Source organism: Candidatus Accumulibacter vicinus (genome assembly GCF_000584955.1).
GTDB classification, from domain to species: Bacteria; Pseudomonadota; Gammaproteobacteria; order Burkholderiales; family Rhodocyclaceae; genus Accumulibacter; species Accumulibacter vicinus.
Genome location: NZ_JDSS02000006.1, coordinates 9640 through 67310, shown reverse-complemented (window position 1 = coordinate 67310; position 57671 = coordinate 9640). Strand labels below are relative to the sequence as shown.

The 57671-nt window shown below is 61.3% G+C and carries 47 protein-coding genes (1 of these 47 running past the window's edge); 25 read left to right on the top strand and 22 right to left on the bottom strand.

From position 1 onward, the window contains the following. From rsmG to CAPSK01_RS01040, 12 genes are all read left to right on the top strand, one after another. Nucleotides 1-591: the 3' portion of a 16S rRNA (guanine(527)-N(7))-methyltransferase RsmG gene (rsmG, locus tag CAPSK01_RS01095; protein WP_034921262.1), read on the top strand. It extends 45 nt beyond the left edge of the window; 591 of the gene's 636 nt are visible here — the last part of the coding sequence; its start codon lies off the left edge, out of view; the stop codon is at nt 589-591. A 13-nt stretch (nt 592-604) separates the two neighbouring features. Then, on the top strand, nt 605-1417 hold the full coding sequence (locus tag CAPSK01_RS01090) for an AAA family ATPase (protein ID WP_034921260.1): 813 nt from the start codon (nt 605-607) through the stop codon (nt 1415-1417). Beyond that, on the top strand, nt 1414-2256 hold the full coding sequence (locus CAPSK01_RS01085) for a ParB/RepB/Spo0J family partition protein (protein ID WP_034921257.1): 843 nt from the start codon (nt 1414-1416) through the stop codon (nt 2254-2256). The genes CAPSK01_RS01090 and CAPSK01_RS01085 overlap by 4 nt, the downstream gene beginning before the upstream one ends. A 145-nt stretch (nt 2257-2401) precedes the next feature. Next, the gene (locus tag CAPSK01_RS01080; RefSeq protein ID WP_034921254.1) at nt 2402-2758 is read left to right on the top strand and encodes an ATP synthase subunit I; all 357 of its coding nucleotides are present in this window, start codon (nt 2402-2404) and stop codon (nt 2756-2758) included. A gap of 17 nt (nt 2759-2775) precedes the next feature. Further along, nucleotides 2776-3546, top strand: coding sequence for a F0F1 ATP synthase subunit A (gene atpB, locus CAPSK01_RS01075; protein WP_034921251.1), 771 nt, complete (start codon nt 2776-2778; stop codon nt 3544-3546). A gap of 94 nt (nt 3547-3640) precedes the next feature. Beyond that, on the top strand, nt 3641-3898 hold the full coding sequence (gene atpE, locus CAPSK01_RS01070; protein WP_138677986.1) for a F0F1 ATP synthase subunit C: 258 nt from the start codon (nt 3641-3643) through the stop codon (nt 3896-3898). Between the two features lie 35 nt (nt 3899-3933). Beyond that, on the top strand, nt 3934-4404 hold the full coding sequence (locus CAPSK01_RS01065; protein WP_034921249.1) for a F0F1 ATP synthase subunit B: 471 nt from the start codon (nt 3934-3936) through the stop codon (nt 4402-4404). 4 nt (nt 4405-4408) lie between these two features. Beyond that, nucleotides 4409-4945, top strand: coding sequence for a F0F1 ATP synthase subunit delta (locus CAPSK01_RS01060; protein ID WP_034921246.1), 537 nt, complete (start codon nt 4409-4411; stop codon nt 4943-4945). 10 nt (nt 4946-4955) lie between these two features. Next, the gene (gene atpA / locus CAPSK01_RS01055) at nt 4956-6494 is read left to right on the top strand and encodes a F0F1 ATP synthase subunit alpha (protein ID WP_034921243.1); all 1539 of its coding nucleotides are present in this window, start codon (nt 4956-4958) and stop codon (nt 6492-6494) included. Between the two features lie 18 nt (nt 6495-6512). Then, a complete protein-coding gene (atpG, locus tag CAPSK01_RS01050; RefSeq protein ID WP_034921239.1) occupies nt 6513-7376 on the top strand; it encodes a F0F1 ATP synthase subunit gamma in 864 nt (287 codons plus the stop codon). Between the two features lie 38 nt (nt 7377-7414). Further along, nucleotides 7415-8815 carry a F0F1 ATP synthase subunit beta gene (gene atpD / locus CAPSK01_RS01045; RefSeq protein WP_034921236.1) on the top strand — a complete coding sequence of 467 codons (1401 nt, stop codon included), beginning with the start codon at nt 7415-7417 and terminating at the stop codon, nt 8813-8815. A gap of 68 nt (nt 8816-8883) precedes the next feature. Further along, nucleotides 8884-9306, top strand: a complete 423-nt coding sequence (locus tag CAPSK01_RS01040; protein WP_034921234.1) for a F0F1 ATP synthase subunit epsilon — start codon at nt 8884-8886, stop codon at nt 9304-9306. Between the two features lie 88 nt (nt 9307-9394). On the opposite strand, the gene CAPSK01_RS01035 is transcribed toward CAPSK01_RS01040, so the two are convergent. The 7 genes from CAPSK01_RS01035 to CAPSK01_RS01005 all read right to left on the bottom strand — a co-directional run bounded on the left by CAPSK01_RS01035 (nt 9395) and on the right by CAPSK01_RS01005 (nt 18267). Further along, nucleotides 9395-9967: a hypothetical protein gene (locus CAPSK01_RS01035; protein WP_034921231.1), complete on the bottom strand. Its 573-nt coding sequence runs from the start codon at nt 9965-9967 to the stop codon at nt 9395-9397. A 7-nt stretch (nt 9968-9974) separates the two neighbouring features. Beyond that, nucleotides 9975-10844 carry a TIM44-like domain-containing protein gene (locus CAPSK01_RS01030; RefSeq protein WP_034921227.1) on the bottom strand — a complete coding sequence of 290 codons (870 nt, stop codon included), beginning with the start codon at nt 10842-10844 and terminating at the stop codon, nt 9975-9977. A gap of 16 nt (nt 10845-10860) precedes the next feature. After that, a complete protein-coding gene (gene ubiE / locus CAPSK01_RS01025; RefSeq protein ID WP_034921224.1) occupies nt 10861-11604 on the bottom strand; it encodes a bifunctional demethylmenaquinone methyltransferase/2-methoxy-6-polyprenyl-1,4-benzoquinol methylase UbiE in 744 nt (247 codons plus the stop codon). Between the two features lie 34 nt (nt 11605-11638). After that, entirely contained in the window at nt 11639-12064 is a 426-nt protein-coding gene (locus tag CAPSK01_RS01020) for a DUF971 domain-containing protein (RefSeq protein ID WP_034921578.1), read from the bottom strand. Nucleotides 12065-12166: 102 nt separating this feature from the next. Then, nucleotides 12167-13777, bottom strand: a complete 1611-nt coding sequence (locus CAPSK01_RS01015; RefSeq protein WP_273702834.1) for a hypothetical protein — start codon at nt 13775-13777, stop codon at nt 12167-12169. A 25-nt stretch (nt 13778-13802) separates the two neighbouring features. Continuing rightward, complete coding sequence (locus CAPSK01_RS01010; RefSeq protein WP_034921219.1) at nt 13803-14234, bottom strand: HIT family protein; 432 nt, start codon at nt 14232-14234, stop codon at nt 13803-13805. A 157-nt stretch (nt 14235-14391) separates the two neighbouring features. Further along, nucleotides 14392-18267: a DUF3683 domain-containing protein gene (locus CAPSK01_RS01005; RefSeq protein ID WP_034921216.1), complete on the bottom strand. Its 3876-nt coding sequence runs from the start codon at nt 18265-18267 to the stop codon at nt 14392-14394. Nucleotides 18268-18370: 103 nt separating this feature from the next. On the opposite strand from CAPSK01_RS01005, the gene ilvA reads away from it, so the two are divergent. From ilvA to CAPSK01_RS00990, 3 genes are read left to right on the top strand one after another with little or no spacing between them, the layout of a single operon-like run. Continuing rightward, entirely contained in the window at nt 18371-19882 is a 1512-nt protein-coding gene (gene ilvA / locus CAPSK01_RS01000) for a threonine ammonia-lyase, biosynthetic (protein ID WP_034921213.1), read from the top strand. Nucleotides 19883-19912: 30 nt separating this feature from the next. Beyond that, nucleotides 19913-20845 (top strand): cysteine synthase A, encoded by a 933-nt coding sequence (gene cysK / locus CAPSK01_RS00995; protein ID WP_034921575.1) that lies wholly within the window; start codon nt 19913-19915, stop codon nt 20843-20845. Nucleotides 20846-20849: 4 nt separating this feature from the next. Continuing rightward, nucleotides 20850-22031, top strand: coding sequence for a PatB family C-S lyase (locus CAPSK01_RS00990; protein ID WP_273702833.1), 1182 nt, complete (start codon nt 20850-20852; stop codon nt 22029-22031). Between the two features lie 47 nt (nt 22032-22078). On the opposite strand, the gene CAPSK01_RS00985 is transcribed toward CAPSK01_RS00990, so the two are convergent. The 3 genes from CAPSK01_RS00985 to CAPSK01_RS00975 all read right to left on the bottom strand — a co-directional run bounded on the left by CAPSK01_RS00985 (nt 22079) and on the right by CAPSK01_RS00975 (nt 26351). Then, nucleotides 22079-23005: a ketopantoate reductase family protein gene (locus CAPSK01_RS00985; RefSeq protein ID WP_034921209.1), complete on the bottom strand. Its 927-nt coding sequence runs from the start codon at nt 23003-23005 to the stop codon at nt 22079-22081. Nucleotides 23006-23096: 91 nt separating this feature from the next. Beyond that, on the bottom strand, nt 23097-24110 hold the full coding sequence (locus CAPSK01_RS00980) for an NAD(P)-dependent alcohol dehydrogenase (protein ID WP_034921207.1): 1014 nt from the start codon (nt 24108-24110) through the stop codon (nt 23097-23099). 162 nt (nt 24111-24272) lie between these two features. Continuing rightward, nucleotides 24273-26351 carry a molybdopterin oxidoreductase family protein gene (locus CAPSK01_RS00975; RefSeq protein WP_034921204.1) on the bottom strand — a complete coding sequence of 693 codons (2079 nt, stop codon included), beginning with the start codon at nt 26349-26351 and terminating at the stop codon, nt 24273-24275. A gap of 65 nt (nt 26352-26416) precedes the next feature. Here CAPSK01_RS00975 and tsaD point away from each other — a divergent pair, with 65 nt between their 5' ends. Beyond that, a complete protein-coding gene (gene tsaD / locus CAPSK01_RS00970; protein WP_034921570.1) occupies nt 26417-27436 on the top strand; it encodes a tRNA (adenosine(37)-N6)-threonylcarbamoyltransferase complex transferase subunit TsaD in 1020 nt (339 codons plus the stop codon). Between the two features lie 216 nt (nt 27437-27652). On the opposite strand, the gene CAPSK01_RS00965 is transcribed toward tsaD, so the two are convergent. The 4 genes from CAPSK01_RS00965 to CAPSK01_RS00950 all read right to left on the bottom strand — a co-directional run bounded on the left by CAPSK01_RS00965 (nt 27653) and on the right by CAPSK01_RS00950 (nt 33018). Beyond that, complete coding sequence (locus CAPSK01_RS00965; protein WP_034921201.1) at nt 27653-28276, bottom strand: ParA family protein; 624 nt, start codon at nt 28274-28276, stop codon at nt 27653-27655. A 2-nt stretch (nt 28277-28278) separates the two neighbouring features. Next, nucleotides 28279-29613: a TAXI family TRAP transporter solute-binding subunit gene (locus CAPSK01_RS00960; protein ID WP_034921199.1), complete on the bottom strand. Its 1335-nt coding sequence runs from the start codon at nt 29611-29613 to the stop codon at nt 28279-28281. Further along, the gene (locus tag CAPSK01_RS00955; protein WP_034921195.1) at nt 29613-30587 is read right to left on the bottom strand and encodes a quinone oxidoreductase; all 975 of its coding nucleotides are present in this window, start codon (nt 30585-30587) and stop codon (nt 29613-29615) included. The genes CAPSK01_RS00960 and CAPSK01_RS00955 overlap by 1 nt, the downstream gene beginning before the upstream one ends. Before the next feature lie 241 nt (nt 30588-30828). After that, nucleotides 30829-33018, bottom strand: coding sequence for a UvrD-helicase domain-containing protein (locus CAPSK01_RS00950; RefSeq protein ID WP_034921193.1), 2190 nt, complete (start codon nt 33016-33018; stop codon nt 30829-30831). A 179-nt stretch (nt 33019-33197) separates the two neighbouring features. On the opposite strand from CAPSK01_RS00950, the gene CAPSK01_RS00945 reads away from it, so the two are divergent. Next, on the top strand, nt 33198-34040 hold the full coding sequence (locus CAPSK01_RS00945; protein ID WP_034921191.1) for an HDOD domain-containing protein: 843 nt from the start codon (nt 33198-33200) through the stop codon (nt 34038-34040). 27 nt (nt 34041-34067) lie between these two features. On the opposite strand, the gene CAPSK01_RS00940 is transcribed toward CAPSK01_RS00945, so the two are convergent. Continuing rightward, entirely contained in the window at nt 34068-34706 is a 639-nt protein-coding gene (locus tag CAPSK01_RS00940) for a 5-formyltetrahydrofolate cyclo-ligase (protein ID WP_273702832.1), read from the bottom strand. A 44-nt stretch (nt 34707-34750) separates the two neighbouring features. Here CAPSK01_RS00940 and CAPSK01_RS00935 point away from each other — a divergent pair, with 44 nt between their 5' ends. The 5 genes from CAPSK01_RS00935 (at nt 34751) to CAPSK01_RS00915 (ending at nt 43385) form a co-directional block, all read left to right on the top strand. Beyond that, complete coding sequence (locus CAPSK01_RS00935; protein WP_273702831.1) at nt 34751-36694, top strand: lytic transglycosylase domain-containing protein; 1944 nt, start codon at nt 34751-34753, stop codon at nt 36692-36694. A gap of 40 nt (nt 36695-36734) precedes the next feature. Continuing rightward, nucleotides 36735-37700 carry a complex I NDUFA9 subunit family protein gene (locus CAPSK01_RS00930; protein ID WP_034921187.1) on the top strand — a complete coding sequence of 322 codons (966 nt, stop codon included), beginning with the start codon at nt 36735-36737 and terminating at the stop codon, nt 37698-37700. A gap of 31 nt (nt 37701-37731) precedes the next feature. Continuing rightward, nucleotides 37732-38955 (top strand): multifunctional CCA addition/repair protein, encoded by a 1224-nt coding sequence (locus tag CAPSK01_RS00925; RefSeq protein WP_034921185.1) that lies wholly within the window; start codon nt 37732-37734, stop codon nt 38953-38955. Nucleotides 38956-39284: 329 nt separating this feature from the next. Further along, a complete protein-coding gene (locus CAPSK01_RS00920) occupies nt 39285-40709 on the top strand; it encodes a DEAD/DEAH box helicase (protein WP_034921182.1) in 1425 nt (474 codons plus the stop codon). A gap of 465 nt (nt 40710-41174) precedes the next feature. Next, nucleotides 41175-43385 (top strand): DUF1631 family protein, encoded by a 2211-nt coding sequence (locus tag CAPSK01_RS00915; RefSeq protein WP_034921179.1) that lies wholly within the window; start codon nt 41175-41177, stop codon nt 43383-43385. Nucleotides 43386-43471: 86 nt separating this feature from the next. Here CAPSK01_RS00915 and rng read toward each other — a convergent pair whose 3' ends face one another. Then, nucleotides 43472-44926 (bottom strand): ribonuclease G, encoded by a 1455-nt coding sequence (gene rng / locus CAPSK01_RS00910; RefSeq protein ID WP_034921177.1) that lies wholly within the window; start codon nt 44924-44926, stop codon nt 43472-43474. 71 nt (nt 44927-44997) lie between these two features. Here rng and yegQ point away from each other — a divergent pair, with 71 nt between their 5' ends. Next, entirely contained in the window at nt 44998-46305 is a 1308-nt protein-coding gene (gene yegQ, locus CAPSK01_RS00905; protein ID WP_034921561.1) for a tRNA 5-hydroxyuridine modification protein YegQ, read from the top strand. A 7-nt stretch (nt 46306-46312) separates the two neighbouring features. Further along, nucleotides 46313-47398 carry a hypothetical protein gene (locus CAPSK01_RS00900; RefSeq protein ID WP_273702830.1) on the top strand — a complete coding sequence of 362 codons (1086 nt, stop codon included), beginning with the start codon at nt 46313-46315 and terminating at the stop codon, nt 47396-47398. Between the two features lie 97 nt (nt 47399-47495). Here CAPSK01_RS00900 and CAPSK01_RS00895 read toward each other — a convergent pair whose 3' ends face one another. The 5 genes from CAPSK01_RS00895 to CAPSK01_RS00875 form a co-directional block, all read right to left on the bottom strand. Then, nucleotides 47496-48617 carry a TAXI family TRAP transporter solute-binding subunit gene (locus CAPSK01_RS00895; RefSeq protein ID WP_034921174.1) on the bottom strand — a complete coding sequence of 374 codons (1122 nt, stop codon included), beginning with the start codon at nt 48615-48617 and terminating at the stop codon, nt 47496-47498. Nucleotides 48618-48645: 28 nt separating this feature from the next. Further along, nucleotides 48646-49068: a hypothetical protein gene (locus tag CAPSK01_RS00890; RefSeq protein ID WP_034921171.1), complete on the bottom strand. Its 423-nt coding sequence runs from the start codon at nt 49066-49068 to the stop codon at nt 48646-48648. Between the two features lie 77 nt (nt 49069-49145). Then, a complete protein-coding gene (locus CAPSK01_RS00885) occupies nt 49146-52151 on the bottom strand; it encodes a tubulin-like doman-containing protein (protein ID WP_034921168.1) in 3006 nt (1001 codons plus the stop codon). 286 nt (nt 52152-52437) lie between these two features. Beyond that, nucleotides 52438-54732: an endopeptidase La gene (gene lon / locus CAPSK01_RS00880; protein WP_273702891.1), complete on the bottom strand. Its 2295-nt coding sequence runs from the start codon at nt 54730-54732 to the stop codon at nt 52438-52440. 67 nt (nt 54733-54799) lie between these two features. After that, nucleotides 54800-55219, bottom strand: coding sequence for an Hsp20/alpha crystallin family protein (locus CAPSK01_RS00875; protein ID WP_034921162.1), 420 nt, complete (start codon nt 55217-55219; stop codon nt 54800-54802). Between the two features lie 238 nt (nt 55220-55457). On the opposite strand from CAPSK01_RS00875, the gene CAPSK01_RS00870 reads away from it, so the two are divergent. Further along, nucleotides 55458-56675: a glycosyltransferase family 4 protein gene (locus tag CAPSK01_RS00870; protein WP_034921159.1), complete on the top strand. Its 1218-nt coding sequence runs from the start codon at nt 55458-55460 to the stop codon at nt 56673-56675. Nucleotides 56676-56836: 161 nt separating this feature from the next. On the opposite strand, the gene CAPSK01_RS00865 is transcribed toward CAPSK01_RS00870, so the two are convergent. Beyond that, on the bottom strand, nt 56837-57358 hold the full coding sequence (locus CAPSK01_RS00865) for a hypothetical protein (RefSeq protein ID WP_034921157.1): 522 nt from the start codon (nt 57356-57358) through the stop codon (nt 56837-56839). Between the last annotated feature and the right edge of the window lie 313 nt (nt 57359-57671).

Genomic DNA, 57671 nt, shown 5'->3' with positions numbered 1-57671 from the left:
ATCGATCTTTCGCACGCCGCACAGAACAAGCTGCTCGCCTACGTGGCCCTGCTCGACAAGTGGAACAAGACCTATCGCCTGACCGGTCTGAATGATCCGTCGTTGGCGGTCAGTCATCACTTGCTCGATTCGCTGGCGATCCTGCCCTTTGTCGAGGGGGCGACACTGCTCGACGTGGGCAGCGGTGGCGGCATGCCCGGTATCCCGCTGGCCATCGCCCGCCCGGAACTGGGGGTGGTCCTGCTGGACAGCAATGCGAAAAAGACGGCCTTTCTGCAACAGGTGGCGATTGAGCTTGGGTTGGTGAATATTGCCGTACACTGTGGCCGTGTTGAAGCGTACAGGCCCGTGGCCAGTTTCTCAGCGATCAGCGCACGCGCATTTTCCGATCTCGGCGAGTTCGTGAGACTGTCGCGTCACCTGTTGCAAACGGGGGGTCATTGGCTGGCCATGAAAGGCCTTCGGCCGCAGGACGAAATGGCAAATCTGTCGGTTGATGTGGTCGTGGACGCAGTGCATCGCTTGAAGGTGCCGGGCATCACCGGTGAACGGCACCTGGTAATCATGAGCAGCAGTCAGGCGCAGCATTGAGGAGGGAGTCGATTTGGCAAGAATACTCGCGGTAACCAACCAAAAAGGCGGCGTTGGCAAGACGACGACGGCCGTCAACCTCACGGCCTGTCTCGCCGAAATCGGCCAGCGCGTGTTGCTGATCGATCTTGATCCGCAGGCCAACGCCACGACCGGTTGCGGTGTCGTCAAGAGCGACGCGCTGTCGACGGTCTATCAGATTCTGATCGGTCGCTCGACGATGCGTGGCACCAGCCTGCGTACTGAATTCGGCTTCGACCTGATGCCCGCGAATCGCGAACTCGCGGGTGCCGAGATCGATCTGATCAATCTCGGAAAGCGCGAGTATCGGCTGCGTGACGCGCTCGCCGACATCCGTGGCGACTATGACTTCATCGTGATGGATTGCCCGCCCGCACTGAACCTGCTGACAGTCAATGGGCTGGTCGCTGCCGATACCGTGATGATCCCGATGCAATGTGAGTACTACGCGCTGGAAGGTCTGACTGACTTGGTGGCGACACTGAAAAAGGTGCGGGCCAAATTGAATCCGGTGCTCGAGATCGAGGGTCTGCTGCGGACCATGTACGACCCGCGTTCGACGCTGACCCAACAGGTTTCCCGCGAACTTGAACGACACTTCGGTTCGAAGGTTTATCGGACGATCGTTCCGCGCAATGTACGCCTGGCCGAGGCTCCGTCCTATGGCAAGCCGGTGCTTGCATTCGACCGCAGCTCGAAGGGCGCACAAGCGTATCTCTTGTTGGCGCAGGAGATTCTCGATCGGCACGCCGGCAGCGCTGGCAGGGTGACCGCGGCGCTTGCCGGGACTGGAGTGGAGCCATGAAACTGAAAGGACTGGGGCGTGGCCTTGATGCTCTCCTGGCGGATAACGATGCTCAGAGCCGGGAACAGCAAAGAACGCTGCCGGTCGGTCGGCTCCAGCCGGGCAAGTATCAGCCACGTACCCGCATGGACAGCGCTTCGCTCGAAGAACTGGCCGCCTCGATCAGGGTGCAGGGGTTGATGCAGCCGATTCTTGTACGGCCGGTCAGCGACGACCGCTACGAGATCATTGCCGGTGAGAGGCGCTGGCGAGCGGCGCAGATGGCCGGCTTGACCGAGGTGTCTACTTTGGTCCGGATCATTCCGGATGAGGCCGCGCTGGCCATGGCGCTGATCGAGAACATCCAGCGCGAGGATCTCAACCCGATCGAGGAAGCGCTGGGTCTGCAACGATTGATCGATGAGTTCTCGATGACCCACCAGCAAGCAGCCGATGCCGTTGGACGATCACGACCGGCGGCGTCGAATCTGCTGCGTCTGCTGCAGTTGGCTGCACCGGCGCAGGAGCTCCTGATGCGCGGGGAAATCGACATGGGGCATGCGCGCGCCCTCCTCCCGCTGGCGGGTGCGTTGCAGGTCCAGTTGGCGCAACGAGTGGCACAGAAAGGCTTGTCGGTACGCGAAACCGAGCGCCTGGTTCAGTGTGCCCTCAACCCACCGAAAGAAGTCACCACGCCGAGCAGGCCGGACCGCGATGTGCTGCGTCTGCAGGACGAACTGGCCGATCTGCTCGGTGCGCAGGTGGCGATTCGAGCCAATAAACGAGGGGCGGGCAAGGTGCTGATCGAGTTCGGCGACCTCGATCAACTTGAAGGAATTCTGCAGCGCTTACGCCATTGATGCGCCGCATCATGGAAGCCCATCCAGGGCTCGCCAATCCTGGCTGCAGGGCAGATTCTATCGAGGAATTTAAACTTTTTTGCAGTTGCGGTTTGATTCCTTATTGTGAGTCTGGTATCCTGCTCATGTTTTGGAGGGGCTAGCCGTGCATCCGCAGGTTCGCTGGGTCCTGGTCTGCCAGTTGGTGGTCACTCTGGCAGTAGGGTTGGTCGCGGGGGTTGCTCTGGGATTTGATGCGGCTGTTTCTGCAGTACTCGGTGGCGGGATTGCCATGGCCAGTGCTTCTGCTTATGCATGGCGAGCCTTGCGGCTATCGAAACAGGCCGATGCAAGAAGAGTGTTTCGGGATCAGGTGGCTGGGGAGGGTTACAAGTTTGTCGTAACCCTTTTGTTGTTTACCGTGGTCTTCAAGAGCTACGCACAACTCGCAGCCTTGCCGCTCTTCCTGGCCTATGTAGCAACAGTGGTCGTTTATTGGATGGCGCTGCTCAGGCAGCAATAGTTGAACAGGGAGAATATATGGCTTCGGGCGAGGCATTGACGACGAGTGGATACATTGTCCACCACCTGACCAACCTGACCGTCGGTCACGGTTTCTGGACTTTTCACCTGGACTCCCTGATCGTATCCGGTCTCCTTGGCCTGTTCGCCTTCCTCGGCATGGCCAAACTTGCCAGCAGGGCTGCCGTCGTCGGTCCGGGCAAGCTGCAAACCTTCGTTGAAATGCTGGTGTCCTTTATCGATCAGCAGGTCAAGGATACCTACCATGGCAAGAGTGCGCTGATCACGCCGATGGCGGTCACCATCTTCGTCTGGGTTTTTCTGATGAACGCGATGGATCTGATCCCGGTCGATTTCATTCCCTTCGTCCTCGGCTTTGCTGGCGTACATTATTTCAAGGTGGTGCCGACCACCGACCCGAACCTGACTTTCGGCATGTCCCTGACGGTGTTCGCGATCATGTTGGTCATGGGCGTCAAGGTGAAAGGTGTCGGGGGCTTCCTGCATGAGGTATTCACCGTGCCGTTTGGTGCCAAGCTGGCGCCACTCAATCTTCTCTTCCGGGTCATCGAGGATGTCGCCAAGCCGATTTCACTTGCGCTGCGTCTGTTCGGCAACATGTACGCTGGCGAGATGGTGTTTATCCTGATTGCCCTTCTGGGTCTGTGGCAGTTACCCCTGGCGCTGCCCTGGGCGCTGTTTCATATCCTGATCATCACCTTGCAGGCCTTCGTGTTCATGATGCTCACCATCGTTTACATGTCGATGGCCAGCGAGTCCCACGGTTAGTCGTGGGAAGACTGCCCGGTTGCGAGTTTGATTCACGTTGTCTTTGTTTAACCCATTTAGCATGTTTTACTAGGAGAAAGTAATGGAAGCCGCTCTGTCTATGTTGCTTGGTAACACCGCCATCGCCGTCGCCATCCTGATCGGTGCGGGTGCTCTCGGTACCGCTATCGGTTTTGGTCTGCTGGGTGGCCGGTTCCTTGAGGGCGCTGCTCGCCAGCCGGAAATGATTCCGACTCTCCAGGTAAAGATGTTCATTGTTGCGGGTCTTCTCGACGCGGTCACCATGATCGGTGTCGGTATCGCGCTGTTCATGCTTTTTGCCAATCCCTTCATTGCCGTTGTCAAGGGCTGATCGCTTTTCGGACTAACTCTTAACAGGAGGTTAGCGTGAACATCAACGCAACGTTGATTGGCGAAGCGATCTGGTTTGGCGTCTTCATCTGGATCACCATGAAATACGTCTGGCCTCCGTTGGCCAAGGCCATGGCCGATCGCCAAAAACTGATCGCTGACGGGCTTGCCGCCGGCGAGCGTGGGAAGCATGAGCTGGAGCTGGCGGGCAAACGTTCCGCAGATGCCCTGCGCGACGCCAAGGCAAAGGCTGCCGAAATCATTGCTGCCGCCGAGAAGCGCGGCGCTCAGATGGTTGAAGAGGCGAAGGTGACAGCCAAAATTGAAGCCGACAAGGTGGTCGCATCGGCAAAGGCCGAGATTGCTCAACAGGTCGAGCAGGCAAGAGCGGAACTGCGTGGCCGTGTCGCCGACCTTGCCGTGGCGGGTGCCGAGCGCATCCTGAAGCGCGAAGTCGATGCCAGGGCGCATGCCGAAATGCTGTCCGCGCTCAAGCAGGAACTCTAATACCATGGCCGAACTCGTTACCATCGCGCGCCCCTACGCTGAAGCGGTTTTCCGCATTGCGCTGGAAAACAAGGCGCTGACGTTTTGGTCCGAGCGGTTGTCGCTGCTTTCTGCAATTGCCACGGATGAGCAGATGCGTTCCTGCATCGGCAATCCGGAGTTGTCTGCCACGCAGAAGAGTACACTCTTCAAGTCGCTGATCGGCAAGGCACAGGATGGCGGCGAAGCCAATCTGATCGATGTCCTCGCCAACAACGAACGGCTTTCCGCCTTGCCGGAAATCGCGGGTCTCTTCGAGGAGCTGAGGGCTGCGCAGGAAGGCGTCAAGGAAGCCACGATCTACAGTGCCTTTCCCGTTGACGACGCGCAGCTCAAGGCGCTGATCGAGGATCTGGAAGCGCGCTTCAAAACCCGGCTGACTGCCGAAGTGGTCGTCGATCAATCGCTGATCGGCGGCGTCAAGATTGTGGTTGGCGACCAGGTTCTCGATACCTCCGTACGCGGAAAATTGGAGAGCCTGCGGTTGGCGCTCAAGAACTAGGAGAATTTTCATGCAGTTGAATCCTTCCGAAATCAGCGAACTGATCAAGAGCAAGATCGAGAATCTTGCGATCAGCGCCGATCTGCGCACCCAGGGCACCATCGTTTCGGTGACCGATGGTATCTGCCGTATCTACGGCCTGACCGATGTCATGCAGGGAGAGATGCTCGAGTTTCCGGGCAATACTTTCGGCATGGCCTTGAACCTCGACCGGGACTCGGTTGGCGCGGTGGTTCTCGGTGAATACGAGCAAATCAGCGAAGGCGACACCGTCAAGACCACCGGTCGCATTCTCGAGGTTCCGGTCGGACCGGAATTGCTCGGTCGCGTGGTGAACTCGCTCGGGCAGCCGATCGACGGCAAAGGTCCGGTCAACAACAAGCTGACCGACAAGATTGAAAAGGTTGCCCCCGGTGTCATCTGGCGCAAATCGGTTTCGCAACCGGTACAGACCGGACTTAAATCGATCGACGCAATGGTGCCGATCGGTCGTGGCCAGCGCGAATTGATCATTGGTGACCGGCAGACCGGCAAGACGGCGGTGGCAGTCGATACAATCATCAACCAGAAAGGCCAGAACCTGATCTGCATCTATGTTGCGGTCGGTCAAAAGGCCTCAACCGTCGCCAACGTGGTACGCAAGCTCGAAGAAAACGGCGCGATGGAATATACCATCATCGTTGCTGCGACCGCTTCCGAATCCGCCGCCTTGCAGTACATCGCTCCCTACTCGGGTTGCACGATGGGCGAGTATTTCCGTGACCGTGGACAGGATGCACTGATCATCTACGACGATCTGACCAAGCAGGCGTGGGCTTACCGCCAGGTTTCGCTGCTCCTGCGCCGCCCGCCAGGTCGTGAAGCCTATCCTGGCGACGTGTTCTACCTGCACTCTCGCTTGCTTGAACGCGCAGCGCGCGTTTCCGAAGAATGGGTCGAGAAGTTTACCAACGGCGAGGTCAAGGGCAAGACGGGCTCACTGACGGCCCTGCCGGTCATCGAGACGCAGGCAGGCGACGTCTCCGCCTTCGTTCCGACCAACGTCATCTCGATCACCGATGGCCAGATCTTTCTTGACACCGACCTGTTCAATGCGGGTGTGCGCCCAGCCATCGATGCCGGTATCTCGGTTTCTCGGGTCGGCGGTGCTGCCCAGACCAAAGTCATCAAGAAGCTGGGCGGAGGGGTCCGTCTGGCGCTCGCCCAGTACCGTGAACTGGCGGCATTTGCACAGTTTGCATCGGATCTTGACGAGGCGACCCGCAAACAGCTTGATCGTGGCCGTTTGGTGACCGAACTGATGAAGCAGCCGCAGTATTCGCCATTGCCCATTTCCGAGATGGCGATCACCCTGCACGCAGTGAACAAGGGTCTTTTCGACGATGTTGAAGTGAAGAAGGCACTTGCCACCGAGAAGCAGATGCACAGCTTCGTCAAACAGAAATACGCCGACCTCGTGGCCAGGATCGAAACTACCAAGGATCTTGACGCTGACACTGAGCAGAAGCTCACCAAGGCGATTGAGGAATTCAAGGCCACACTGGCCTGATCGACCAAGGAGATAGCCATGCCTAGCGGCAAGGAAATCCGGAACAAGATCAAGAGCGTAGAAAGTACGCGCAAGATCACCAAGGCTATGGAAATGGTGGCCGCATCGAAGATGCGCAAGGCGCAGGACAGGATGCGGGCTGCCCGCCCCTACGGCGAAAAGATTCGCCGGGTGGCGGGTAACCTTTCGCATGCCTTGACGGATTATCGCCATCCTTTTCTGACCGTACGCGAGCCCGTGAAAGCGGTCGGATTGATCACCGTCACCTCCGACAAGGGTCTCTGCGGTGGCCTCAATACCAACGTACTTCGACTTGCCTTGGCGAAGATGAAGGAGTGGGACGCCGAAGGCAAGAAGCTTCGGGTGACCGCGATTGGCAACAAGGGCCTGGGTTTCATGCAGCGCGCGGGTGCGAACATCGTCTCGCAGCTCACCGGATTGGGGGATACGCCGCACCTCGAGAAGCTGATCGGTCCGGTCAAGGTGCAACTGGACGCTTATATGAAGGGCGAAATCGATCTTCTCTACATCGCCTTTACCCGCTTCATCAATACGATGAAGCAGGAGCCGACGCTCTACCAGTTGCTACCGCTCTCAGGGGATCTCGTCGGGAGTGAGGGCAATCGCTGGGACTACCTTTACGAGCCTGACGCCAAGACGGTCATTGATGACTTGCTGTTGCGTTATGTGGAGGCGATGATCTATCAGTCGGTAGCCGAGAACATGGCTTCCGAGCAGAGCGCGCGCATGGTCGCCATGAAGTCGGCTTCGGATAACGCGAAGAACGTGATCGGCGAACTCAAGCTGGTTTACAACAAGGCTCGCCAGGCAGCGATCACCAAAGAGCTTTCGGAAATCGTCGGCGGCGCAGCGGCTGTCTGACCACGCGATAGTTGATTTATTGATTTAGGGATACGACGATGAGTCAAGGAAACATTGTTCAGTGTATCGGCGCCGTGGTGGACATCCAGTTCCCGCGTGATGCCATGCCCCACATTTACAACGCACTCCAGCTCGACAAGGCAGAAGAATCGGATATGTGTGAGTCCGACCTGATGTTCGAGGTTCAGCAGCAGTTGGGGGATGGCATTGTGCGCACCATCGCCATGGGGTCATCCGACGGACTGCGGCGTGGCATGAAAGTCAACAACACCGGTGCCGGCATTTCGGTGCCGGTCGGCAACGCGACGATTGGCCGCATCATGAACGTTCTCGGTCGGCCGATTGATGAAGCCGGGCCCATTGCCACCGAAGAGCGTCGTGAAATTCACCAGATGGCACCGAAGTTCGACGAGCTGTCACCGTCGGTCGACCTGCTGGAAACCGGGATCAAGGTGATCGACCTGGTTTGTCCTTTCGCCAAGGGCGGAAAGGTGGGACTGTTCGGTGGCGCTGGCGTGGGCAAGACGGTGAACATGATGGAGTTGATCAACAACATCGCCAAACAGCACTCAGGTCTTTCGGTGTTTGCCGGTGTTGGTGAGCGTACCCGCGAGGGCAATGACTTCTATCATGAAATGAAGGAGTCCAATGTTCTCGACAAAGTGGCGATGGTCTTTGGCCAAATGAACGAGCCTCCAGGCAACCGTCTGCGCGTCGCATTAACCGGTCTGACCATGGCCGAGCGATTCCGTGATGATGGCCGTGACATCCTCTTCTTCGTTGACAACATCTATCGGTACACGCTGGCGGGTACCGAGGTTTCGGCACTGCTTGGCCGGATGCCGTCTGCCGTCGGATATCAGCCGACGCTGGCCGAAGAAATGGGCCGTCTGCAGGAGCGTATCACCTCGACCAAGGTCGGATCGATCACCTCGATTCAGGCGGTCTATGTGCCTGCCGATGACCTGACTGATCCGTCGCCGGCGACAACCTTCCTGCATCTGGACTCGACCGTGGTGTTGTCGCGGGATATCGCCTCACTCGGCATCTACCCGGCTGTCGACCCGCTCGATTCCACTTCACGGCAGCTTGATCCCCAGGTCGTCGGCGAAGAGCATTACAATGTTGCCCGTGCAGTCCAGATGACTCTTCAGAAATACAAGGAGTTGCGCGACATCATCGCGATTCTCGGGATGGACGAGCTGTCGCCGGAAGACAAGCTGGCGGTTTACCGCGCCCGCAAGATTCAACGTTTCCTTTCACAACCCTTCAGCGTGGCTGAAGTCTTTACCGGTTCTCCTGGCAAGTATGTTCCACTCAAGGACACGATCAAGGGCTTCAAGATGATCGTCGAAGGCGAATGCGACAACATTCCCGAGCAGGCGTTCTACATGGTTGGCGGTATCGAGGAAGTGTTTGAAAAGGCCAAGACACTCTAAAGCGGGCAGCACAGACGTCGCGTCCCTTGCACTGTGCCAAGGGATACGACTGAGCAAGGGGAATAACCATGGCAATCAGAGTACATGTTGACGTCGTCAGTGCCGAGGAATTGATCTTTTCCGGCCAGACCGACTTCGCGGTCTTTCCGGGTGAGGCCGGCGAACTTGGTATCTATCCGCGGCATACGCCGTTATTGACCCGTATCAGGCCGGGAACGATTCGTCTGAAAGTGCCGGATAGCGACGAGTATGAAATGGTTTACGTCTCCGGCGGGATGTTGGAAGTGCAGCCTGCGCTGATTACGGTCCTGGCCGACACCGCGATTCGTGCACACGACCTTGACGAAGCCAAGGCGATAGAGGCCAAGCGTCGTGCAGAGGAAGCCCTCAAGGATCGGACTTCGGATATTGGACTTGCTACTGCCGAGGCCGAACTGGCGCAAGCGGTCGCCCAGTTGCAGGCAATCAAGCGGCTACGCCAGCGTCACTAAGTGATAGTCGTGAAAAGGCAGCCCGGTGTGAGGGCTGCCTTTTCATTCCCATGCTTTTGAGCGCACACCACGTACACCACAGAGCGTTCTAACACTGTTCCAGCTGTGCCAGCCTTCTTTCGATGCGCGAAAAATCGTCACGCAAGGTGTCCACGTCTAGACAAAACCTCTCGATATCACAGCGGCGAGCAATCGCTGCATTCTCTTCAGTCAGATATTCGGCCACACCGATCGCCAACTTTCTCAAGCCGACCAGTTGCCATTGTCCGAGTTGCTTGGCAAACTGGAGGCCACGGTGAGCCACCACATCGCCAAGGACTTTCGACAAGTCATGCTCGATGTCCCAGCGCAAGTTGCGAAACACGAAGCCCAGGGTCTCTGCCAGATCCACAGCGCCTGAAATGGTCGCTGAAGTGAGCAAAGAGGCTTGGTCGGTCAACGCGAGCGCAGGTGCGTCACTAGGAAGTGTAATGCTGACCGTCGCTGGAGTACCCGCTGCTGCGGTCTCGAACGTGCCCCCCTCGCTAATCCTGACCAGCAAGGCCGTGCTACCAAATTGCAGGAGTGCCGTTTTTCCGGCAAAGGGAATCAGTCGATCACGCGCCCAGGACTCTCCCTGCAACAGGTGATTGAGCAGTGCGAGCGTAGGCCAGGCCAGCATCTCTCGTTCAGGAAAGTTGCTGGATACCGGCAATTACCCAGCCGCTGGCACCGTCAACGGCCTTGGTAAGGTTCCAGACTTCGTCAAAAGGTGCGGCCACCGCGCCGGCTTCTTCGCGGATCATTCCGCTGAAGCGAACGCTGGCGATGTGCCGATCGGCCTCGGTGACGACTTCGAGTAACACAGCGTTCAGCGTCACGACATCGGTTTGCTGTGTTGCCTTCCCTCTCTCGTCGAACTGCAGTTTGATTTCTGCATACATCTCGGGAGTCACAAACTCGCGGATGTCGTCGAGATTGCCAGCATCGTTGGCCGCCTGCAGTCGAATGAAATTCAGCTTGGCGACCCGCAGGAAACCATCCACGTCAAAGCCTGCCGCTATGTTGGCCGACAGCGGAACGGCAGGGCTGACAGGCAGACCCGTAGCCGGCGCAGGATTGAAGGCTTGCGGCGTCGGCACCATTCCTGCCGCGCCTGCCCCGGCGTATTGCAGGGGTTGAGCATCTGGCACCGGTGAACCTTTGCGGCGAAACAGCAATTTGAAGGCGACCACGGCGCACATCAACAGTAACGCAATCATCAGGAAATTGGCCATGCTCTCACCCAGGCCGAAGTGGGATAACAGTGCGGCGATCCCGAGGCCGGCGGCTAGACCCGCCAAAGGACCCATCCAGTTACGTTTGGGTGCTGCTGCAGGTGCCGTCGCGGCAGGTGCAGGCGTCACTGCATTCAGAGGCGGTGTTGCCTGCCGCTGAGTTACCGAGTCGCGCTGCATGCCGGACGAACTGCCGCCACCCAGTCGCTTCGCATCAGCCTCTCCGACCGCCAGGCCAAGGCTGAATACGCAGATACCGAGAGTCATCAGGATCTTTTTCATCCGTGCATCTCCCCTCCTAAAACTTGAAAGCACGGTGCAGGGCGACCACGCCCAGCGCCAGATTGTAATATTCGACCTGCTCGAGTCCGGCTTGTTCCATCAATAACTTGAGCGCTTCCTGATCCGGATGCATGCGAATCGACTCTGCAAGATACCGGTAGCTCGCTTCGTCGTGGGTAATCATCTGTCCAAGACGGGGGATTACCTGGAACGAATAGAAATCGTAAGTGGCTGCCAGAGGTTTCCATACCTGAGAGAACTCAAGCACCAGCAGGCGTCCTCCGGGTCTGAGGACGCGCCGCATTTCGGCCAGTGCCAGATCTTTGTGTGTCATGTTGCGCAGGCCAAAGGCAACCGTCACACAATCGAAATAATCATCGGGGAACGGCAGCTTTTCGGCATCGCACTGCGCGACCGGGAGAATGAAGCCCTGGTCGCAGAGTCGATCACGACCGCGGGTCAGCATGGCGTGGTTGATATCCGTGAGCCAGACTTGTCCCCGGTTGCCGAGCTTTCTGGCGAAAGCGAGTGCCAGGTCGCCGGTTCCACCAGCCACGTCGAGCACCCGCCAGCCTTCGCGAACGTCGCTCTTGGCAATGGTGAAGGCCTTCCAGAGCCGGTGTAGACCACCCGACATCAGGTCATTCATCAGGTCGTAACGCTGTGCAACGGAATCGAAAACCTCGGCAACGTGTCTGGTTTTCTCCTCCTCAGCAACTTCCTGATAGCCAAAGTGGGTCGTACTTCGCTGGTTGCTCATGCTCATGACCTGGCTGGGGAGCAATCGAAACGGATCAATGCTTGCCGCAAGTTTTGGAGACCTTGGTAGCGACTGCCGGGGTCTCGGCGGGGTCACGGCGGCCATTCTCCTGTTGCAGGCGTTTCAGATACGCTTGCCAGAGCTGGTCGCGATTGATGCCCAGATGGTAGAGCAAATCCCAGGAATACAGCCCGCTGTCATGGCCGTCCGAGAATACCGGTCTGATGGCGTAGTTGCCGACTGCCTCAACCCGTTCGATATCGACGTCCCGCTTGCCGACTTGCAGAACCTCTTGGCCTGGCCCATGACCACGCGCTTCGGCAGAGGGCGTGAACACACGCAGGAATTCGTAGCTCAGCTCGAAACGCTCACCGCCCTCGAAGCTCAATTCGATAATGCGGGATTTCTGATGCAGCTTGATCTCGGTCGGGATCTTGGTGGTTTCATCCAGGCCAGCCATGGTGGTCTCTGCGTAATCGTGACGGCACATCATAGCGCAAAATCACCTTGATTACCGTTGCTGTCTGCCATGGCATGCGGCATTCGGTGACGGATCACACCCTCAAACCATGCTGAAAGTCACCCTCTCAAAGTCCGCGCCATCGGCCAGCAGGCGTATTAACCTGACCTGCATCGGGTTTTCCGTGTAGACTTCGAGCTGGCGCTCGGCTCGAAACCACCCTGGCGGGAGGATTAGTGTTTGTTCGGCGCCGATGGCCGGAACTGCCGGCAGCAAGAACGCCCGTTGATAGGGAACCTGGTGCCCCGGATCGAGTGCCAGCGGGCGCGCAGCGACCGCTTGAGGTTTGCCGGGCAGTGCTGCGATCCCTGCAACCAGATTGCCACCTTCTTCCTGCATCAACCACGCCACTTGTGCCAGAAGATGCGAGTTGCCATCATGCGGGCAGATGGACAGTAGCTGCCCCGGCGCGATTTTCTTGCCGACAACCGAGCGCAACAGGCGAAAACCATTCGCGCTCTGGTCGAGCACTTCCCAGGTGTCGAAGTCAAAGCCAAGCTGCCCCTGGCGGACTGCCAGCATCTGCGTCGGGTCAAGCATGTGGCGGAAGGCAAACATGCTTTCGAATTCCTGGCGCGAATAGATGCTGGTAATTTCCGGCTGCTGGAACTCCTTTCCGGAGATGTGGTAGTGCATTGCCGAAAACCCCGTAGATACTTTGGAAATTCCTGACGCATTGTGGCGGCGGAACTTACGTGCGGCACGCAACATGCTCCATGGTTTATAGAGACGATTGACCAGTCGATAACACTGTGCAGCAGTGCAATCTTCCCCGAGACCGATCTGTGCGGGCGAGATTCGTTGCTGCAACTGCCTTTTCAGTTGGTTGAGCTGGCTCACCAGGCGAGTGGTGTCGAGTCGACGCAGATGTTCACGATGCGGGCACTCATTCGATGCCCGCAGACCACAATCCTGCATCAGGTCGACGACGAACGGAGGTAAGGGCTCATTTTCTACGGCCGGGTGCATCGCCACCAGAGGGGACCAATTGTTTGCCCAGCGACGTACTAGGCTGATGTCACCCACAGACAGGCTGTAGGGACTTGCCAATTCAGCGAGGAGGAGGCTGACGAAAGCGGCGGTACAGTGGCTGCTGCGTCCAAGGGGATCGAGCGAATCCGGCACAGGGAGGGTTGCAATGCCCCATTCTTCGGCACTGGCGTAATATCCATGCAGGTTCAGCCACACCCCTGCCGGCAGTGCTTGACGGGCGCGATGGTGCTCGATGATCACCATTCCCGTATAGTAAATGCAGCGGTGCAGGATCAGGGCCAGTCGTTCGGCATAGACGTTGCTATGGTCGTCGGTGTCCAGAAGCTGTGCACAATGCGCGTAGGCGCGGGCTGCCTTCTGCCAGGTGGCAATGACCTGGCAGAAGGCGCCTGCCTCGACCTCTCCCAGCGGTAATGCCTTGTTGATGTAGCTTCGGGCGAGTTCCTCCTCGATGAAACAGAGTGAAATCCGCGTCTGTTCGAGCAGCTGCAGATAGACTTCGCCTTGCGGTGGCGTCTTCAACAGACTGTCGAGAAAGAGGTTGATTTCGAGTGCAGCCTGCCGTGAATTGGCCAGAGGAAGCCGGGAGAGCATCTGGAAACCGGTATGCAGGTCGGGGATCTTCATGGTCGCCGGGATATTGGGGAGGACTGCATTCATGGTTTTTACTGTCGGTTCTATCAGACTATCTGGTACGCATGGCGGCGATGATCTGGTCACCCAGTTGCTGCCTGTTGACAAGGGGGCGACGCGGGCTATTCTGACGCTGCGGTTTCGTCCAGACAGCGTTGGGAAAATGCCTGTCGTCCCGCCAGCGAGGGATCAGGTGCCAATGAACGTGCGGCGTCATATTGCCCAGGCTTGCGAGATTGATCTTGTCCGGCTGGTACAAGGTTCGGACAGCGCTTTCTACAGCAAATAGCACGCTCATGAGCTGCATCCGTTCCTTCTGAGGCAGGTCGGTCATCTCGCGCATGTGCCGGTGCAGGATGATGCGGCAGAAGCCGGGGTAATCCGGGTCACCCACCATGACGACGCGACACAGGTCGCTTTCCCATACCACTTCGCCTCCCGGCGATTCGCATAGTTCGCAATCCTCAAAATCGTACTTGCACACTTGCTGACTCCTTGGAGATTTCAGGGCGCCGATGCGCCATCCAGGATTCAACAATAAGCCACCAGGGCAGTAAGCGAGAGGAACTAGGTCACGGAAGGGGGTATGTGATCAAGGTACAAGGATGTCCAGTTCGGCGCGGGTCCCTTGAGTCTTGAATCTACAGAAGAACACGCTCGATACCGCCGTTGTTGGCGTGTCGGACGTATTGCGCCATCCAGTCCTCGCCGAGCAGCCGCTTGACCATCTCGACAACGATGTAGTCAGCCTGGGTGCCGGTGTCGTCGTGGTAGCGGGACAGGCCCTGCAGGCACGATGGGCAGGAAGTCAGTACCTTGACCTCGCCCGTGAAGTAATCCGAACGTAGTCGGCGGACGCCTTTTTCGATCTCCTCCTGTTTGCGGAAGCGCACCTGTGTAGACACGTCCGGGCGCGTCACCGCCAGCGTTCCCGATTCGCCGCAGCAGCGCTCGGAGAGATCGACCGGCTGTCCCATCAGACTGTTGACCACCTTGATGCCCGGTATCGTCCGCATCGGTGTGTGGCAGGGGTCGTGGTACATATAGCGGGTACCGCTGACCCCATCGACCCGGACTCCCTTCTCCAGTAAATATTCGTGGATGTCCAGCAGGCGGCAGCCGGGAAAAATCTGCTCGAAGTGGTATTTTTCGAGCTGGTCCATGCAGGTGCCACAGGAGACGATGACCGTCCGGATGTCGAGATAGTTGAGCGTATTGGCGACACGGTGGAAAAGCACCCGGTTGTCGGTAGTGATCCGCAGCCCTTGGTCGGCCTCGCCGGCAGCCGTCTGGGGATAGCCGCAGCACAAGTAGCCAGGTGGCAGAACCGTTTGCGCGCCGATGTCGTAGAGGATCGCCTGGGTGGCCAGGGCGACCTGCGAGAACAGACGCTCCGAGCCGCAACCCGGAAAGTAGAATACCGCGTCGCCATCGTAATCCGGTGCGCTGACCTTGATGGGGTCGCGAATGATCGGCACGACCTTGTCGTCTTCGATATCGAGCAGGGCACGGGCAGTCCGTCTGGGCAGTCCGCCCGGCATGGGTTTGTTGATGAAGTGGATGACCTGTGCCCTGAGCGTTGGCGAACCCAGCGTCGCTGGCGGTTGCTGGGTCTGGCCCTGGAGCAGGTGCAAGGACCTCGCCAGTCGGTAGGCCAGGCGCTGCGCTCGGTAGCCCCAGTCGATCATCAGCTTGCGGATCAGCTTGATCGTCGCCGGGTCCTTGATCGTCAGGAAAGCCATCGCTGCGGCTTTTGCCGGAACGAACTTCTTCTTGCCCTGTTCACGCAGCAGATTGCGCATCCTGATCGAAACATTGCCGAAATCGATGTCGACCGGGCAGGGGGTGAGGCACTTGTGGCAGATCGTGCAGTGATCGGCGACGTCGTTGAACTCGTCGAAATGCCTGAGCGAGACACCGCGGCGAGTCTGTTCCTCGTAGAGGAAGGCCTCGATCAGCAGGGAAGTGGCCAGGATCTTGTTACGTGGCGAATAGAGCAGGTTGGCGCGCGGCACATGCGTTGAACAGACCGGCTTGCACTTGCCACAGCGCAGGCAGTCCTTGACCATCGTCGAGATGTTGCCGATCTCCGATTGCTCCATGATCAGCGACTCGGTGCCGAGCAGCGAGAACGAGGGCGTGTAGGCCTTCGCCAGATCGGCACCGGCGAGCAACTTGCCCTGGTTGAAATGGCCGTCCGGGTCGATCCTCGCCTTGTAAGCGCGGAACGGCCGGATCTCGTCCTCACTCAGGAACTCGAGTTTGGTGATGCCGATTCCATGTTCGCCCGAGACGACGCCGTCGAGCGCCCGTGCTAGCGCCATGATGCGCGCGACCACCGCATAAGCCGCCTGCAGCATTTCGTAATGGTCGGAGTTGACCGGGATGTTGGTATGCACGTTGCCGTCACCGGCGTGCATGTGCAACGCGACAAACAGGCGGCTGCGCAGAACCTCCTGGTGGATGGCGACGATGCGTTCGCGTACCGGTCGATAGACAAGGCCATCGAAAATCGCTTCGAGTTGCGGCTTGAGTTCTCTTTTCCACGAGACGCGCAGCGAGTAATCCTGCAGGCGATGGAAGAGCTTCGGCATGGCGGCGCGGTTTTTCAGCGCATCGACGTGGATGCCCAGGGCGACAAACTGCGCCTCGGCCTGCGGCAGGGGCTGATCGAGATTTTCGAGCAGCCATTGCCAGCGTGTCTGGACGCCGGCGACAGCGTCCAGCGCTGCGGTTCGCCGATCACCGATCAGCAGTTCCCTATCGAGGTCGGCGTCGCCACAATGCAGGGGCAGGTCGCCACGCAGGAATTCCGTCAGCGCTGCGCACAGTGACAGCTTGTTCTTTATCGACAACTCGATATTGATGCGCTCGACTCCATCGCAGTACTCGCCCATGCGCGGCAGTGGAATCACCACGTCTTCGTTCAACTTGAAGGCGTTGGTATGGCGTGAAATGGCTGCCGTGCGTGAGCGATCGAGCCAGGATTTCTTGCGCGTCTCGGCATCGACGGCGATGAAACCCTCGGCACCACGCAGATTGCACAGACGCACCACTTCTGACGCGACCGTCATCACCGCCGTCTCGTCGTCACCGACGATGTCGCCGATCAGAACCATTTTCGGACGGCCTGCGGTTTCTGCCTTGCGCTTGGCCTTGGTGGCGTAACCGACGGCCCGCAGGTAGCGCTCGTCGAGGTGTTCGAGGCCGGCGAGCAGCACCCCGGCCGCCCTGCCGGCACCGCCTGGCTTGAAGTAATCGGTGATATCGACAATCGCCGGTACTGCCTCGCGCACCTGCCCGAAGAATTCCAGGCAGACGGTGCGCGTGTGCGCCGGCATCCGGTGCAGGATCCAGCGGGCGGCGACAATCAGGCCATCGGTCCCTTCTTTCTGGACGCCCGGCAGACCGGCCAGGAACTTGTCGGTCACGTCCTTGCCGAGGCCGGCCTTGCGAAAACGGGCACCCGGGATTTCGAGAATTTCCGGCGTTCCGTAGAGTGTCCTGCCGTCCTTGCGAAAGCGTCTGATCTCGAAGCGCGCCAGTTCCTGTTCGTGAATCTTGCCGAAGTTGTGGTGCATGCGTGTCACTTCCAGTACGTGACCGCTCGGGTCGATCATCTTCCACCAGGCCAGGTTGTCGAGGGCAGTTCCCCAGAGCACGGCTTTCTTGCCACCGGCGTTCATCGCGATATTGCCACCGATGCACGAGGCTTCCGCCGATGTCGGGTCAACGGCAAAAACGCGCCCGGCTGCTGCTGCAGCTTCCGCAACGCGGGCGGTGACAACGCCGGCGCCGGTACGGATGGTCGCCACAGGGCGATCACAGCCTGGCAGCAGCAACTCTTCGACGGCGCCGATGTCGATCAGTTTCTCGGTGTTGATCACCACCGAGAGCGCTGTCAACGGGATGGCGCCACCGGTATAACCGGTGCCGCCGCCGCGCGGGATGATCGTCAGCCCGAGTTCGATGCAGTCACGTACCAGCGGAGCCATCTCCTCTTCGCTGTCCGGGTAGAGGACGACGAAAGGGTACTCGATCCGCCAGTCGGTTGCGTCGGTCACGTGCGAGACGCGGGCCAGACCGTCGAAGGCGATGTTGTCGCGGCGCGTATGCCGGCTCAGCACTCTCCGGACCCGTGTACGCAGTCGGGCGGTATCGTCGAAATGCTGCGCAAAACGATTGACCGCCGCCTCGGCCGCAAGGATCAACTGCAGCACCTTGGCATTGCCCTGCCGCCGCTTGCCGATTTCGCGCAGGCGATGGTGCAGCGCCTCGACCAGGGCGGTGCGGCGCTCGCGGCTGGCGAGCAGATCGTCTTCCAGGTAGGGGTTGCGCTGCACCACCCAGATGTCGCCGAGCACTTCATAGAGCATCCGCGCCGAGCGGCCAGTGACCCGTTCGGCACGCAATTCGTCAAGCAGCGCCCAGTTTTCCGGCCCGAGCAGGCGAATGACGATCTCTCGGTCGGAGAACGAAGTGTAGTTGTAAGGGATCTCGCGCAGACGTGCGTTCATGGGTACTTCGCCACCAAAGAGCGCATTCTAACTGTTTGCCCATCAAACGCCGTTTCTGCTGCTAGAATCCTGCGCTCAGCCCAAGGATCTCTTCTCTGCTGCCATGCCTACGGATTACCTCGAAAGAATTCTCAACGCGCAGGTCTACGATGTCGCGATTGAAACCCCACTGGACCTCGCACCCAGCCTGTCGGCGCGTCTGGGCAACCGAATCCTGTTGAAGCGCGAAGACCTGCAGCCGGTTTTTTCCTTCAAGTTGCGCGGCGCTTACAACAAGATCGCCCATCTTTCGGTCGAGCGGCTCAAGCGCGGCGTGATCTGTGCCTCTGCCGGCAACCATGCCCAGGGGGTGGCGCTGGCGGCAGCCAGGCTCGGCTGCCGGGCGGTGATCGTGATGCCGACGACGACGCCGCAGATCAAGGTACAGGCGGTGCAGGCCAGAGGTGCGGAAGTCGTGCTCGCCGGCGAGGGCTATGATGACGCCTACACGCATGCTCTGGAACTCGAGAAAAGCGAGAAGCTGAGCTTCGTACACCCTTTTGATGACCCCGAAGTGATTGCCGGGCAGGGCACGATCGGCATGGAGATCCTTCGCCAGCATGCGAAGCCGATCCATGCCGTATTCTGCTGCGTCGGCGGTGGTGGTCTGATTTCCGGTGTCGCGGCCTACATCAAGCGGGTCAGACCGGAGACCCGGATCATCGGGGTCGAAGCCGTCGACGCCGATGCCATGACACGCTCGCTGAAAGCCGGCAAACGCGTCCGGCTCGATCACGTCGGCCTGTTTGCCGATGGTGCAGCGGTCAAGTATGTCGGCGAAGAAACCTTCCGCCTCTGTCAGATGTACGTCGACGAAATGGTGCTGGTGGATACCGACGCGATTTGCGCGGCAATCAAGGACGTTTTCGAAGACACCCGGGCCGTGCTCGAGCCGGCTGGCGCACTGGCAGTTGCCGGTGTCAAGGCCTATGCCAAAGCGCACAAACTGAAGGACAGGACGCTGATCGCAACGGCATCCGGCGCCAACATGAACTTCGACCGTCTGCGTTTTGTCGCCGAGCGTGCCGAGATCGGCGAGCAGCGCGAAGCCGTCTTTGCCGTGACCTTGCCGGAGAAGCCTGGCGCCTACAAGCGCTTCGTTGCACTGATCGGTGCCCGCAACATCACCGAGTTCAACTACCGTTACAACAACCAGCGTGATGCGCATGTCTTTGTTGGCATACAGGTCGCATCGCGCGCCGAATCCGTGCGGCTGCTCGAACATCTGCGCAAGCACGACTATCCGACGCTCGACCTGACCGATGACGAAATGGCCAAGGGTCACATCCGTCATCTGGTGGGCGGGCACTCGCCACAAATCCAGCACGAGATCCTCTACCGTTTCGAGTTTCCCGAGCGCCCTGGCGCGCTGATGAACTTTCTCAACCGCATGAGCGCTGGCTGGAACATCAGCCTTTTCCATTATCGCAACCACGGTGCCGACTACGGTCGCGTGCTGGTCGGCATGCAGGTGCCGCCGAGCGAAATGGGTGACTTCGAGGATTTTCTGGCGAAACTCGGCTACGCGTACTGGAACGAAAGCAATAACCCGGCGTACAAACTGTTTCTCGCCTAGTCCCATTTCAGAGGAGATTTCGCCATGCCCATGCACATCGCCGACAATGTCACCGACCTGATCGGCAACACGCCACTGGTCAGACTCAACCGTCTCGGTGCCGGAATTGACGGCACCGTCGTCGTCAAACTCGAGTTCTACAGTCCCGCGCACAGCGTCAAGGATCGTATTGCTGCAGCGATGATCGATGCAGCGCAGGCCGCCGGCAAGATCAGTGCGGAAACCATCGTACTCGAACCGACTTCGGGGAATACCGGTATTGGTCTGGCGATGGTCTGTGCGGCGCGCGGCATCCGATGCTGCTTCGTGATGCCGGAAACCATGAGCCGAGAACGCCGCCTGTTGCTCAAGGCCTATGGTGCCGAACTGGTGCTGACCTCCGGACCTGATGGCATGGGTGGCGCGATCCGCCGCGCCGAAGAACTCGCTGCCGCCGATGCCCGTTATTTCATCCCGCAGCAATTCGAGAACCCGGCCAATCCCGCGATCCACCGCGCGACGACGGCGGAAGAGATCTGGCGCGATACCGACGGACAGGTCGACATCTTCGTCTCCGGTGTCGGTACCGGTGGCACCATTACCGGCGTCGGCGAAGTGCTCAAGGCCAGAAGACCCGGCGTGCAGGTCATCGCCGTCGAGCCCGACGCGTCGCCGGTGCTCTCGGGCGGGGTCAAGGGACCGCATCCGATTCAGGGGATCGGCGCCGGTTTCGTTCCCAAGGTCCTGAATACCGCGATCTACGACGAAGTGCTGCGCGTCAAGGCCGACGACGCTTTCGACATCGCTCGCCGGATGGCGCGCGAAGAAGGGCTGTTGGTGGGAATTTCCTCGGGTGCGGCCGTCTGGGCCGCCCTCGAAGTCGCGCGGCGGCCGGAAAATGCCGGCAAGCTGAGTGTGGTGATCATTCCCTCGTTCGGCGAACGCTACCTGTCGACCGCACTCTACGCCCACCTCGAAGTCTGAAATCTTGACCCTGGGCTTGCCGGTGAACGGTTTCGACTTTGCTCGTGTCATCGACCGCCGCGGCGGCGATTCGCTCAAGTGGAACAAATACGCCGGTCGCGACGTGCTGCCGTTATGGGTTGCGGACATGGATTTTGCCGCCCCGCCGGCGATCGTCGCGGCCATCGAGAAGCGTGTCGCGCAAGGCTGTTTCGGCTACGCCGTGCCATCGCCGGCGCTCTACGACGCCGTGCTCGGGCACTTGTGGCGCGCGTACGGCTGGCGGGTCGAGGCCGACTGGCTGGTGTGGTTGCCCGGTCTGGTCTGCGGCCTCAATATTGCCTGCCGGAGCATCGACGGCGATGTCCTGACGGCGACGCCCGTCTATCCGCCATTTCTCTCTGCGCCGCGATTGTCCGGCCGACGGCTGGCTAGCGCCGCGCTGTGTCAGCGCGATGGCTGCTGGGGCTGGGATTTCGCGGCGCTGGAAGCCGCGCTGACGCCCAGCAGCCGCCTGTTGCTGCTTTGCCATCCGCACAACCCGGTTGGCCGGGCCTGGGAACGCGAGGAACTCGAGGCCATCGCCGCATTCTGCCAGCGCCACGACCTGCTCGTCTGCTCCGATGAAATCCACTGCGGCCTGATCCTCGACGAGGACCGGCAGCATCTGCCGCTGGCGATGCTCGATGCCGACCTTGCCGATCGCAGCATCACCCTGATGGCGCCGTCGAAAACCTACAACATTCCCGGTCTGGGCGCTGCTTTTGCGGTGATTCCCGACGCGTCCTTGCGCCGGCGCTTTGCCGCTGCCGCGCGCGGCATCGTACCGGACGTCAATGTCCTCGGCCTGGCGGCAACCGAAGCGGCATACCGCGACTGCGAGGACTGGCGCAGTGCCTTGCTCCAGGCGCTACGCAGCAATCGCGATCGTGTCGAAGCCGCCCTTGCCGGCATGCCCGGTCTGGCCGTAAGCCATGCCGAAGCGACCTACCTGGCGTGGATCGACGCGCGCGGTCTCGGGGTCGACGACCCCGCCGCCTTTTTCGAGGCCGCAGGTGTCGGGCTGTCGAGTGGCGTCGATTTCGGTCTGCCGGGTTGGGTACGGCTCAATTTCGGTTGTCCGCAGACGACGCTCGACACTGCGCTCGAACGGATGCGGCTCGCATGCAGGGAAAACCGTGGCCTGGCTCCGACTACCGGAACCTGACAGGTGTTCATGCAGGAGCCTGTTTGGTGTGTCCGATCGGCAGGCGTTCAACTACGAACGGCGGACTCCGATTCCCGGATTTCCATCTGGCTGAAGGCCAGTGCCAGTATCGGCGAGTTCAGTCCCTTTGCCAACGATCTGTCCAGCAGATCGCCGAGCACGTGGCGGTGCTCGGTGCGCAGGCCCGCCTGCAGATCACGAAGCATCGAGGCGGTCAGAGCCGAACCGTGCTGGGTGAGTATTTTCAAGGCTGCGTTGCGGGCTACCGGTGCAATGTCGATGCCGCATGTCGTGGCCACCGCCAGACATTCCGCGTACAGTTGCCGAATCAGCGATTCGCCGTTGGCAGTTGCCATGATCTGACCGACGCTGCCCCGCATCAGGGTGGTGATACCGGCCAGGGTGGCAATGAAGACCCATTTCTCCCAGAGGCTCAGGACGATGTCCGGGGACAGGCGGGCGTTGAATTTTGTGGCCTGGCACACTTCGACGAAGCGGGCGGCAATTGCCTGGGTTTCCGCCGTTCGGCCGCCAACGGTCAGGGAATGCATCGGGGCGAGTTGTCGTACTGCGCCGTCCGCTTCCAGCATGGCCGCCACCTGGGCAATGCCGCCGAGGATGTGCTCAGCGCCAAAGCGACGGTCCAGCACTTGCATGTGCGAGAAACCGTTGAGCAGCGGCAGGATGAAGGTCGCAGGTGTGATGAAAGCGGCAACGGATTCGATCGCATCCTCGAGGTCGAAGGCTTTTGCTGTCAGCACAACGAGGTCGTAGTCGTCTGCTGGCCTATCCCGGGTGACGCAGGTCACCGGGACAACGAAATCGCCGGAAGGGCTGTGTACCTGCAGACCCTCGGATCGAAGACGTTCGGCGCGTGCCGGTCGCACCAGAAATGTCACGTCTGCACCCGCTTCGACGAGCCGGGCTCCGAAATAGCCACCGACCCCGCCGGCACCAAGAAACAGTATCTTCACGATGTCTCCTTCGATGTTGGAGGCCGCAGCACAAAAAAGACGGGGGAAATCCAGTTCCTCTGGCGAGAGTATAGCGCTGTAGGATGATCGCTCAATGGCGGATGCAGATCTTGCCGAACTGTGCGCCGCTCTTCAGGTACGCCAGCGCTTCCTTGAGCGCCGGAAATTCGAAAACCCGGTCGACGATCACCGGCACGCGGTGCTGCTCTAGCGCCCGCAGCATCGCTTCGAAGCCGTCGCGATGGCCGACGGTGATGCCCTGCAGCCGCACCTGCCGGGTGATGATCAGGCCAAGCGGTGTCGCCAATGAGGAGCCCGAGAGCACACCGATCATCGACAGGGTGCCGCCGGGGCGAATGCAGCGCAGCGACTGCGGCAGGGTTTTCTCGCCGCCAAGCTCGACGATATGGTCGAAGCCGCGACCATCGGTGAGCGCACGTGCCGGTTTCGACCATTCGGGAGTCGTCCGGTAGTTGATCGTCGCGTCGGCACCGAGTGCCCTAAGCCGCTCGATCTTCTCGTCGCTCGACGAGATCACGGTGACCCGTGCGCCGGCGATCCTGGCAAACGCCAGCGCGAACAGCGCCACGCCGCCGGAGCCCTGGATCAGCACCTGCTCGCCGGGTTTGACCGCGCCGTGCGTGGCCAGAGCACTCCAGGCAGTCAAGGCCGCGCAGGGTAGCGTCGCCGCTTCGACGTCGCTGAGATATGCAGGCACCTTGACCACGCCCTGTTCGGACAGGCACATGAACTCCGCCATCGTACCGTCGATCGGGCCACCGAGCGACCCGGTCATGCGGGAAAGATCCGGTTCGCCGGCGATCCAGCCCTGGAAAAAGGTCGGGCAGACGCGGTCGCCGACCGCCACGCGGGTGACTCCGGGGCCCACCGCGACGACCTCGCCGACGCCATCGGACAGCGGGATCAGCGGCAGTGTTCCGGTAAAGCTGCCATATCCACGCTCGGGAACGACCAGGTCGCGGAAATTCAGCGACGAGGCGAGCATCCGCAGCAGTACCTGTCCCGCCCCTGGCGGGGGTTGCGGGCGATCGGCCAGTTTGAGGTTGGCCATCCCCCAATCATCCTGAATCTGAAAAACGCGCACGTTGCACCTCCGGTATCCGGCGCCGCAGCGCCAGGGTTTTGCCTGCCCATTGTCATGACCTTGACGACCTCGACAACGCGATTCGGCGCGAGGAGAGGAGGGGACTTCCGAGAGTTTCTCAGAGCAGAGCGGTGGCCGTCAATCATTCCGGCCGACACGCGGCTACTCTGGTTCGACTTCGACCAGGCAGTCGTAGAACGTCGCTCCGCCGCCCATCTCGGTCAGCGCCTGGCTGGTGACTTCGTTGCAGTTGCGTCCGTCGGGCGAGAGCTTGCGCCACCAGATCGAGGTGGCCATGGCGACGCCCGGACGGATGCGGTCGCTGACGACAGCGCGGGCGCGGAATTCGCCACGGTGGTTATGGATGCGCAGCGGGTTGTCGTTGGCAATGCCGCGTGCCGCGGCGTCGACCGGATGGATGTGGAGCGTGGGCGACTTTTCCTGCGCCAGAAAGCGTGGCGAGTTGGCAAAGCTGGTGTTCAGGAAGTTGCGCGCCGGCGGCGTGATCAGCGCCAGCGGGAATTGCGCTGCCAGCGGACTTTGCCGCCATTCATGCGGTTCGATGAAAGTCGGCAGCGGGTCGAGCCCTGCACCGGCAAGCATCTCGCTGAAAAACTCACATTTTCCGGAAGGTGTCGGGAAACCCCCCTCTGCGAACGGCGCTTCGCCAGGTGGCAGATTGAGGCGGGCGTGACCCTCGGCCTTGAGCCTTTCCCAGGACAGCCCGGCGAGGCGCGGATCGCTCCAGTCGAAAGCCTGGCGACACAGATCTTCGTCGCGGTCGGCGAAGCAGGCTTCGCTGAAACCCATCTGCCGGGCCAGGCGGCGGAACAGCTCGGTGTTCGGCAGCGCTTCACCGAGCGGTGCGATCGCCGGCTGGTTGACCTGCAGGTGCAGATGCCCGTAAGACTTGTGGATGTCGAGCTGTTCCATGTGGCTGGTGGCCGGCAGCAGGAGGTCGGCGTAGTCGGCGGTATCGGTCTGGAAAAGGTCATGAACGACGGTGAACAGGTCGTCGCGAGCCAGGCCGCGTTCCACCTCGGCCGACTGTGGGGCAACCGCGAGCGGATTGCTGTTGTACACGAACAGCGCCTTGATCGGCGGTTGTGCGCGCAGCAGCGCGTGGCCGATGGTGCTCATGTTGACCGTTCGCGGCGCCGGCGTCGGCATCAGGTCCGGTCGCTCGAGGGCCGCGGTGTTGACCGGGTAATTGCCGGAGCTGGACAGCAGCACGCCACCCGCTGCGTCCCGCCAGGCACCGGTGAGTGCCGGCAGGCAGGCGACGTTGCGCAGTGCCATACCGCCGCCAGCGGTGCGGTTGATGCCGTAATTGGTCCGAATCGCTGCCGGCCGGGTGCTGCCGTAGGTGTGCGCGAGGTTTTCAATCTCCTGGGTGCGGATGCCGCAGATCGCCGCGACCCGCTCCGGCGGGTATTCCAGCACGCGTCGCTTGAGGGCGTCGAAGCCGAGCGTGTAGCGAGCGATGTAGTCGTGGTCGAGCAGATCGTCGCGAATCAGTACGTGCATCAGTCCAAGTGCCAGCGCGCTGTCGGTTCCCGGCAGCAGCGCGATGTGCTGGTCGCATTTGTCGGCGGTGGTGGTTCGGCAGGGATCGATGGCAATCAGGCGCGCACCGCGCCGCTTCGCTTCCTGTGCCAGGCGCCAGAAGTGCAGGTTGGAGACGACGCTGTTGGTTCCCCAGAGAATGATCAGGTGCGCATCGACAACGTTTTCGGCGTCGAACCCGACGCTGGCGCCGATCGTTGCCCGGTAACCCAGCGTGCCGGCGCTGGCGCAGATCGTCCGGTCGAGTTGCGAGGCGCCGAGACGGTGAAAGAAGCGACGGTCCATCGAACCGTAACCGAGCATGCCGGAGTTGCCGGCATAGCTGTAGGGAACAATTGCTTCAGCACCATCCGTGGCGGCGATGTGGCGGAAACGATCGGCAATCGTGGCCAGCGCCTCGTCCCAGGAGATGCGCTCGAATGTTGCCCCCGGACCCTTGGCAGCGATCCGGCGTGCCGGGTACAGCAGGCGCTCGGGGTGATAGATGCGCTCTGGGTAGAAAGCGACCTTGGTACACAGCACGCCGGCCGTCGGTGGATGATCGGCCGCACCGGCGACCTTGACGACGCGGCCATTGCTGACAGTGACATCGAGCGCGCAGGTATCGGGGCAGTCATGTGGGCAGGCGCCGCGCACCGTGTGGGTGGCAGTTGGCGCAGAAGCGGGGTGGGCCATGGGGTGTTTCCGGGCGGGTGTCGATGGCGAGAAGATAGCACACCGACTGGAGTAGAATGCTGCCAATGCGGGTTCTTGGCATTGAATCCTCCTGCGATGAAACGGGTATGGCGCTGTACAGCACCGACGCTGGCGGCGCCTTGCTCGCGCACGCCCTGCACTCGCAGGTGTGCATGCACGCCGACTTCGGCGGGGTGGTCCCCGAACTCGCGTCGCGCGATCATATCCGACGACTCGTACCACTGCTGCGCCAGGTGCTGGCCGACAGCGCATGTTCACTGGCGGAACTCGATGCCATCGCTTACACGCAGGGGCCGGGCCTGGCGGGCGCCCTGCTGGTGGGCGCGGCCTTTGCCGAAGCGCTGGCGACAGCGCTCGGCGTCCCGACCGTGCCGGTGCATCACCTCGAAGGCCACCTGCTGTCGCCCTTGTTGTCGAGCAAGCCGCCGCGTTTTCCCTTTGTTGCCCTGCTCGTTTCGGGTGGCCATAGTCAGTTGATGCGGGTGACCGGTGTCGGCGAATACGAGTTGCTGGGCGAAACTCTCGATGACGCCGCCGGTGAAGCTTTCGACAAGACCGCCAAACTGCTCGGCCTCGGCTACCCCGGCGGCCCGGCGCTGGCTGCACTGGCCGATACGGGTCGGCCCGGCCAGGTCAAGCTGCCTCGCCCGATGCTGCAAACCCCTGACCTCGACTTCAGTTTCAGTGGTCTGAAAACCGCGGTGCTGGTGAAGGTGCGCGAGTTGGCGACGATCAGCGATCAGCAGCGGGCAGACATTGCACGCGGATTTCAGGACGCGATTGTCGAAGTTCTGGTCAGCAAGTCACTGCGCGCGGTGAAAGTCTGCGGCCTCCAGCAACTGGTGGTCGCTGGTGGCGTCGGCGCCAACCGCGAACTGCGTCGCCAACTCGATGCACACGCTCTTGCTGCAAGGGTCGCCGTCTTTTACCCCGAGCTCGAATTCTGTACCGACAACGGCGCAATGATCGCGCTGGCCGGGGCCTTGCGTCTTCAGGCAGGGGGAGCAGGCAAGCTGCCCGGTGCATTTGCGGTGCGGCCGCGCTGGCCCTTGACGGGCGCCTAGACGACCGGTCTGCGGGTCGGGTGATTGCCCGTTCACCGCCCGGTCTGCACCTGTCGAAGGCTCTGTTTTTGGGATCGCCTTGCGGAGAAAGCGCCTAACGGTCTTGACTTTGCAAGACACCCCCGCTCATGAAAGTCATGACCGTTGCCCTCTCCCCCAACCCCTCCCCCGCAAGTGGGGAGGGGAGATTCGTGAGTCGCTGACGCGACTTTCACATTAACTGTTCACCCAGTCGATGATTGCCTGCCATTGCTCCAGATCTTTCGCCGCACGCGATGCCGACAAGTCGAACATGGTCATCCCGTGCATCGTGGTCTGCACGTAGAGCTGCGTACTGCGCAGATGGGTGAGGACCGGCAGGTCGTACTTCGCGAGAAAGCGTTCCAGCTCGGCGGCAGAGCGGGTACGCGGGTCGACGCGCATGCCGACCACGGCAACGAAAGCCTGTTCGTTGCGGATCGCTTTCTCGGCCAGCAGCGTTTCCAGGAAATGGCCTGTCGCCAGAATGTCGAACAGCGAGGGCTGCAGCGGAACGATGACCCGATTGACCTGTTTGACGACGGTGTCGAGTGCTTTGCCGTGCAAACCAGCGGGCGTGTCGAGAATCACGTGCGTGGTGCCCTTCGGTGGTTTGGCAGTTTTTCCAGGCTCGATCTCCCAGCTACGAATCGGCGGCAGGATCGATGGCCGCAAACGCAGCCATTCCCGCGACGACTGCTGACGGTCGACGTCGCCGAGCATCACGCGCTGGCCACTGCGCGCGAGATGACCGGCCAGATTGATGGCCAGTGTCGATTTCCCCGACCCGCCCTTGGGATTCGCAATCAGGAAGGATTTCATTCTTAATTGTCCTTGTCATGGTTCGTAGCGAGCCGGCGAAGCTCTGCACGCACCAGATTGATGTGCTCGCGCAGAGTGTAAAGCAGATCGCTGAAGGCCAGTGGAATATTGAGCACGCTGGCCCCTTCGTCGATACGATCGAGATGGTCCACGTACTGCTGATGGCGAACTGGGTCATAGTGATGACGCAGATCGTTTTCTAGGAACTTCAGATCACCGTAATAGCGAAAGATTTTCGAGCGCACACGCCAGCTATAGATCGTCGGCGCGAATTTCAACAGCGGCAGCGACAACATCAACAACGGCAGAATCATCACGAACAGGCGCTCGACCAGCACCGCCAGCCAGAAAGGCAGATAAACCTGGAGAAACGGCGGCCCCGACTTGTAGTAGTGCTCGGCATCTTTCGACAGCGGAAAGCTGTGATCCTTGTAGGCCGGGAATTCGCCGGCACGCTGGAAAAAGCCGCCCTTGCCGTTGACCTCGGTCATCGCCTGCAACAGCAGGCTCGCCAGCGCCGGATGCAGGTCATCACGAACGACGATGTTGGCCGTGGTCGCCAGCAGCAGGGTATCGCGCGGTGGCACATCGCGCACCAGATCGACGACTCCGCGTGGCAGCACGATCTTCGAGAGGAACGGGAAACGGCGCAGATAGGCCTCGGCCTGGCTCAGGCTGACGACCCGCAGGCCTGGCGAACGCAGCATCACCTGTACGACCGGCGCTTCCTGGGCGGCAACGATGAAAGCGGCATCAATCTGTCCCTGCTGCAGGGCTTCGGCGGCAGTCAGGCCGGCAATCGGCAAAAGGTTCGGGCTGTTGGCCGGGATCTCGTTGGCCTCCAGCAGGCTCAGCGCGAGCCCGCGGATACCGCTGCCGTCCTCACCGACGGCGATTCGCTGACCCGCCAGTTGATGCAGTTTGTCGACGCGTTGTGCGCCGCGGTAGAACACCCACACCGGTTCGTAGGAAACGCTGCCCAATGAACGCAGCGGACTTTCGCCGTCGTCCTCGCCAACAGCCGGTGGAACAATGCCGCCCTGCACGAAGGCGATGTCGGCTTCACCTTTTTCGATACGTTCGAGGTTCTGGTGCGAACCCGCCGAGGTCAGGATGTCGAGCGTGACGCCTTTGGCGGCCAGCAGAACGGCGTAGCGCTGGGCGTAGGCATAATAGGCACCGGAGTCGCTGCCGGTGGTGATGGTGATGCGTCGGGGCGGCTCCGGCGCGACGAACTGGTAGGCGACGGCCAGACCAATCGCCGTGATCAGGACGATTGGCCAGGCCGTCGCCAGCAGGTAGCGGAGGGCAACCAGCCGGGCGCGTAAACGCTGCATCAGGGCAGCAGGATGGTCGATCCGCTATGTTTGCGCGCTTCGAGGTCACGATGCGCCTGCGCCGCTTCTGCCAGGGGGTAAGTCTGATTGATCTCAATTTTCACCTGCCCGCTACCGACCACGTCGAACAATTGGGCGCCAAGCGCGAGCAAATCCTCGCGCTTGGCGGTGTAATGCATCAGTGTCGGCCGGGTCAGAAACAGCGAACCCTTCTGCGACAGCAACAGCGGGTCGAAGGGCGGCACCGGACCGGAGGCATTGCCGAAGCTGACCAGCATCCCACAGGTGCGCAGGCTGTCGAGCGAACCGGCAAAGGTATCCTTGCCGACCCCGTCATAGACCACGGCCACACCCTCGCCGACGGTGATTTCACGAACCCGGCGGGCAAAGTCCTCGCGCGTATAGTCGATCACATGGTCGCAGCCATGCGCGGTGGCCAGCGCCGCCTTGGCCGCGGTGGACACCGTGCCGATCACCGTTGCACCGAGCGCCTTGGCCCACTGGCAGGCGATCAGACCGACGCCGCCGGCCGCCGCGTGAATCAGCACGCTGTCGCCAGCCTGGACGCGATAGGTGCGGCGCAGCAGGTAGGCGCTGGTCAGACCCTGCAACATCATCGCTGCCGCGGTGCGAAAATCGATCGCGTCCGGCAACTTCAGCAGACGGTCGGCGGGCAGGCAGCGGACCTGGCTATAGGCGCCGACCGGACCCCCGGCGTAAGCGACGCGATCGCCGGGGTGCAGTTCGCTGACGCCGGCGCCGACCGCTTCGACGACGCCCGCAGCTTCCAGGCCGAGACCGTTCGGCAATTGCAGCGGGTAAAGACCGCTGCGATGATAGATGTCGATGTAGTTGAGGCCGACGGCCTGGTGGCGCACGCGCGCCTCTCCAGGCGCCGGATCGGCGACTGCACGCTCTTCCCAACACAGGACTTCGGGGCCACCGGTGCGGTGTATACGAATGGCAAATGGCATGGCGATCTCCTCATTTGATGTAACGCGACAGTCTAGTGTGGCGCCCGCTTCTTAGGCAAGCGCAAAAAAGCCCTTGCGGTCTGCCATTTGACCCCCTAAGCGACCGGTGGTCCACAGACTTATCCACACATTTGGTGGGTAGAGAGGGCAGATATCCACCGTTTTCTTCACCAACGGTCATCGCGAAGGACGCCACTTCGGATGAGGAAAGATGAAAGTCGTGGCGACGATTCCTTGCCCGTCAGGCCGGCGTCAGCCGGGCGTACCCGAGCACCAGCCACTTCATGCCGCCGGCACCAAAATTGACCTGCACGCGTGCTTCGGACCCCGACCCTTCGGTGGCCACGATGACCCCGGCACCGAACCGGGCGTGGCGCACGTTCTGGCCGATCCGCAGACCGCCGACTGCGGTCTGCACCTGCCCGCCTGGGCTGCTGGTCGGGCGGGCAGAACCCTGGCTGCCGCCGCGATTGATCCTGCGCAACAGCGTCGCCGGCAGTTCTTCGAGAAAGGACGAAGGCAGGCAGTAGCGTGTCTGCCCGTGCAGCAGGCGCGTCTGCGCGTGGCTCAGATAGAGGCGGCGGCGGGCACGCGTCAGGGCAACGTACATCAGCCGTCTTTCCTCCTCCAGGCCGTCGCGCTCCTGCGCCGCGTTCTCATGCGGAAAAAGACCCTGTTCGAGGCCGGTGATGAAGACCACATCGAACTCGAGTCCCTTGGCGGCATGCACGGTCATCAACTGGACCGCCTCCTCGCCTTCGCCGGCCTGATGCTCGCCGGCCTCCAGCGAGGCGTGCGCGAGAAAGGAAGCCAGCGGACCGCCATCCGGCACCGCTTCGCCGTCACTCGCTGAATCGCTTGGAGAGCCACTCTCCTCGTGCAGAAAAGCCGTCGCGGCGTTGATCAGTTCGTCGAGGTTCTCGAGTCGGTCCTGGCCTTCCTTGTCGGCCAGGTAATGCTGGCGCAGGCCGCTCTTGTCGATCAACCGATCGATCACTGCCGGCAGAGGAAGAGCGCGGGTTTCGCTGCGCAGCGTCTCGATCAGGCGAACGAATCGGGCCGTCGCGCTCCCGGCCTTGCCGGCGAGGCTCGCGGCCGCGTTGTAGAGGCTCGCATTCGTCTGCTGTGCCGCTTCCTGCAACGCCTCGATGCTGCGACTGCCGATCCCGCGCGCCGGAAAGTTGACCACCCGTGTAAAAGCCGTATCGTCATCAGGGTTGGCGATCAGGCGCAGGTAGGCCAGCGCATGCTTGATCTCCTGTCGGTCAAAGAAGCGCAGACCACCATGCACACGGTAGGGGATTCCCTGCGTGAACAAATGGTGCTCGAGGACGCGTGACTGCGCGTTGGAGCGATACAGCAGGGCGATCTGATGGCGTCCAACACCTGCGCGGACGAGTTCGGACAGCTCTTCGACGATGAAACGCGCCTCGTCGACATCCGAATACGCCTCGAAAACACGGATCGGTTCGCCAGCACCGGCTTCGGTCCATAGCTTCTTGCCCAGCCGACCGCGATTCTGCTGGATCAGGGCATTGGCGGCGTCGAGGATATTGCCATGCGAGCGGTAATTCTGTTCGAGTCGAATCACGTTCGGCAACGCGAATTCGCGCTGCAGGTCGCGCATATTGCCGATCTCGGCACCGCGGAAGGCGTAGATCGACTGGTCATCGTCGCCGACTGCGAAGAGACAGGCCGCACTGCTTTCCGGCATGACGCTGCCGCGTCCGGCGAGCAGCTTCAGCCAGGTGTACTGGAGGCGGTTGGTATCCTGGAATTCATCGACCAGGATATGCCGAAAACGCGCCTGATAATGCTGGCAGAGCGGCTCGTTGCGTTGCAGCAGTTCGTACGAGCGCAGCAGCAGTTCGGCGAAGTCGACCACCCCTTCGCGCCGGCACTGCGCCTCATATTCGGCATACAGCTCGACCCGGCGGCTGGTGAATGCGTCATAGGCTTCGGCCTGGGCGGCGCGGAGACCCTGTTCCTTGTGCGCATTGATGAAGTGCATCAGCTCGCGTGGCGGAAACTTCTGGTCGTCGACATTGAGGTTTTTCAGCAGGCGCTTGATCGCTGCCAACTGGTCCGCCGCATCGAGAATCTGGAACTGCGCGGGCAGTCCAGCCTCGCGGCAGTGCGCACGCAGGAGGCGGTTGCAGAGACCGTGAAAGGTGCCGATCCACATGCCGCGAGTGTTGATCGGCAGCATCGCCGCGAGTCGCGACTGCATTTCCTTTGCCGCCTTGTTGGTGAAAGTCACTGCCAGGATGCCCTGCGGCCCGACCTGCCCGGTCGAGATCAGCCAGGCGATGCGCGTGGTCAGGACGCGCGTCTTGCCGCTGCCGGCACCGGCAAGAATCAGGGCATGTTGCGACGGCAGCGTGACAGCGGCGAGCTGTGGCGCATTGAGATGGGCGAGCAGATCGGACATGAGGAAGGTTTCCTGGCAAGGTAGCCGTGATTATAGCGGGCGCGTTGCGCTGACCTCGGTTTGGATGCGGCGTCAAAAGGGCGGCTGCACGGGCGGCCTCCGGACATGGCATTGCTGACCGCGACGGAGTGGAGTACCTTGTCGTTCCGTCGGAAATGCACCTGCCCGGAGATGGAAAAATGTCGAAATTGATACCCACGGAGGTGATCGAGAAAACCCTGAAGGGAATCACGATCCCCGCCAGACCGCAGGTGCTGCTTCATCTCCAGAACGAACTCGGGAAAGGCGACCCGGACCCGCGGGTCATCGTGCGGCTGGTCGGCGGTGACGTCGGCCTCTCGGCAGCCATGCTCAAAACGGTGAATTCTCCTTTCTTCGGCCTGTCCAGGAAGATCAGCGCGGTCGCCCAGGCGATGAGCCTGCTAGGCATCAAAGCCGTCGGGCAGATCGTCACCGGCCTGGTGCTGAAGGCCGCCGTGGGTGGCAAGACGCCGTCACTGGAAGGTTTCTGGGAGCGTGCCGAAAAGGTCGCCGGTATTGCCAGCTACATCGCCTCGACCATCCCCAGAGGGCCTCGTGACGACGCCTACTGCTTCGGACTGTTCCACGATGTGGGCATTCCGATCCTGATGCAGAAATTCCCGGATTACCGGCAGACGCTGGCGCTGGCGGAAAAGGACAGCACCCGGCCATCGACCGCCGTGGAAGATGAGCGGCACGCGACCGACCATGCGACCCTTGGCTACCTGGTAGCCAAGGGCTGGTTCCTGCCCGAGGCGATCTGCGAAGGCATTTTCTACCATCATGATCCCTTGGTCTTTGACGACAAGGACGGCGTCAACCCGCAGGCACTGACCCTGATTGCCATCAATGCCATAGCCGAACATTTTCATGACGATTTCTTTTTGATGCGCGGCAATAGCTGCTGGGAAATGATCGGCGCACGAGTGCTCGATCATCTGGGGCTGCCGGATGACGAGTACTGCGATCTGCGGGAAGATTTGATCAGCATTTTCAAATGAACAACCTCACCCTGTGCCGCTCACAAGTCATGCTGCCACCGGGCCTGCTGCCGGTCGAGCCATTGCGGCGCCTGGCGAAGGGAAGAAGATTCCGTCTTCGGTAACCATTGCATCCAGCCTCTGGTCATGCGGTTCGGGGTGGATCGAGTCCAGCCGGGCCAGTTCAAAACCGACGCCAATCGCAAGCGGCCGCGGCGAGAGCGAAGACAGCGTGCGATCGAAGTAGCCGCCGCCGTATCCGATGCGATGGCCGGCGGCATCGAAGCCATTCACCGGGATCAGCAAGGCTTGCGGAATCAGGAAATCACCTGCCGCCGGCGTCGGGATGCCATACTGGTCGATGACCATCACCGTGTCTGGCGACCAAGCGCGAAAAGCCAGCGCCCGGTTTTCATCGATCACCACCGGCAGCAGTGCTGCGAAACCTGGCCGACCCTCGTCGGCCCAGCTTTCGATCAGCGGCCTGAGGTCGGGCTCCTTCCTGAATGGCCAGCAGAAACCGACGCGCATTCCCGAGAGCTGTGGAAAACCGGCCTGCAGGAGCGCGCAGACGCGCCGGCAATGGCCATCCCAGGCGTCGGCCGGCAAGGCCAGCCGACGCTCGATCAGCACCTTGCGCAGCGAACGCCGGTCGGCAACGATTCCCGGCATCAACCCGGCAGCCATGTGATATCCTGAAACGCAGTGTTTTTCGAGAAATCCAGCTTACCATGAAGTTTCGTCAGTCAATCCTGCGCGTCCTCATCCCCCTGTTTCTGGCATCCACCCTGGCCTTCGCGCTGACGCCCGACGAACAGTTCCTGGCCGCGCGCGACGCTGCGCGCGCCAGCGACCGGGCCAAACTGGAGCGACTGGCGCCTTTGCTGCAGGGCCATGAGCTCGAAGCCTACGTCGAATACTGGCAGCTCCTCCCGGACCTCAAGGACAGCGATCCGGCGACTGTGCAGGCCTTCCTCAGCCGCCACGAAAACAGCTACATTGCCGAGAAACTGCGCGCTGACTGGCTCCGCCAGCTCGCCAGAAAGCAGCAATGGTTGCTCTTTGAGAGCGAGTATCCGCGCCTGGCGCAAGCTGACCAGGAACTTGCCTGCTTGGCGCTGCAGGGCCGGCTTGCGCAGGGCGACCCGCGCGCCCTCGACGATGCCCTGCCGCTCTGGCTGACCCTGCTTGAGCCCCCCGAACCCTGCTATCCGATCCTCGAAGCGCTGATCATCGACAAGCGGGTGCTGGCCAATGCGGTATGGGCGCGCATTCGTCGCCAGTTCGAGGCCAACAAGATCGCAGCCGCCCTGTACACGATGAATTACCTGCCCGCCAGCCAGATGCCGGAAAAGAAGCTGGCACAGACGGTCGTCGACACGCCACTCCCCTGGCTGGGGCGATTGCCGAGCGATTTCTCGGGCAGTCGCGCGCAGCGCGAGCTGGCGGCACTGGCAATCCAGCGCCTGGCCCGCAATGATCCGCGGCTGGCTGCCGATCAGCTCGACAAAATCGGAGGGTCGCTGAAGTCTGGTGAAAAGGCCTGGGCATGGAGTCAGATCGGCTGGCAGGCGGCACAGCGGCATTTGCCGGAGGCCATGGAGTGGTACCGGCAGGCTGGCGATGCCCCCCTTTCCGACGAGGCTGCAGAGTGGAAAGTGCGCGCTGCGCTGCGCGTGCAGGACTGGGGCAGCGTTCGCGCCAGCATTGAAAAGATGCCGCCGGCGCTGGCCGAACAACCTGCCTGGGTGTACTGGCTGGGTCGCGCATACCGCGCCGGCGGACGCCTTGATGACGCCAACACGCTGTTCGCGAAGATCGCCGGACAGCCCCACTTCTACGGCAGCCTGGCCAATGATGAGCTCGGCCGCAGCACCATGACCCCGCCCAAGGCATTGCCGCCAAGCCGGGAAGAGCTGGCGCAGGTCAGTGCCATGCCCAGCGTGCGGCGCGCGCAGGCCTTTTTTCGCCTCAGCCTGCGCAGCGAGGGCAGCAGGGAATGGGGCTGGGCGCTGCGCAGCATGAGCGACCGGGAACTGCTGGCCGCTTCCGAAATTGCCGTGCGCACGGGCAATTACGACCGTGCGATTGCCGCCGCTGACCGCACTCGCAATGAGCACGACTACTCGCTGCGTTATCTGGCGCCCTACGGCGACCAGGTCCGGCCGGCTGCACGAAATCAGGCGCTGGATGACGCCTGGGTGTATGGCCTGATGCGCCAGGAAAGCCGTTTCATCAGCAGCGCCAGATCGAACGTCGGTGCTTCCGGGCTGATGCAACTGATGCCGGCGACCGCCAAGTGGGTGGCCAACAAGATCGGTCTGAAGGATTTCCAGCCGGCCAGGGTCAACGATACGGAAACCAACGTGTTGCTCGGTACCACCTATATGCGCCTGGTTCTCGAAAGTCTCGACAATCACCCGGTGCTCGCCTCGGCTGCCTACAACGCCGGCCCCGGCCGGGCGCGCAGATGGCGTGCCGAGCGGCCGCTGGAAGGCGCCATCTATGCCGAAACCATTCCCTTCAACGAAACCCGCGATTACGTAAAGAAGGTGATGAGCAACTCCGTCTATTATGCGGCTCTCTTCGATGGCAAACCGCAAACCCTCAAGAACCGGCTCGGCGTGATTGCGCCGCGCACCGGTGGCGAGGCGAGGATCGAAGATTTGCCCTAAAATGGCGATTTTCCGACATTCAAACTACCGGTAGGAAACTATGGAACTCGAGAGCGTGTTGTTGATCGGCGGGAGTGGTTTTGTCGGCGGTTGGATTGCCAGCCGCCTTTCGGAACGTGGTATCCGGGTGACCATACCGACCCGCCATCGCGACAACACCAAGAAGCTGACCATGCTGCCAATGGTCAGCATGGTCGAGGCGAACGTGCACGACCCGCAGGCACTCGTCCAGTTGATGCGCGGTCAGGATGCGGTCATCAACCTGGTCGGGATTCTCCACGATCGTGATTCGCGCCTGCCGTATGGCAAGGGTTTTGCTGCTGCGCATGTCGACCTGCCGAGCAAGATCGTCACCGCGATGCGGCAAAGCGGCGTTCGCCGCCTAGTACACATGAGCGCGCTCAAGGCCGCCACCAATGCGCCATCGGAGTATCTCCGTTCGAAAGGCGAGGGCGAAACGATCGTCCACGCCGCCATGCCGGAGCTGGACGTCACGGTGTTCCGTCCATCGGTGATCTTCGGACCGGATGACGCCTTTCTCAACATGTTCGCCAAGCTCATCAAGCTGTTCCCGATCCTGCCGCTTGGCGCTGGCGAGGCGCGCTTCCAGCCGGTCTATGTCGGCGACGTTGCGAGCGTTTTCAGCGATTGTCTGGGCAATGGCGCGACTTTCCGCAAGACCTACGAACTCTGCGGGCCGAAGGCCTACAGCCTGCGCGAACTGGTCGAGTATACCGCTCGGCTGGTTGGCAAATCCCCGAGGATCATCAATCTCGGGAGCGGTGGCTGGGCGTACCTGCAGGCTGGCCTGATGTGGCTGCTGCCCAATCCGCCGCTGTCGCCCGACAACCTGCGTTCGATGGAAGTGGATAGCGTCACCGATGGCACACACGATTATCCCGGCTGGCAGCCGGAAGCACTCGAAGCCGTGGCGCCCGGCTATCTCTCGCCCGACGAAATTGTCCAGATCCGACTCAACCGCTTTCGCTATCGTGCCGGTCGCTGAGCCAATGATCTAAGCACGAGCCGCGGCAAGCATGCAGATCTTCACTGTTGGCGGTGCGATTCGCGACGAGCTGCTCGGCTTACCGGTCCAGGATCGCGATTACGTGGTCGTTGGTGCCACCGCCGAGGAGATGCTGGCACGCGGTTTCAAGCCGGTGGGCAAGGATTTCCCGGTCTTCCTGCACCCGCATTCACATGCAGAATATGCGCTGGCGCGCACCGAGCGCAAGACCGGTCACGGCTACCAGGGCTTTGCTTTTCATGCCGCACCCGAGGTCACCCTGAGGGAGGATCTGGCACGCCGCGACCTGACCATCAACGCCATCGCGCGCGCTGCCGACGGTTCTCTGATCGATCCCTACCACGGCGTCGATGACCTCTCTGCGCGCGTCTTGCGTCATGTCGGCCCGGCCTTTGCCGAAGACCCGGTGCGTGTTCTGCGTCTGGCGCGTTTTGCCGCGCGTTTCCCCGAGTTTACGGTCGCCCCGGAAACGCTGGCGCTGATCCGCAGTATGGCCGCCGGCGGCGAACTTGACCATCTGGTTGCCGAACGTGTCTGGCAGGAACTCGCCAAGGGACTGATGGAAGTCCGCCCGTCGCGCATGTTCGAAGTGCTGCGTGCCGGCGGCGCACTGCTCCGCCTGTTGCCGGAACTCGACCGTCTTTTCGGGGTCGCGCAGCGTGCCGATTATCATCCGGAAGTCGATACCGGCGTGCATGTGCTGATGGTTGTAGACCAGGCGGCGCAGCGTGGTTTCGCCCTGCCGGTCCGCTGGGCAGCGCTGCTGCACGATCTTGGCAAGGGCACGACCCCCGAGACCGATTTGCCGCGTCATCCCGGTCATGAAGAACGCAGCGTCGAACTGGCTGGCGAAGTCTGTGCGCGCCTCAAGGTGCCGGTGGACTGTCGTGATCTGGCACTGCTGGTAGCGCGCTGCCATGGCAAGGTACACCGTGCTCACGAGCTGACGGCGGCGACGATCGTCAGGCTTCTGGAAAAGACCGATGCCCTGCGCCGGCCAGGCCGCTTCGAGCAACTGCTCGAAGCCTGTACCTGCGATTTTCATGGCCGCCTCGGCTGGCAAGACCGCCCTTACCCTGCCCCGGCGCTCTTCCGGCAGGCGCTGGTGGCGGTGCGCAGCGTGAACGCGGCGGCGATTGCGCATGCCTGTCCCGAGCGCACCCAGATTGCTGCTCGCCTGCACGCAGCGCGTGTCGCGGCAGTCAGGCAGACGCTGTCCACCCCGGCGGCCTGAACGAAAGCGGAGGCGCATCGATCGTCAGCACGACAAAGAAAACTGGACGGCACGTCGTCGAGTGCTATAATGCGCGCCGCACGAAGCATCCCGCCTGCAGCGTGCAAAGAGCATCGCGAACCTGGCCGTAAATCTCAAGCCCCCCTGCCTTCTGGTGTCGATTCATTCAGCGCCGTTCTGGCACAAAGCTTTTGTGCTGATTGGTGCTGACGCCTGTGCATCGCACAGAGTCTGTCTCTCAGCTTTTTCGTTGGTTGGCGTTGCCTTTTTTCTCCAGCAGCGCGCACTGCCGTTACGGTAGTGCGCAGCACACCCACACGAAAGAGAACATGAATTTTTCAGAAATCGGCCTCCACCCGGCCATCCTCAAAGCACTCACCGATTCCGGCTACAGCCAGCCGACGGCAGTTCAGCAACAAGCCATTCCTGCTGCCCTCGCTGGTCGCGATCTGATGGTTTCGTCACAGACCGGATCCGGCAAGACCGCCGCCTTCATGCTGCCGGCACTGCATCTCTTCGCCACGCAGAAACGCCCGGCGACCGCACGTGCCAACGCTCCGGCGCATCGTTCAGAGCCTTCGCGCGGCCATGATCGCCTTCGCTTCCAGCCGGCACAGCCGCTCATGCTGGTACTGACACCCACCCGCGAACTTGCGCTGCAGGTTACCGCGGCCACTGAAAAGTACGGCCGTCAGCTCCACCAGGTGCGGGCAGTGGCCATCCTCGGCGGCATGCCGTACCCGAAGCAGATGGAACTCCTCGGCCGCAACCCCGATATCCTGGTAGCCACGCCGGGTCGTCTGATCGACCACATGAGTTCTGGCAAGATCGATTTCTCGCAGTTGCAGATTCTGGTCCTTGACGAAGCCGACCGCATGCTGGACATGGGTTTCATCGAAGATATCGAACGGATCGTTGCGGCGACGCCGAGCGCGCGCCAGACGCTGCTGTTCTCGGCAACGCTCGACGGGACCATTGGCGACATGGCACAGCGCATGACGCGCTCCGCGCTGCGTATCCAGGTCGATGCGACTTCGGCGAGGCACGACCACATCGAACAACGGATGCATTTCGTCGACGACCTGGCGCACAAAAACCGCCTGCTCGACCACCTGCTGCGTGATGCGTCGATCGACCAGGCGCTCGTTTTCACCGCCACCAAGCGTGACGCCGACACCCTGAGCGATCGCCTCAACATCGCCGGCCTCAATGCCGCAGCATTGCATGGTGACATGCATCAGGGCGCGCGCAACCGTACCCTCACCGCAATGCGTCGCGGTCAGCTGCGCATCCTCGTCGCCACCGACGTCGCCGCTCGCGGTATCGACGTCCCAACGATCACGCATGTCTTCAACTACGATCTGCCGAAGGCTGCCGAAGACTATGTTCATCGCATTGGCCGAACCGGTCGTGCCGGTCGCAGCGGTCTGGCGATCTCGCTGGTCCATCACGCCGAGCATTTCAACGTCAGAAAGATCGAGCGCTTCACCAAGCAGATGATTCCGGTCGAGGTCGTGGTCGGTCATGAGCCGACGCGTCGTGCCCCTTCGGCAAGTCCGCGTCCGACTGGCAAGCCAGCCTGGAAGGGGTCTGAGAAGCGCAGCTTCGGGCCGCCCGCGGGGCAAGCCGACAGCCGCTTCAGCAAACCGGCCGCGCGAAGACGCGATGGCGCGGCGGCACGCCCCTCGTTCCATGACACCGCGAAACCCGGTAGCAGCGCCAGAGGTGGTCAGCGCAGCTATGGCGATCGCTGATCCGCCCGCCCCTGATCAGAATGCCCGCCCTGCGCGGGTATCTGGCCGCTTACCACTGCCATGACCACAATTCGTCGTGGTCATCAAAGCACGGGCAAGTGCCTTGCCTTATCAAGGCACTTGCTATAGATTGCAGGTGTGTTATCCGGTGTTGGAACGAGAATTCGATCATGCTGGCACTTCAAGGGTTTTTGCAGTGATTTCTTGACGAACCAAGAGCGGGAAAAAGCAAACCGGTCGAACGACCCAGGGGAAGCGGAAACATGCCGTATCCAATGATGGTGGGACCGCCAGGTTAACCGAAGCAGACTCCTCCGAATACACGATTCTCCCGTATGAGTGATTGCTCTGAGGTAGACCCGCCGCTTCCCCAAGCGGTTTTTTTACTGCTTCGTGAATGGTTTTGCAGCACGGCCCAGCAGATTTGGCAAAGCGCTTCGATGCTAGCGTCAAGGTGAATCGGCGATGGCTGTTCCAGTTGACAACGTGATCAGATTCCCTGAAAGAGCCCGCGGGGCGACCTCCGAACTCGATCGTTCCCAGACCCTGGCCAAGGCACGGGAGCTCATGGCTCAGAAGCTTGGTGAAGCGCTTGGTTCCCTGCTGCCCCGGATCGAGGAAAATTTCCTCGCCCGCGGCGATGCCTCGACTGGACGCGTGCAGCGGGAGCTTTATTACCGCACCAGAGACGTCATCCATGAGAAGGCGCAGCGTTTGCAGAGTGGTCTGGCAAGCGCATGGTTGACGCTGTGCGAAAAAAAGTTCGAGCTTGGTGAACAAGCCAAAACGACCCAGGCCAGCAAGGTCCCGGCGGAATTGCAGTTGCTCGATCTGGACGCCATGGAGCAGGACCTGGCAGTCAAGGCCATTGCTTCTCGCCTGCGCAGCGGTTGTGACGAGGAGCTGTTTGCGGTCGGTCATCGTCTGGCTTCTCTCTGCGGACAGACGGAAAGCCGCTGGCTCATCGAGGACCTCATTGCCCAGGCGCTGGACCAGACACTCATTGAGACCGGGGTGGTCGGGGCGGCACAGATTGAGCTTCTGCATGCCCTGGAGAGTCATGCAGTCGACGCCTTTGGCCCAACGATCCAGGAACTGAACGCCTTTCTGGTTAGCCGTGGCGTACTGCCAACGCTACGCCGCAGTTACTCTCCGTCGGTTGCCGGCAAAAAGCCGCCGAGCGATACCGGGAACGCTGCCGAAACTGCCGATATCTTTTCTCTGCTGCAAAAACTGGTGGTGCCGCCGCTCGCGCATGGGGGAACTGCGCCCGTCGGTTTGCCCATGCCGGGTAGCCTGTTGGGCGGTGCGGCAACCGCTGGCATGTCTCTGCCAGGGGGGGCTTCTGGCCAGATGACCGTGTCGACGGAACAGGTCATGGCTTCTCTGAATGCCCTGCAAGGGGCGGTATTGCCCCCGACCGCCGACACCGCATTGACGGCCAGCGCGTTGCGGGATTTTCGCGCCAGTGACACTGGCCAGAATCTTGACTATTTGCAAGCGGTGACGGTCGATATCATCGCGACCCTGTTCGACTTCATTTTCGACGATGCTTCCGTCGCCGATCCGATCAAGGCGCTGGTTGGGCGCTTGCAGATTCCCGTGTTGAAGGTGGCGATGCTGGACAGGACGTTCTTCTCCAGCAAGGCCCATCCGGCCAGACGTCTGCTGGACGGCATCTCGCGGGCAGCCGTGCGTTGTGGCCCGCACGCGGGCCACGATGACCCGCTGTACGCGCGCATCGCAGAAATCGTCGAGCGTCTGCAAAATGAGTTCATTCAGGATACCAGTCTGTTCGATCTGCTTTGTGTTGAACTGGAGGCCTTCCTCGAAGGACAGGAAGCCGCCGCCGATGACCGTGCAGTCCAGGCGGTTCCCCTTGTTGCGGAGCAGGAGCAGCACGAACTGGCTGCTTTGGCTGCCGATCAGGTTCTCGCGAGCTGGCTGGCCATGCCACTGCCTGCCGCCGTGACCGATCTGCTGCATCATGAATGGCGCAAGCTGCTCATTCGGCACCATTTGAGCGGAGACGACGTCGCCTGGGGGGTGGCCATGAGTACCGTCGGGGAATTGGTAGCGAGCGTCCAGCCCCAATCCGATGTGCAGAGCCGCAAACGTCTCGCGGCTCGGCTGCCAACCCTGGTTCGCAGAATCTGTGAGGGTCTGGACAAGCTGCAGGTGACCGACGATCGTCGTCTCGCCCTCACTGATCAATTGTTCACGCTTCATGCTGCAGTGCTGCGCGGTGCGGTGCCAGCGGTGGTGACAAACGCGCGGCCGATTCTCCCGGCAGCGGAGCCGGTCGCGGCAGAGATCGCCAGCGAACGTATCGACTGCGGCGAAACCCATCTGGATCGGATCTTCCTTTCCCCCGGTACGGCGCCGCCGCGCTCGGCGCAGAGCGACCACGCTCAATCCCTGGTGGCAGGGCTGCAGCGCGGCGATTGGCTGGAGTTCGCGAACCCCGAGAGCGGCCCGGTACGTTATCGCCTGTCCTGGATCAGTCCGCAGCGGGGCATCCTGCTGTTGACCAATCCCCAGTCGCCACGGGCGATGTCGGTGTCGCCAGACGCACTGGCGCTGAAGATTGAGCGTGGCGAAGCGACCATTCTGGCCGTCGAACCGATGTTCGATCGCGCCGTTAATCGCGCACTGGCAACACTGCAAGCGGCTTAGTCGATCTTCCCATGAAGAATCGTGCAACCCTGATGCAGAGCGCTTATTCGCCCTGCTCACCATCAAGCAGATCTGCACACACGTAACTACATCAGAACAATGTCGTATTGCTCCTGCGAGTAGCTGGGCTCCGCCTGCAGTGAAATTGGTTTGCCGATGAAGTCGGAGAGCATCGCCAGACCCTGCGACTCTTCGTCGAGAAAGCGGTCGATCACCGCCTGGTTGCCGAGCACGCGATATTCGCGCGCGTTGAACTGGCGGGCTTCGCGCAGCAGTTCGCGGAGGATTTCGTAACACACGGTGCGCGCCGTTTTGACCTCGCCACGCCCGCCACAGGTCGGGCATTCTTCGCACAACACATGCGCGAGCGACTCGCGCGTCCGCTTCCGGGTCATCTCGACCAGTCCCAGCGCGGTGAAGCCATTGACCGTCAGACGCGTATGGTCGCGCGCCAGTGCCTTGTTGAACTCGCTGAGGACCGCCGTGCGGTGCTCTTCATTTTCCATGTCGATGAAGTCGATGATGATGATGCCGCCAAGGTTGCGCAGGCGCAGTTGGCGCGCGATCGTCTGTGCGGCTTCAAGATTGGTCTTGAAAATGGTGTCGTCGAAGTTGCGCACGCCGACGAAGCCGCCGGTATTGACGTCGATGGTGGTCATCGCCTCGGTCTGATCGATGATCAGGTACCCCCCGGATTTCAGATCAACGCGGCGGGCAAGGGCTTTCTGCAGTTCGTCTTCCACGCCATGCAGGTCGAAAAGCGGCCGTTCGCCGACGTAGTGCTCCAGCAAGGGTGCGACCGTCGGCGTGTACTCGGCGGCAAAATTGGTGAGCCGCTGGAAGTTTTCGCGCGAGTCGATGACGATACGTGCCGTCTCGGGGTTGACGAAGTCGCGCAATACCCGCTGAGCCAGCGACAATTCCTGGTAGAGCAGTGAAGGGGGGGCAGCGGTGGTCGATTGCGTCAGGATGTCGCACCAGAGTTTGCGCAAGTACTCGATGTCCTTGGCGAGTTCGGCCTCGCTCGCGCTCTCGGCCATGGTGCGGACGATGAAACCACCGGCTTCGTCGCCGGGTACCAGGCGACCCAGTTTCTCGCGCAGCGCTTCACGTTCGGACTCGCGCTCGATGCGCTGCGAAATTCCGATGTGCTTGTCCTGCGGCAGGTAGACCAGCATTCGCCCGGCGATCGATACCTGCGTAGACAGGCGTGCGCCCTTGCTGCCCATCGGGTCCTTGATCACCTGCACCAGAATGCTTTGCCCTTCAAACAACAGGCGCTCGATCGGTCGCAGCGGTTCGTCGCTCGGGCGCGGCTCGCGGATGTCGGCGACATGCAGGAATGCGGTACGGCCGAGGCCGATGTCGATGAACGCCGATTGCATGCCCGGCAGGATGCGAACAATGCGTCCGACATAGATATTGCCAACGAAGCCACGACTGGCGCTACGTTCGATGTGCAGTTCCTGCACGACGCCCTGATGCATGACGGCGACGCGCGTTTCCTGTGGGGTAAAGTTGATCAGGATCTCTTCGGACATGGCGGGGCAATCTGGAGAATGGGAGTAAGATGGCGGTTTGCCACATTCTACCCGTGACGAAGCTCTCCCGGATGCCCGCAGCCCTGATCGCTCCCGAATTGCTCGCGCCCGCGGGGTCGCTGGCGATGCTGCGCGCCGCCCTGGCTTTCGGTGCCGACGCCGTCTATGCCGGCCAGCCGCGCTACAGCCTGCGGGTGCGCAACAACGACTTCGGCGACCTTTCCACACTCGGGACCGCCATCGGCGAGGCACACGCCGCTGGCAGAAAACTCTATGTGGTCAGCAACGTCCTGCCGCACAATCGCAAGGTCCACAGCTACCTGTGCGACATGGCGCCGGTCGTCGCACTTCGGCCTGACGCCCTGATCATGGCCGACCCCGGGCTGATCGACCTGGTGCGCGAGACCTGGCCGCAGATGCCGGTGCATCTCTCGGTACAGGCCAATACCGTCAACTTTGCAGCGGTGCGTTTCTGGCAGAAGCTCGGCATCCGGCGGATCATCCTTTCACGCGAGCTGTCGCTCGACGAAGTTGCCGAGATTCGTCAGCAATGTCCCGACATCGAGCTCGAAGTCTTCGTCCACGGCGCGCTCTGCGTCGCCTATTCAGGGCGATGCCTGCTTTCCGGGTACTTCAACCATCGTGACCCCAATCAGGGCACCTGTACCAACTCGTGTCGCTGGGATTATCGGCTCAAGGCAGGCGAAGCGGATGCGTCTGGCGATGTCCATGCCGCCAATTCACCTGATGCACGATCAGGCCATCGCGTCTGGCTGCTCGAGGAGAAGGCACGGCCGGGCGAACTGATGCCGGTCGACGAGGATGAGCACGGTACCTATATCATGAACTCGAAGGATTTGCGGGCCGTCGAGCATGTCCAGCGCCTGGCCGAGATCGGTGTCGACTCGCTGAAGATCGAGGGGCGCACCAAGTCGCCCTACTATGTGGCGCGCACCGCGCAGGTCTATCGTCGTGCCATCGATGATGCCGTCGCCGGGCGGCCGTTCGACCCCGGACTGCTTGGCGAACTTGAAGGGCTGGCCAATCGCGGCTACACCGACGGTTTCTACCAGCGCCACCACGAACACGAGAGACAAAATTACCTGCGCGGCCATTCCGAATCGGGACGCAGTCTCTATGTCGGCGACGTACTGGCGTGGGACGCGCCACGCCAGTTGGCGCTGATCGAGGTGAAGAATCGCTTTTCGGTGGGTGACCGCCTCGAGATCATCCATCCCACGGGCAACCGCCAGCTGGCTCTGGAGCGGATGCAGCACATCGATGGCGCCGAAATTCGCGTCGCCCCCGGCAATGGCCATCGCGTGTGGATTCCACTGCCGGCCGAACTGCCCGGAGCATTGCTGGCACGCTTCGTCTGATCCAGCCATGATGCCGGGTCCCCATCTGTTCGTCGACATCTCGGCACACGGCTTCGGCCACCTGGCGCAAGCGGCGCCGGTGCTCAACCGCCTGGCACGACAATTGCCGGAGCTGCGCCTCACCCTCCGTAGCGCTCTACCCACCGCTCGACTGCAAGCCCGCCTGGTGACTCCTTTCAGACATCTGGCGGAGAGCAGTGATTTCGGCTATGTGATGTACGACGCGATGCGCGTCGACCTCGACGCAACGGCCCGTGCCTACTGCATCCAACATGCCGACTGGGAAGCTCGTGTGGACCGTGAAGCGCGCCTGCTCGCCGAACTGCAACCCCGGCTGGTGTTCAGCGATGTCGCCTACCTGCCGCTGGCTGGCGCCAAACGCGCCGGCATCCCCGCGCTGGCGATGTGTTCCCTCAACTGGGCCGGGCTGTTTGCTCATTTCTTTGCCAATGAGTCCTGGGCAGCGCCGATTCTTGAGCAGATGATGGCCGCGTACCACGGCGCCGAGTGCTTCCTGCGGCTGACTCCCGGCATGGCCATGACCGAATTGTCACAGGTATGCCCCATTGGTCCGGTCGCCGATCTTGGCAACGATTGCCGTCAGGCGGTGCGGGCGCAACTACGCTGTGCCAGTGACGAGCGACTGGTCCTGATCGCCTTCGGCGGTGTCAGCCAACAACTACCGATCGCCAACTGGCCGCACATCGCCGGCGTGCGTTGGCTGATTCCGCAAGACTGGCAGGTGGCTCATCCGAATGCCAGCAACTTCGAGCCGCTCGACCGACCAATGACCGACCTCCTGTGCGCGGTCGACGCGGTGATTGCCAAACCTGGTTACGGCACGTTCACCGAAGCCGCCTGCAATGGCACACCGATCCTTTATGTGCGCAGACACGACTGGCCCGAACAGGATTGCCTGATCGACTGGCTGCACAGGCATGCCCGGTGTCGGGAAATCAGCCTGGCGGACCTGCTGGCCGGCCATCTCCGGGAGGCGCTGGCGAGTTTGTGGCAGCAAGCTGCTCCAGCGCTGCCTTTGCCGTCGGGTGCTGAAGAAGCAGCGGCCGCGCTGCTGCCGTGGCTGGCGGAATGACGGTAAAAGACTCCCGAGCAGAGTCTCCGCCCTGCTCCCCGTTAGGATATCCTGCAGAACATGGCGCGGAAGTGAAAAATTAACAGCCGCTGACTCTTTACTTGCAAAGGCCGGCAAAGCGGTCCTGTGGACTACAGGCGCCGGAGCCGGGTTTGGCGGCGGCGCCGGATGGGCAGTTGGCCAGGCGCTCCTTGACTTTGTCGGAGTATTGCCAGCCTGCGGCCAGAGGCGGCAGCGCGGAGCCGGGTTGCCAGGTCAGCGACCGCCATTTGGCGTGCCCGCGGTCCCGTAAAACCGCGAATTTCTCGCAGAACTGGCCAGCGAAATCCTTGATGAACTGATTCCTCTGGGGGTCTGCAAAATTGGCCGTGATCAGATAGGAATCAACAGCCAGCGAGGGGGAATCGTTGCCGGCAATGTTCAGCAGGGGGTAGCTGGATTTCCTGATATCCGCTTTCCGGTATTCCTGCAGGATTTTGTCCGAACTGGCCTGTGTCGGGTCGAATTTCAGCAGCTTGAGGTTGGCCGGGACATTTTTCTCAAGCAGGCCGAGCGGCTGTCCGCCTACCAGCACCATCACGTCAATCTTCGGATAGGCCTGGTAATAAACCGGATCGCTCAAGGCCATCAAAGCCGAGCGGCGTCGTTTGGTGCCGTCGTCATCGCCCGTGGCGGTGGTGTTGATGAAAGGCTGCACGACATTGGGCCGCTCCTGGAACAGTTTGCTGTACACATTCAGGGCGGTGAGGTAGGTACCACTTTTCTCCATGTCCATCCAGATGGGTTTTCCCCTGATCTGATGGATGAATTCGATGGGCTCGTCCTTGCGAACCAGGAAATGGATTTCTTCCTGGTACAAGGGCATGAACACCCGCAAGTTGGCCAGCAGTTGTGCGTATTCGCGGCGCGTCGCCTGCGGGACATCGCTTGCGTCACGCATCCGCACGAAGGCGGAGTACACATCCGACTGGACAATCGCCAGGGTCACGCCTCGGGTCTGGCTCATGTCTTCCACATTGGCCCAGGAACCTTTGGAGTCCTTCACTTCCAGGGCTGGATTGACAAAATCCCGCAAATTGGTGCCGATGGCGTAGTAGGTGCCTGTCTTGCCACCGGTGACGATGCTTTCGGCAGGGGCGGCCATCGACAGCACGGCCGCCGAGATTCCGGCGAGCAGGGTCTTGATGCCACCGAGCCGTGAGGCAGGTAATTTTTTCATAGCGAATGCCGGGAAATGGAAAACAGGGTCAAGGTGTCGTGCGGCACAGACCGGCGCGCTCGTCGGCGGGAGAGCAATGGCCATGGGCCGGCCGGGTGGGTGCTTCGGTCTGGGGTGTCGGCGGCGCTGGCAGTGCGGGTGGCGCTGGTGCGACCACCGCCGGTGTCGCGGGTGCCGGCATTGCTGGCGGAGGCATGGGTGCGGCGGTGTCGGCCAGCAAGAACCATGCGGCACCTCCACCGACCAGCAGCATGGCCAGCAATAGCCCCCCGACGAGCAACGTCTTTGATCCGCCACTCTGAAGGCCGGTGTCACTGAGCAGCAGGGGTTTTCCGCATTCATTGCAGACGAAGTCCAGACCGCCCGGAACTTCGACCGTGGCGCGGGCGTCGGCCGTAGCGCAGTTGCCAAAGTTCGAGCATTTGCCGGATTTGGATTTCATGCTGGCCATCGGGGAGTTCCTCCTGGTTTTCTGGAAAGTTGAAGAAACCGGCGAATCGATTGTCGGCTTTGCTCAACCAGGGTGCATCAGGTGACTTCGCGCTTGAGGATGGCCAATGCACGCCGGCCGGCCTCCAGAAAGCGGCGGTAGGTTTCATCCTGGATGTTGCCGCCGCGCGCAGCCTTGATGGCTTCGACCTCGGCCAGGATGGCCCGCTGCACCTCGCTGCGGCGGTCCTGGTGCAGGTAGCCGGCACCGGCCAGCGTCGCGTCGCAGACCGACCGGATGGTGTGCAGATTCTCCAGGTTGATGCTGTCGGCACTGGCCGTGAAGCTCCTGCCCAGGAGGACCGGGTCATTGTCTAAGCCATCGGCATCCTTGGTGAGCAGCAGCACTTCCTCCGCGCCCGTGGCTGGATTCCTGCTTTCATGGATGAATCCCAGAGCCTTGGCCAGCAGCACATAGGGCAGCGCCTGCTGCTTGACCTCGGCGCTGGAGGCCACGAACAGTCGCGGCCAGGCATTGCCGTCACCCTCGGTATGCAGTTCGAGCCGCGCGCGCGCACCGCCGGTGTCGATGCGGCGACGGTATTTTTCTTCCAGGAACTTGAGCGGCTTGAGGTAGCGCAGCGGAAACAGGTTGGTGATCGAGACCAGCGTGATTTCGTTGCGTCGGCCATCCGAGTCAATGATCTCCACATCGCCGGTTCTGGCTTCGCGCAGCGCATTCTTCAGTCCCTGGGCAAACTCGGCCTGTTCAGGCGCCCTCGGCAGGATCACGGTGAATTTGCTCACCGCCGTGGGTACACCCACGGGAATGCCGGGCGCTGCCCGGTGGATTTCCAGCGGTTCGAGCGTGACGAAGTTGCCTGCCCGGCTGACCAGCTCGCTCACGTAGCTTTTCAACTCCTGCGGATCGGCGCCGTAGCGGTCGCACAACTTGTCGATGATCGACACGCCGAGCAGACGCTCTTTGGGGTTCTGCACCAGGTTCTGGTGGGCGATGCGCGTGTTGTCCTCGCACACCGTTTCGAGCACATCGAGAAAGGTCGATTCCGTCACCCGCTGGTTGAACAGGGCAAAACTCGAATCCTGCCCAATCTTTTCGGTCAGGGCGGCACGCACCCGGCCGGTCTGCGTTTTCTGTTCGGCTTCGTCCACCACCAGCCGGCGGCTGATCTGCTTGACCTGAACGGGGTCATAAAAGCGGATCAGGTGCTGGCGCAAATCGCCTGCACCGGCATCGGAGAGGCGCGCCTGGATGCCGACATCGAATTTCTTCAGGGCCTGCTGCAAGGTGTTGGCGGCCCGGTCCACTTCGCCTTTCAGGTCGGTGATTTCGGCGATCACCTCGATCAGCAGCGCTTTGGCAAAGCCCCAGCCTTCGGCACGCGTACGATACACATACATCTCCTGCAAATGCACGCCATGCGCATCCAGCAGGCTGTCCGGCGTTCCCAGCAGGTGCTTGGAGAACAGGCCCATGCTGGACCATTTGTGCGCATTGCCCAGGACCCGCGATTGCGCTTCTTCCTCTGCGTGGCGCGCACGCGCAATGTTTTCGTCGCAGGCCTTCAGACGTTCGTCCAGTTTTTCGCTCAGCGCGATCAGCAGGCGGGATACATCCCAGGCGGACTTGGCGCCGACCTTCCATTCATTGACCAGTTCCTGCTCGATCCGCATCCGGATCTCGCGCGCCATGTCCTTGCGCGCTTTCAGCTTGGTGCGGTAGAAACCAGGGACGCCCAGCGAGCGGTAGTCATCCTGGTAACGCTTTTCACACAATTTGGTGAGCTCGTCCAGCCAGGTGGCGCGCTCGCGCTCGCGCACCAGCGACTTGAAGTTGGGGATGACGGCTTCCCACTCGCCAGTGAAAGACTTCCAGCGCTTGTTGGCGGCATCTTCCGGCAGGATGCCCAGCGCCAGCGTCAGATGGTCGTCGGACAGCAGCCAGCGTAACTGCGTCTCTTTTTGCTGCACAAACTCGTGAAAATCCTGCTTGCGCGGTTCTTCGATGAAGCCTGACGCCTCCTGCCAGTGATTGAAGCGCAACTGCAGCGCCGCCTGTCGGGCAAAGCTGTAGGTCAGGTACTCGCTGATCTCCTCTTCGGGAATGGCCAGCCGCTTGATGCCGAACGTCAGGAAACGCTTGGAGCGCTCTGGAATGCGCCCCTGCGCGGCAGTTTCTGGCGAGCCGTCGCCGTTTTCCGCGTTCTCCATGCGGTCGAGCGAGACCCAGTTGATGTTCCTCGCGGTCACGATCTTTTGATACAGGAAGTCAGCGACGATGCCAGGCACATCCCGGTCCACATCCACCGTCAGGCCGTTCTCGTTCTCGTTGCCAAACACGAAGCAGCCGTTGAACGGGTCGCTCAGCGTGAGCCGTTCCTTCACGCCGGTCACGTCGTAGGGCTGATAAACCCCTACCGACATGGCGTTGAGTTCGGTCAGGGCGGCAAATCCGTTGGCGTGGTAGTTGCCGGTATCCCAGTTGGGGTTCGGGTAGGCATCGGGCAGCAGCGCGTAGATCAGGATGCGGAAACGCTTGGAGTCGGGATACAGATCCCGCAGTTGTGCCACTGCGTCAATCACGCTGCCGCTGCCGGTACCGCCGGCCAGGCCGAGCACGACATGGAAGGTGACTTCCGTCTGGCCGTTCTGCTGCAGCAGCTTGACCTGCGATTGTACCTGTTCGCGATATTTGTCGGCCTTGCAGGCAAACAGGAAGCGGCCCAGCCGGCGCTTCTGGCCACCGAGCGTGGCGCCGACAATGCTGTTGAGAATGTCGCGCCATTCCTGCGGGCTGCCCAGCCAGTGCTTGAGTCCTGGATAGCTGTCGAGATTGTCGAGCCGCGAGGTGAGGTTGGCATCGGTAATCAGCAACTGGCTGGCTTTGGGCAACTGGACCGAAGTGCCCAGCGTCTTCCAGCCGGGGTCGTCGATTGCCATCATTTCGCTGGACGAATCGACGTACAGGTAGCCGATGCCGATGTCGGCCAGTTTGCCGCCGCGCAACTCCTGGTACAGGCTCTTTCGCAGGGCCCGGATGATTTTCCCTCCGGTACCGCCCAGCCCGATGACGAGGTGATTCATTCCGCAAGTTCCTCGTTGCAATGAGTCGAAAGTAAAATGATCACCGATGTGCCACGCTCCGCCGCAGGCGGCATCGGCGGAGCCGGGGGATCTGCGCAGCGATTGTCAGATGGCCGCTTGCCGCAGTCTCCTGCTGCCCGGATGAGTATATGTCCACCCATCAACTGCGGTCAATCGCGGGAAGGCGCGTCTTCGCTGTCGACGAGGGTGGAACCCGTCGCCCGCTCGATGGGCGCTTGCCGATGAGCGAGCTCAACCTTTTCGGGGTACGGCGCATCCCGTCGACTCATTGCCGCATGGCGTGACGGATCGCATCGTCCACATTGTCCAGAAAGACGAATTCGATTCGCTGCTTCGCCTCCGGCGGGACTTCCTCAAGGTCCCTACGGTTTCTTGCCGGCAACAGCACCCGCTGAATTCCGGCGCGCATGGCGGCAAGCACCTTGTCCTTGATTCCACCCACCGGCAGAACGAGTCCGCGCAGGCTGATCTCGCCAGTCATCGCGCTATCGTTACGCACCGGGCGGTTGACGAACAGCGAGGCCAGCGCGATGAATATCGCCACGCCCGCACTCGGACCGTCCTTGGGGATTGCCCCCGCCGGCACATGCACATGTACGTTGCTTTTCTCGAAGCTGCCGGCGTCGATGCCGAGGTCCGCGGCGCGCGTTTTCACCAGGGTCAGCGCTGCCTGCGCGGATTCCTTCATCACCTCGCCAAGTTGTCCGGTCAGGATCAATTTGCCGTCACCTGTCGTGCGGCTGGCTTCAATGAACAGGATGTCGCCACCGACCGGCGTCCACGCCAGTCCGGTGGCCACTCCGGCAAGGCCGGTGCGCAAGGCAACTTCGTTATCGTACTTGCCTGGCCCGAGTATGCCGGCAAGATCGTCCTCATCGACCTGCATCGACGACATCCTGCCCTCGGCAATGTTGACCGCCGCGCGTCGGCAGACTGCGCCAATTTCCCGCTCCAGCGAGCGCACGCCGGCTTCACGCGTGTAATTGCGGATGATCGCCACGAGTGCCTGCTCCGAGAACTCGATCTGACCTTCCTTCAGTCCATTCTGGGCAATCTGACGCCCGACCAGATAACGCTGGGCAATCTCCCGTTTTTCCTCCTGCGTGTAGCCGGGCAACTGGATGATCTCCATGCGGTCACGCAGGGGCCCCGGAATGTTGTCCAGCACATTCGCGGTGGTGATGAACAGCATCCGGGACAGGTCGAACGGCAAGGCCAGATAGTTGTCGCGGAAGGTATTATTTTGTTCCGGATCGAGCACTTCGAGCAGGGCGGCCGACGGGTCACCCTGAATGCCGGCACCGAGCTTGTCAATCTCGTCGAGCATCATCACACAGCCCCGTGATCCGGCCTTGCGGATTGCCTGAATGATGTTGCCGGGCAGGGCGCCGATGTAGGTGCGCCGGTGGCCACGGATTTCGGCTTCATCGTGAACGCCGCCGAGAGAGGCGCGTACGAATTTGCGTCCCAGCGCCCTGGCGATCGACTGGCCAAGCGAGGTCTTGCCGACTCCGGGCGGACCGACAAAGCACAGAATGGGCCCGTGTCCGCCCGGGTTGAGCTTGCGCACCGCGAGAAATTCGATGATCCGTTTCTTGACCTGGTCGAGGCCGAAGTGGTCGGCATCGAGAATCTGGCGGGCTTCGGCAATCTCGATCCGGTCCGGCTCGGGCGCCCGCCATGGCAACTCGACCAGCCAGTCGAGATAGGCGCGCACCATCGAGTATTCTGCAGAAGCGTCCGACATGCGCGCCAGGCGCTGCAGTTCCTTGTTCGCCTGGTTCGCCACCTCCTCGGGCATCTGGGCTTCGGCGATATTTTTGCGCAGCGCCTCGAGCTCGACGCTGTTGCCGGTATCCCCCTCGCCAAGTTCCTTCTGGATCGATTTCAACTGCTCGCGCAGCAGGAATTCGCGCTGACGCTGATCGATGTTCGCCTTGGTACGCTCGTCGAGTTCGCGTGAAAGTCGCAGCACCTCGAGGCGTGCGAGCAGGCAGTCGAGAACGATGTCGAGCCGTCGCTGCAGGTCAATGCTTTCCAGGACCCGTTGCCGATCGGTAATTTTCAGTTCTGCAACACTCGCCACCAGGTCGGCCAGAGCTCCCGCCTGGGTAATGCTCTTGACCGCACCGACCAGTTCCTGTGAGACCTGCGGCAGAAACTGCAGGACTTCGAGCGCATGCTCCCTGAGCTGAATCATGCGCGCTTCGATCTGGCTGTCTGTCGTTTCGGGTTCATCGATCCGCCCGATACGCGCCACCGGGAAAGGATAGCCCGGCAGGTACTCGACGATGCGAAATCGCTGCAGCCCCTGGCAGACGATGACATGCGTGTTATCCGGCAGGGTCACGTAACGCAGGATGTTGGCCACCGTCCCGACCAGGCACAGATCATCCGGCCCCGGCACTTCGACCTCGGCATCCCGTTGCAGGAGAACCCCGACCGGGCGCTCGGTCTTGACTGCCTGCTGCGCTGCCAGCATCGACTGTTCGCGGCTGATGGTGAGCGGCAGGATCATGCCGGGAAAAAGCAGTACGTTGCGAACCGGAACGATGATCATCGCATCGTCGGGGATCACCAGAACGCCGGGACCAGTTGCGAGCGTGTTGCGACTCGCGTCCGTCCGGTCAGATCGCACGGTCGTCTCGCAGGTGGCGCAGCACCAGCACCAGGCAGCCATCCTCCAGGAACTGCTCGTGCAGCCGGTAATTTCCGGGCGGCAGGGCTATCCAGCGCTCAAATGGCCCATAGGGGATCTCCAGACGGTGGATCGTTGCCAGACGCAAGGCCTGCGGTATCGGGCGCCGGCCCCGGACGACTAGGCCGGCTTCATCGAGAACGACTTCAATCTGCCGGGAATCAACGCCCGGCAGAGCCACCAGCAGTCTCAACTCGTCGCTGTTCTCGTACAGATCGACCGCTGGTTCCCAGCAGGGCACCGACTGCAGGTTTTCGCAGGCAAGCACCCGGTGCTGCCATCGCTCGCCGCCCTGCAGCAGATCGAGCGCCTCCGCCCACATCCATAACCTTCGATCATCGGCCCTCATGGGTGACATCCTTGAACAAATGAAATCCGGATTGACGTAGACTCAGCCGTTTTCGGGTGATCGAGGCTTTTCCAGAATCGATCCACGGGGTGCCGCTCGTTCCAGCCAGCCGGCCCGGATTCTAACCCAGAAACCGCGCCTGTACGCGCAATGCATTCGGCCGGATCGCGATGACGCATGCGCCCTGATAGAATGCCTCACCGAAACAATCAACACGCCGCACACACGCGCATCAACGATGAGAATTCTCCTGATCCATCAGAATTTTCCGGGTCAATACAAACACATTGCCGCAGCGCTGGTCGCCAGAGGCGATGAAGTGACGGCGCTGTGCATCGAGAATAACCCGGTTCCTGCCGGTGTTCGGGTCGTCCGTTACGGGCTAAAGCGAGGCAATACACCCAAAATCCACCCCTGGGTGCAAGAAACGGAGACCAAGGTGATTCGCGGCGAAGCCTGCTTCCGGGCGGCGAGACAACTGCAAATGCAGGGCTATCGCCCGGACCTCATCTGCGCCCACCCGGGATGGGGCGAAGCGCTGTTCGTCAAGGAAGTCTGGCCGCAGGTTCCTTTGTTGAACTACTTCGAGTTCTACTATCGCGCCCATGGCGCCGATGTCGGTTTCGACCCGGAGTTTCCCGAAAATCCAGACGAGACGCCACGCTTGCTGGCGAAGAACTTCGCCAACCTGATGAACCTCGAACAATGCGATGCCGGACTTTCACCGACCGCATGGCAGAAATCCACCCACCCCGCGAGCTTTCAGCACAAGATTCGCGTCATCCATGAAGGGGTGAATACGGCCGCGATCACCCCGAAGACCGACGCCCAGATCAAGCTGCGGGAAAAGGCCCGTGTCCTGCGTGCCGGTGATGAAATTGTCACCTTCGTCAATCGCAACCTCGAACCCTACCGAGGCTATCACAGCTTCATCCGCGCCCTTCCTGAAATCCAACGCCGGCGTCCGAATGCCCATATCCTGATTGTCGGCGGTGACAAGGTCAGTTACGGCAGTCGGCCCGCCGAGGGCACGAGCTACCGCGAGCAGTTTCTCAACGAAGTGAGGAGCGAGATCGACTTCCAGCGTCTCGATTTCGTCGGCACGATTCCTTACTCCGCGTTCATCGGTCTGCTGCAAATCTCGGCGGTGCACGTCTACCTGACCTATCCCTTCGTTCTCTCCTGGTCGATGCTCGAAGCCATGAGCGCCGGCTGCCTGGTCGTCGGATCCAGAACCTCACCGGTAGAAGAAGTGATCCGCCATGGGGACAATGGACTTCTGGTCGATTTCTTCTCGCCGCAACAAATTGCCGAGCAGGTGATTCAGACGCTTGAACTTCCCGGTGATTTCGCTTCACTCAGGCAACGCGCCCGGCAGACGATCATCGACCGCTATGATCTCAACCGAATCTGCCTGCCGCAGCATCTGGCCTACATCGACGAACTGGCCGGATAAGTCACAATCTCACGGCAGAGCCGCAAGCTTTGATGATGTGAGCCGCTCAAACGGTCATGACATTCACCGCTGCTCCATCGCTACAGCCAGTCTGAGTCTTCATGCGCGCACGTTTTCCGTCCGTGATGGCCCAATGTTCAAGTTCAGAGGGCTGCGCAGGCCTATGGTAGCTTCTGCTCGACAAGGCGACCGCCTTTGAGTAAGAGATTGATCGTTACCTTCTTACTCGGAAAGTTGGGAGCGTCGTCACCGGCGACCTCCAATCCGTCGAAGGCAATGAGAGTTTCGCCGGTCTTTGGGTTCCGGGTCACTTTGGCATTGAGATTCATGACCCCTCGCCAGCCTTTCCCAGCAATTGGCATGACGTCAATGAGCGAGAAATGCTGTTTCCCTTTCTCATTTGTTTCCGGAGTAAAGGCTGCAAAGTATTGGGTATGGTTGTTCCCACCACCAAAGCCTTCGACAGTAAACACCACTAGCGCAAGCGCTTCGCCTTCGCTCCCTTTTACCAACTGAACCATCGTAGCGTCGGGATAGCCAACAGCATAACTATCTCGCAGCAGTTCGATCAGGCGTTGAACCTGTGCCAGAAGAGGCTTGGGGGCCTTGATCGACGCTGGAGCGGCAGAAACCAAGCTGCTGGTGACGACACAAAGGACGAGAAGAAGTAGTCGGTGAATCATTGGGACTCCATAGGGCTAACGCCCGCTCGATGGATGGGTTGGACGAAGCCGCTACGCGGAGGAAAACCGTCAAGGGGGGGTACCGCCCGAGCCCTTGATCCGGAGGTCGAGATGGCCGGAGGCACTCGGGCGTGAAGGCCTAAGCCGGTTTGGCGACGGTTGCTTACCGTGGCGCTCACGCCAAGAACCCGGCGCTCGATTGAGCAATCAGGCCCGCGGACCGGGGCGCCTACTCTCCACGGTCGGGCAAGGAGCCGGAGCGGAGTGCAACCCAGGAGTCGATGCTGGCGGCGAGCCTGGGCGCGCTGCGCCG

Bases quoted from the DNA above. Each gene is read 5' to 3' on its own strand.
- CAPSK01_RS00960 (WP_034921199.1), bottom strand. From the start codon at position 29,613: ATGCAGCGTTTACGCGCCCGGCTGGTTGCCCTCCGCTACCTGCTGGCG.
- CAPSK01_RS00890 (WP_034921171.1), bottom strand. From the start codon at position 49,068: ATGGCCAGCATGAAATCCAAATCCGGCAAATGCTCGAACTTTGGCAAC.
- CAPSK01_RS00885 (WP_034921168.1), bottom strand. From the start codon at position 52,151: ATGAATCACCTCGTCATCGGGCTGGGCGGTACCGGAGGGAAAATCATC.
- CAPSK01_RS00955 (WP_034921195.1), bottom strand. From the start codon at position 30,587: ATGCCATTTGCCATTCGTATACACCGCACCGGTGGCCCCGAAGTCCTG.
- CAPSK01_RS01020 (WP_034921578.1), bottom strand. From the start codon at position 12,064: ATGGCTGGCCTGGATGAAACCACCAAGATCCCGACCGAGATCAAGCTG.
- CAPSK01_RS00870 (WP_034921159.1), top strand. From the start codon at position 55,458: ATGAGAATTCTCCTGATCCATCAGAATTTTCCGGGTCAATACAAACAC.
- atpD (WP_034921236.1), top strand. From the start codon at position 7,415: ATGAGTCAAGGAAACATTGTTCAGTGTATCGGCGCCGTGGTGGACATC.
- CAPSK01_RS00965 (WP_034921201.1), bottom strand. From the start codon at position 28,276: ATGAAATCCTTCCTGATTGCGAATCCCAAGGGCGGGTCGGGGAAATCG.
- CAPSK01_RS00895 (WP_034921174.1), bottom strand. From the start codon at position 48,617: ATGAAAAAATTACCTGCCTCACGGCTCGGTGGCATCAAGACCCTGCTC.
- CAPSK01_RS01030 (WP_034921227.1), bottom strand. From the start codon at position 10,844: ATGAAAAAGATCCTGATGACTCTCGGTATCTGCGTATTCAGCCTTGGC.
- CAPSK01_RS00950 (WP_034921193.1), bottom strand. From the start codon at position 33,018: ATGTCCGATCTGCTCGCCCATCTCAATGCGCCACAGCTCGCCGCTGTC.
- lon (WP_273702891.1), bottom strand. From the start codon at position 54,732: ATGATCATCGTTCCGGTTCGCAACGTACTGCTTTTTCCCGGCATGATC.
- CAPSK01_RS00975 (WP_034921204.1), bottom strand. From the start codon at position 26,351: ATGGCCCACCCCGCTTCTGCGCCAACTGCCACCCACACGGTGCGCGGC.
- rng (WP_034921177.1), bottom strand. From the start codon at position 44,926: ATGTCCGAAGAGATCCTGATCAACTTTACCCCACAGGAAACGCGCGTC.
- CAPSK01_RS00915 (WP_034921179.1), top strand. From the start codon at position 41,175: ATGGCTGTTCCAGTTGACAACGTGATCAGATTCCCTGAAAGAGCCCGC.
- CAPSK01_RS00945 (WP_034921191.1), top strand. From the start codon at position 33,198: ATGTCGAAATTGATACCCACGGAGGTGATCGAGAAAACCCTGAAGGGA.
- CAPSK01_RS00930 (WP_034921187.1), top strand. From the start codon at position 36,735: ATGGAACTCGAGAGCGTGTTGTTGATCGGCGGGAGTGGTTTTGTCGGC.
- ubiE (WP_034921224.1), bottom strand. From the start codon at position 11,604: ATGAGCAACCAGCGAAGTACGACCCACTTTGGCTATCAGGAAGTTGCT.
- CAPSK01_RS00925 (WP_034921185.1), top strand. From the start codon at position 37,732: ATGCAGATCTTCACTGTTGGCGGTGCGATTCGCGACGAGCTGCTCGGC.
- atpB (WP_034921251.1), top strand. From the start codon at position 2,776: ATGGCTTCGGGCGAGGCATTGACGACGAGTGGATACATTGTCCACCAC.
- tsaD (WP_034921570.1), top strand. From the start codon at position 26,417: ATGCGGGTTCTTGGCATTGAATCCTCCTGCGATGAAACGGGTATGGCG.
- CAPSK01_RS00900 (WP_273702830.1), top strand. From the start codon at position 46,313: ATGATGCCGGGTCCCCATCTGTTCGTCGACATCTCGGCACACGGCTTC.
- CAPSK01_RS01005 (WP_034921216.1), bottom strand. From the start codon at position 18,267: ATGAACGCACGTCTGCGCGAGATCCCTTACAACTACACTTCGTTCTCC.
- atpG (WP_034921239.1), top strand. From the start codon at position 6,513: ATGCCTAGCGGCAAGGAAATCCGGAACAAGATCAAGAGCGTAGAAAGT.
- CAPSK01_RS01085 (WP_034921257.1), top strand. From the start codon at position 1,414: ATGAAACTGAAAGGACTGGGGCGTGGCCTTGATGCTCTCCTGGCGGAT.
- CAPSK01_RS01035 (WP_034921231.1), bottom strand. From the start codon at position 9,967: ATGCTGGCCTGGCCTACGCTCGCACTGCTCAATCACCTGTTGCAGGGA.
- CAPSK01_RS01040 (WP_034921234.1), top strand. From the start codon at position 8,884: ATGGCAATCAGAGTACATGTTGACGTCGTCAGTGCCGAGGAATTGATC.
- ilvA (WP_034921213.1), top strand. From the start codon at position 18,371: ATGCCTACGGATTACCTCGAAAGAATTCTCAACGCGCAGGTCTACGAT.
- yegQ (WP_034921561.1), top strand. From the start codon at position 44,998: ATGCCCGCAGCCCTGATCGCTCCCGAATTGCTCGCGCCCGCGGGGTCG.
- CAPSK01_RS01015 (WP_273702834.1), bottom strand. From the start codon at position 13,777: ATGAATGCAGTCCTCCCCAATATCCCGGCGACCATGAAGATCCCCGAC.
- CAPSK01_RS00865 (WP_034921157.1), bottom strand. From the start codon at position 57,358: ATGATTCACCGACTACTTCTTCTCGTCCTTTGTGTCGTCACCAGCAGC.
- cysK (WP_034921575.1), top strand. From the start codon at position 19,913: ATGCACATCGCCGACAATGTCACCGACCTGATCGGCAACACGCCACTG.
- CAPSK01_RS00920 (WP_034921182.1), top strand. From the start codon at position 39,285: ATGAATTTTTCAGAAATCGGCCTCCACCCGGCCATCCTCAAAGCACTC.
- atpA (WP_034921243.1), top strand. From the start codon at position 4,956: ATGCAGTTGAATCCTTCCGAAATCAGCGAACTGATCAAGAGCAAGATC.
- CAPSK01_RS00875 (WP_034921162.1), bottom strand. From the start codon at position 55,219: ATGAGGGCCGATGATCGAAGGTTATGGATGTGGGCGGAGGCGCTCGAT.
- CAPSK01_RS01060 (WP_034921246.1), top strand. From the start codon at position 4,409: ATGGCCGAACTCGTTACCATCGCGCGCCCCTACGCTGAAGCGGTTTTC.
- CAPSK01_RS00935 (WP_273702831.1), top strand. From the start codon at position 34,751: ATGAAGTTTCGTCAGTCAATCCTGCGCGTCCTCATCCCCCTGTTTCTG.
- CAPSK01_RS00940 (WP_273702832.1), bottom strand. From the start codon at position 34,706: ATGGCTGCCGGGTTGATGCCGGGAATCGTTGCCGACCGGCGTTCGCTG.